This is a genomic window from uncultured Kiloniella sp. (assembly GCF_937128705.1).
Classification (GTDB): Bacteria; Pseudomonadota; Alphaproteobacteria; order Kiloniellales; family Kiloniellaceae; genus Kiloniella.
In genome coordinates, this window is record NZ_CAKZMP010000119.1 from 1 (window position 1) to 45,922 (window position 45,922).

Below are 45,922 nucleotides of genomic sequence, written 5' to 3' on the forward strand. Positions count from 1 at the left end.
GGTGACGCAATTTGGCCGCTAAGGTCTGGGCAACGGATACGCTATCCACAAACCCGACCAAGCTTATTAATAAGGCGGCTAAAATCAGGTTGCGCCAATGATCCAAGTTGGCAACCGGAAAATTCAAATGCGGTAATGAGGCCGGAATATACCCAACCGTCGCCAAGCCGTAATCCGTATCGAGTTTGAAAAATACAGTTGCCAGTGTAGACAAAGCCACAACAATTATAGGCCCAAGCTTTCCAACAAGCTGGGCTTTACGTTTTTTGACATGCAATAACCTAAGCCATAAAACGACAAACCGCTTGAAGCCCCATAATAGCGCAATCGTCCCTAAGCCGACAAATGCAGTCAGCGCATGGGTTTCGCCTAAATTGGCTAAGACAGAGGGTAAAAGTTCAGAAATTTTGCTGCCCGAAACATTAATCTGGAGCAGATTTTTAAATTGGCTGAGTATAATCAATAACGCAGCACCTGAAATATAAGCCGTGACAACAGGGCGGGAGAAGAATGTTGATACGGCCCCGCCGCGCAGCAATCCAAAAACCATTAAAAAACCGCCGGAAAGCATAGCCAACATGGCAGCACTGATTACGCGTAGCTCCGGCGGGAAACTGCCAATAGCATAGGCGGTCATAATGGAAACAATAGCGACAGGTCCCACGGATAGCATGCGCGAGCTGCCGAAAAACGCATAAATTACTGGCGGAAATATAGCCGCGTAAATGCCTGCTTGCGGTGGTAAATCCGCGAGCATGGCATAGGCCAATGCCTGAGGCACCAGCAAAACTGTCAACATGATTGCGGTCAACATATCACTGGTTAGGAAGCTGCGGTTATAACCGCGCATCCAGCCATAATTGTCTATTATCCGCTCTTTTAACGTCATGGATACGGGCTATAGCGCAATATGCTTAACAGTTTCCAGCAAAGAAAACGCAAAAGGCTGATCTTGCTCTTGTCCTGTTGAAGCAGGCTGAGCGAAAAATTTTAGAGCAAAACCCAGCGCTTCCAGAGGAAACGAAAGAGAACAATAATATTATCGCAGATATGAGCCATGAATTGCGGACGCCGTTAAATGCTATTTTAGGGTTTTCTGAAATCATGAAACAAGAGAGATTTGGGTCCCTTGGGCATGACAAATACCTTGGTTATGCTGATGATATCCATAATGCGAGCAGGCATTTACTAGGTATTGTGAATGATGTCTTAGATCTGGCAAAAAAAGAATCTAGCGAAGAGAACCTCGAGATAACTGAAGTTTCTGCTCGCGATGCTGTGAATGAAACTCTTCGCCTCATGGCGTTACTGGCAGAAGAATCCGGTATTGAACTTTCTGCGAATATCCCGGATGAATTTCCCAATTTGAAAACGGATGAACGACGGTTTAAGCAAGTTTTGACAAATTTGGTATCTAACGCCGTTAAGTTTACCCGTCGCGGGGGGCGCGTTAGTGTTGAGGGGCAGTACGACACGAAAAACGGCGCTGTTTTAATGGTTATTCGTGATAACGGTATCGGTATGTCCCCGGAAGAACTGGCCTTGGCTCTGTCGCCTTATGGGCAGGTATTAGAAGCGCAAACGCATACTCATATTCGAGGAACAGGTCTGGGTTTGCCCGTTTCAAAGAGGTCAATCGAGGCGTTGGGGGGCGATTTTTCCATTACCAGTGAGCCCGGCCTTGGAACCGCGATAACGTTGCGTTTCCCACCTGATTTGGTTGTGCACAAATAACTTATTCGTTAATGCTCTTTTTTATTTGCTGCACCAGATATCTTTGATTGTAGCTTGTGATTTTTTAGCTCTTCCTGCTTTCGTTTTTCATCGTGCTCAGCTTTTACTTGAGCAATTGAACGTAAGGGCTTGGCTAAATAGGGACTTGAGGCAACTGACAACGAGCTTTTCATCATGTTATCCACAGAGTTTTCCACAACATGTGGTGTTGAGTATGTGTAGGTATACACAATTTACAGTGATTTGGGAAGGTGTTAAGTCTTGGGTAGTTATTTATTTCGAAAGCATTATCTTGGAGTGTGTTTTGTGAGGCCGTGCGCTTTTAACAAGGCAGATTTTGTCTGTTGGTCTTGACCTGTGGGGCGGAAGACCCCAATTATATTCCTGTGATGCTGCTATATAGCGGGTTACTTGATTAGGTTTACTGGTTGCCATTCGGGGCCACAATATGAATGAGCCTTGCTCTTTCGAGGAGGTATAGTTGTCTAGATTATCTTTATTTAATAGTCCGTTGATGCTTGGGTTTGAACAATTTGAGCAGGCTGTGGATATGATTTCCAAAACTGCGTCAGATGGATACCCTCCATACAACGTTGAAAAAGTAAGCGAGAATAAAATACGCATTACGCTTGCTGTTGCTGGGTTTTCCCAAGAAGATATGCTGGTGCAGATTGAAAACAATCAGCTTGTTATTAAAGGGAAAGCAAAATCAGACGATGACAAAGAATATCTTCATCGCGGCATTGCTGCCCGACAGTTCAGGCGCGCGTTTGTTTTAGCCGAAGGAATCGAAGTCTTGGATGCAAAGCTTGAAAACGGGCTTTTGCATGTTGATTTGGAACAACCCTTACAAAACATTGCCATTCGTAGTATTGAGATTCAAACAAGTAATGAAAAGTCGTCAGCAACCGTAATCGAAGATAAAAAAAGTTAGATTTCTGAAGCAATAAAGAGTGTAAGAAATATTACTGATTGATGGTTCCTTAAGAATAGGGAACTATAGTAGGCATAATTTTGCAGTTCGGGTCATTGAACTGTTGCCGTTAAAGTTGGAAAAGAGTGATGATGATTAAGCAAGTAATATCAGAATTGATGACAGATCAGGATATGACTGCATTAGGACTGGAAATTGTGGCCTATGTAAAGCCCGTTGAAGTCGAGGGTGATGCTTGCTTTGGTATTTACGCAGCTGATGGAACAGAGATTACAGTCGTAAGTGACAGGGATGTCGCTTTTGCCGCTGTTCGTCAGCAAGATCTTGAGCCGTTAAGCGTGCACTAAGACTCTGGGAAAATAACGAATTCGTAAAAAAGGCTCCGAAATTCGGAGCCTTTTATATTTTGTGCTAAAGAACTTTTACCCTTTAGGCTGCATGGCTTGTAGCTGTGGCACTCAGAAGTGCATAAATGCCATCATTACTTTCTGTCCCCCGAAGTTTCTCGCATGTCGATGCGTTCCGTAAGAAGCGCGATACACGTGCAAGAGCTTTGAGATGGTCAGCGCCAGCTGTCTCCGGAGCAAGAAGAAGGCAAATAAGATCGACAGGCTGCTCGTCGATTGAATCGAAATCAATCGGACGTTCCAACTTTACAAAAAAGCCGTAGAGCTTATCCAGATTTGGTAGCTTGCCATGCGGGATGGCAATGCCTTGACCAATACCAGTCGTGCCAAGCTTCTCTCTTTCGATGAGAACTTCGAAAATATCTCGTTCTTCTGTTCCGGTGATCTCAGATGCACGCTTGGCAACTTCTTGAAGAAATTGCTTCTTGCTGTTGACTTTCATGTCAGCAGCTACGGCATCTGGGCCGATAAGGTCGGTTAGTTCCATTACATGTAGTCTTTGGTTATTCGCGTCTTAGCTTTTTGATGGGTCAACCCAGCCAATGTTTCCATCCGAGCGACGGTAAATCATATTCAGACCACCGTGTTTGCTGTTACGGAACATCATGGCTGGAAGATCTTCCAAATCCATACGCATAACAGCTAATCCAGCTGTTAGAGTTGGGATTTCAGTTGCCATCTCTGCAACGATCAAAGGACTGTCTTCGACTTCCTCTTGGTGATCTTCTTTTTCTTCTTCGCTCGACAAGATGTAGTGCTGAGCGTGAGTTGCCTCTTTCCCGCCTTCTGCATGGTCATCACGAAGTTTACGTTTGTGACGGCGCAGGCGCTTAGATAAACGCTCGGCAGCCAAGTCAAATGCAGGATATGGTTCTCCTGCTTCGCCATTTGCTTCTAGGCGAATGTTTTTACCTACATGTGCAACAATAGTCGCACGATACAGGTAAGCATTTTTGGACATGGTGACATTTACATCAATGGCATCACCAAAATACTTATCCAAAGTAGCGGAAAGATTCTCTTCTATATGAGTGCGCAGCGCGTCGCCAACGTCGAGCTGCTTGCCTTTAACGGAAAGCTGCATGTGAACAAATTCTCTGAATTGTTAAGGGGGTTAGCGTAATGGCCATATGTGCCAATCAAGCCCCGCTATCTGGGGCGGCACCATAGTGACGTCGTTTATCGGAGTCAAGGATAGTAGGTTGAACCATATTTTCCTCCCGTAGTGATACACGACATAGGTAGTATACATAGTCTTTTGGAATAAGTCGATTTTGTTACGCGAAAAAAATCAAAAAGAGAGCTTTTTTTCACGCCTTCTTTGCACGGAGGAAGGGATTCCCAAGGCTTCGCGATATTTTGCGACAGTACGTCGCGCGATGTCGATTCCTTCAGCCTTTAGTTTGGTTACCAAAGCATCATCAGACAGAATTTTCTTCGGATCTTCCTGATTAATCAGGTTTTTAATGCGATCCCTTACAGCCTCGGATGAATGGGCGTCGCCATCTCCACCGCTAATAGATGAGGTAAAGAAGTACTTCATTTCAAAGGTCCCGCGCGGCGTCACCATATATTTATTCGAGGTAACACGGCTGACTGTTGATTCATGCATTTCAATGACTTCAGCTATATCTTTCAGGGTCAGAGGTTTCAGTGCCTGTACACCTTTTTGTAGAAAGCCGTCTTGTTGGCTTACAATTTCGGTCGCGACTTTGAGGACGGTTGTCGCCCGTTGGTGCAGAGCCTTGATAAGCCAGTTTGCGGACTGTAGCTGTTCAGATATGTATGATTTATCTTCTTTTGTACGTGCCAGGTCTGAAACCGTTCCGTGATACCTGTTGTTGAGCAAAACTTTAGGTAAAGCATCGTTATTGAGTTCAATGCGCCATCCGCCAGCGTTATCAGATTTAATGATAACTTCAGGGATCACAGTCTCGACATCGCTGGTGTCAAAGGTGGCGGCGGGGCGAGGATTTAGAGCGCGAATTTCCGCGATCATATCGGTTATGTCTTCTTCGTCGACTCCGCAAATTTCTTTCAAGGCTTTAAGATCACGCTTGGCAAGTAGTTCCAAGTTATCAAGCAAGGCCTGTATCGCAGGATCCAAACGGTTACGTTCCGCAAGTTGGATTGCAAGGCATTCACCGAGATCTCGAGCGCAGATGCCAACAGGGTCAAATGTCTGTAGTGTTCTTAGGACAGATTCAACTTGATCTAGCGGGCATCCCAATTGGTCTGCTATTTCATCAAGTGGGGCTTTCATATAGCCAGCATCATCAACATGATCGATGAGGTGAACACCGATCAGGCGTTCGGTTGGTTCATTAACTTCTATCTGCAATTGCTCACGCAGATGGCCACGGAGCGTTACATTTTCTTGTAACCTGTTCTCAAGAGAAAATTCTGCGTCATCAAACCGGGTGTTGCCACCTGCCCCCCAACTGGAAAAAGCCGTATCTTGATCGTTCCATTGATTGTCCGGGCTGCTGTCGTAATAATTATCGAAATCATTATCTAGTGGTGTTTGGTTGTTGTCGGGCAAGGTTTCCGCGTTTGAAAGCTCTAAAGAGTCTGGCTGCTGGTTTTCATTTTCAGATGGAGCAGCGGCTGCGGAATGGAGGTCATTGGAATCTGTATCGACGAGGGCTGAGTTTTGGGTGCCGTCATCCCGGTCTAAAAGAGGGTTTTGTTCGACCTCTTGTTGGACGTAGTCAGCGAGCTCTAGGTTTGACAATTGCAGCAGTTTTATTGCCTGTTGCAATTGCGGGGTCATGACGAGGCTTTGACTCTGCCTCAGCTCTAGTCTTTGCGAAATTGCCATAGGTATAACCCTTAAAGGCTAAACCTTTCTCCTAGGTAAACGCGACGAACATCATCATTGTTTACAATTTCGTCTGGTGTACCTTCCATAAGCACCATTCCATCGTGAATAATGTACGCTCGGTCAACAATATCAAGGGTTTCCCGAACATTGTGATCTGTGATTAACACGCCAATACCGCGGTCTTTAAGGTGCATGACAAGATCGCGAATATCACCAACCGCAATTGGATCAATACCAGCTAATGGTTCATCCAGCAGAATGAAGCTTGGGTCCGAGGCGAGGGCGCGGGCAATCTCAACACGTCTTCTTTCGCCCCCAGAGAGAGCAATTGCGGGTGTGTTACGTAAGTGAGTGATTGAGAATTCAGCAAGCAGGCTGTCCAGTTTTGCTTCTCTTTTGCTGCGAACTGATTCAACAACTTCTAGAACACCGCGAATGTTTTGCTCGACGGTTAGGCCTCTAAAAATAGATGCTTCTTGTGGAAGGTACCCAATTCCCATACGGGACCTGCGATACATAGGAAGGTCGGTGATATCTTGATTATCCAGAGTGACCCAACCGGAATCAGGGGAAAGAAGTCCGGTGATGATATAGAAACTGGTTGTTTTCCCGGCACCATTTGGGCCAAGCAGTCCGACGACTTCACCGCGTTGCACACGCATTGTAACAGCGCGAAGGACTGGCCGTTTTTTAAAGCTTTTACCGATGTTTGTTGCCATCAAGCCTTGATTGTCTGCAACAAGTGATGGTTTGGAACCGCTTTCTTGATTAGCGGGTTGTTGCTTGTCGGTCATGGTTTTTTCTTTTTGCTTGATGGTAGGATGAGGCCTTGGACAGGTTTACCACTTTTACTGACAAGCTTACTTACGCCTGTTGCCAGATTAAACTGTGCTTCATCCCCATTCATCTGGTTCTCGCCCTGCGTTATTTTCACGTTTCCGATTAGATTGGCTATTTCTCGTTTTACAAAATAAATACCTTTGTCTCCAGTGGCATACTCTGTCTTTGTTGCAACCCGTACATCGCCATGAGCGTCTATACGCTCGATTTCTAACTGGTTATCCGCGTCACGAACGAAATGAGCTGTTAGAACGTTACCGTGAACACGTTTGTCTTCTCGGATTGCTATTGCGTTGCCGCGTGCGACAGCAAGCTGTTTTGTTTCCCAGTACTCAAGGCTGTCTCGGGCTGTAATTGTGTCTGCGCCACTTATCATCCGAAGGTCTTGCCCCGTGAGAACCATGACTTGTTTGTCGATGTCATAGACACCGTTATCGCCATAGGCGGTTTCGCCAGGGGACACAATCTTGACGTTCCCGACAGCATCGACACGGTAAATTTCTGTGCCACCTTCAACGCCTTCTCTGTAATGGGCGATAAGTTGGTCGCCAAAAACCTCTAGCTCACCTTGTGCAGCACGGGCATTTCCGCTTGCGACGTATTGTTTAAGATCTCTGCGCCATTCTATGCCTTCGTCAGCGTTGATTTCCAGTGGGACATTACTGTCACCAAGGCCTTCTGTCAGGCCCTGTGCCACGGAAACACTGCTTTGGGAGGTTGATATGCTGAAAATCAAAGCCAGAATTGCTATTAAACGGGTCATTTTTTCAGGGCCTCCTGAGCCCCAGGAAGGATGATCAGCTTACTTTTGCCAGTAAAGGTTATGCGTTTGCCGCGATCGGTGATGACAAAGCCTTCGGCATTTATTGTACCGGCTGGCCCGTGACCTTGTACGGGCATTTGCCCATAGGCAGACCCGGACTTAGCGTCAAACATGGCTTCTTCGGTCACAATTTCAAAACCTTGGTCCTGGAAAATGTTTACTTGGCCATTCAGGTTCAAGTACTTCGCATCCCTGTCGTACATACCTGTTTGTGCTGAAAGGGCAAGCCAAGTGCCGTCTTCGAGTGTAATATCGGCTTTGGGGAGGGTTAGGAAAATTTCGCTTTCACGTTCGCTGGATTGTTCTGCCAAGTCTGCAATGATCGTGTAGGGTTGATTTTTCTCGTCGAGACCCAGGTACTTGGGGTTCAAGGCGCTTAAAGTGTCGGGCGTACTCGATTCCAAGATACTGTTGCCAATGGCAGTTCCCTCTGTAATCACCTGTTCTTCCAGTTGCGGCCAAACAATAACCAGAAGAACCAGAACAACAGCAAAGAAAGGAAGGGTTACTTTCGCGATGCTGACAAAGACACTGTAGGCATTACCCCCAGAAAAGCTTGGCGGTTTTACGGGTGTTGCAAGCTCGGTTTCGTTCTGCGGTGCAGTGCTTTTTTCTTTGTTTGATCTGGCGGGGGAGCTCATTCCGTTTCGAGGCCTCAGGCGATTCCTGCGCGGAGGCAGTCGTGGATATGGATAATACCAACCGGCATTTCGTCTTCGGTAACAAAGAGGCTGGTGATTGATCTCTCATTCATTTGCCCCAATGCTTCGGCAGCAAGAGCTGACGAGCGAATGGTTTTGGGGGCGGGTGTCATGACGCTCTCTGCTATCATTGACAGGAGGTCCGTATCCATATGGCGTCTTAGATCACCATCCGTGATGATGCCAGCAAGTTTTCCATCGTTATTTGTTACGCCGATGCATCCAAAAGAACGCTGTGTCATGATCAGAATGGTTTCTGTCATGGACGTGCTTCCAGCACAAAGAGGAAGCTCGTTGCTGTGCATAATGTCGGATACTTTTAAAAGTTGGTTACCAAGTGCGCCGCCAGGGTGAAAAACTTTAAAGTCATGTGGTTGGAAGTTTTTTTGCTCCATCAAGGCGATTGCGAGGGCGTCGCCTAACGCTAGAGACATGGTTGTCGATGTTGTGGGGGCCAAACCGTGGGGACAAGCTTCTGGGAGCGAAGGTAGAATAAGGGCGACGTCAGCTGCTTCGGCCAAGGCGGAATTCTTTCGACTGGTCATAGCAATGAGCGGGATGCCGAAACGCCTTGTGTAGGTGATAAGATCACTGAGCTCTGAAGTGTTCCCGGAATTTGACATTGCAAGGACAGCATCGTTGCGTGTGATCATGCCGAGATCACCATGGCTGGCTTCCCCCGGGTGAACGCAATAAGCGGGTGTTCCTGTGGATGCTAAAGTGGCCGCTATTTTCTTTGCAATATGTCCACTTTTCCCCATGCCGGATATAATGACGCGACCAGTAGCGGCTGTCAGGATCTCTAAGGCCTCGACGAAGCTGCCGTTTAATTCGGCGCTTAATTGTTGAAGGCCTTTTGCTTCTAGGTCAAGAACCCGACGCGCTGTTTCGATTGCTTGTGTCGTATTAGTTGATGTTGTTGTCATATCCGGCTCAGAATTATGAACTGCGTTCGCCATTTTCTAGATTTTTATCCCATTTCCCGGATTCATGTCCCAGGCAAAATATAAACTGGCACTAATGGTGCATGTCATACTTAATTGGTACACGTTATTTACAGGGAAGTAAAACCGGCACTTTAAAAAAGTGCCGGAAAATTGACAGCAAAACTGACCATAAAACGAACACTGAAAATGTACTTCAAAAGTAGCGCCAAGAAGGCGCTTGTTTATGAGTGCGCAAAAATATCTGTTTCATCCCACCCGGCGATATCCAACTTTGCTCTCCATGGTAAAAAGTCAAAGCAAGCTTTTGCCATTTCGCTACGGCCTTCTCTGGCGAGTCTTTCATCCAGAATTTTTACCATCCTGTGGAGATAGAGGACGTCGGATGCTGCGTAGCGAAGTTGATCTTCGCTAAGATCTGGAGAACCCCAGTCAGAGGATTGTTGCTGCTTTGAAATGTCAACACTCAAAAGCTCTTTACACAGTTCCTTAAGGCCGTGACGATCGGTGTAGGTTCTGATCAATTTCGAGGCAATTTTTGTGCAGTATACTGGGTTACAGGTGACCCCGAGGTAGCGTTCGATTGCTGCGAGGTCAAACCGGGCAAAGTGGAAAATTTTAGTTACATTCTGATTTGTGAAAAGAGCCCTTAGGTTTGGGGCATCAAAATTACCGTCCTTAAATTGAACCAAATGGCAAACGCCATCCCCTGCTGAGAGCTGAACGAGGCATAGACGGTCTCTGGATAGGTTGAGGCCCATGGTTTCCGAATCAACCGCCACGGACGAGCCGAAATCTATACCGTCTGGCAAGTCTGTCTGATGAAGGTGAATTTTTACGTCGCTCACAATGTGGCTCCTGATCTATCTGTACCCTATTGGTAAGGTTGGTACCAAGTTGGTTCGTTTGGCAATAAAACGTATAGTCTAAGAATAAAACGTCGACTTTGTGTTAATCTCGGCATTCTCACTGCCAAGCTGTTTCTGTCAAGGATGATTGGTAGTTTTTACTGATGGTGGGGACTGTGCCGTCAAATTATTAATAATTAATTCAATGAGGGGTGGAGAATATGAGCGCATCAAAGGTTGTGACTGTTTTTGGGGGTTCTGGTTTTGTCGGCCGATATGTGGTCTCTCGGTTGGCGAAGTCTGGCTGGCACGTACGTATTGCTGTTAGAGATCGTGTTCAAGCATCCTTTTTAACCTGCTGTGGTGACGTGGGGAGTGTAACGCCTGTGTCAGTTAATGTGGCGGATAGGGCTTCCTTGGAACGAGTGGTTGCCGGGTCTACGGCGGTTGTTAATTTGATTGGTATCCTGTTTGAAGGCGGGAGGCAGCGTTTCGATTATTTACACTGTAAGTTGCCGGGGGTGATTGCGCAGATCGCGCAAGAAAAGAATGTTTCGGCATTTGTTCAGATCTCGGCCATCGGGGCTGATATCTCGTCTCCTTCCGCCTATGGGCGCAGTAAAGGCGAGGGGGAGGTAGCGGTTTTTGATGCGTTTCCGACGGCGAGTATTTTGCGGCCGAGTATTGTATTTGGGCCAGAGGATGATTTTTTTAACCGCTTTTCCCGTATGGCTTCTGTGAGCCCCTTCTTGCCGCTGGTCGGTGGTGGAAGTGCAAAGTTTCAACCTGTTTATGTTGGTGATGTGGCTGAGGCTGTTTCTAGGTGTCTTGACCTGCCTGGTGAATATGGAGGCAAAGTATATGAGCTCGGAGGTCCCAGGGTCTTGTCGTTCCGTGATTGTCTGGATCTTTTGCAAAAATATTCTGGCTTCTCGCGGCCTTATATTTCTTTGCCGTTCTGGGTTGCATATCTACAGGCGCTTATTATGGAGCTCATGCCGCAGCCTCCTTTGACGCGTGATCAGCTGAAGATGCTTAAAAAAGATAATGTGGTTGCTGAATCTGCCCTGGGTTTTGTTGCTCTGAATATTAAGCCAGTTGATGTGGAGGTTGTTTTGCCGACTTACGTGAGATGAGGAATTTATTTTAGTCTCAAATCGGAACTATATTTTGTTTTGTTGGGAAAGTTAGGTGGATTTTGGTCGATTTTTATCTCTATATTTGACAAATAGGTCAAATATGGTTACCTATATCGCCTATTGATCATTGTTATGATTAGCGGGTGCGGCCCAAAGTCCAAAGAAGCCACCAGCAAGCTTCTGTAAATAAACAAGAAAATAGTTGCCCGATTAGGAGAGAGATAATGTCTGAAAAGATGCTGAAATTTGTTCAGCAAGGCAGAGAGATGCCTGAAAAGAGGTCTGCGGATCAGCGGAATGAAGATTTTCGCGAAATCTACGATTCTTTTTCAGAAGCTGCCGCGCAGATACAGGCCAGTCGTTGTTCCCAGTGTGGCGTGCCTTTTTGTCAGATACATTGTCCAGTCTCCAATAACATTCCTGATTGGTTAATGCTCACAGCGAATGGTCGTTTGGAAGAGGCGTACGAAGTCTCTCAGGCAACAAATAATTTTCCGGAAATTTGCGGGCGTATTTGCCCTCAGGACAGGTTGTGTGAGGGTTCCTGTGTTATCCAGCAGTCTGGGCATGAAACAGTAACAATTGGGGCTGTTGAAAAATATATAACTGATACGGCGTGGGATAATGGTTGGGTTCAACCTGTTAAGCCTGTGCGCGAACGTGCGGAAACCGTTGGTGTTATCGGCGCTGGCCCTGGTGGATTGGCCGCGGCCGAGCAGCTGCGACGCAAAGGATATCAGGTTCATGTTTATGATCGTTATGATCGTGCAGGTGGATTGCTTTCTTATGGTATTCCTGGGTTTAAGCTGGAAAAATACGTTGTCGATCGTCGGATAAAATTATTGGAAGACGCCGGGATCGTATTCCATCTGGGCGTTGATATTGGTGGAGCAACGTCATTTGCGGAAATTAGAGAGCAGTATGACGCTCTTTTAATCGCGACAGGTGTTTATCAGGCCCGTGATCTTCGTCTGCCAGGGAGTGAGCTCGGTAATATTTTGCCTGCGCTGTATTACCTGACAGAAGCGAACCGCAACGATCTTGGTCTGAAGTCTGATCATATGAGTGATGGTTTGAATGCCAAGGATAAAGATGTTGTTGTTATTGGCGGTGGCGACACGGCCATGGATTGTGTTCGTACCGCAGTTCGTCAGGGAGCTAAATCAGTTAAGTGTCTTTATCGGCGCGATAAGGAGAACATGCCCGGTTCTGAACGAGAAGTGACGAACGCGGAAGAAGAGGGTGTCGAGTTTGTATGGTTGTCATCACCAGATGCATTTGTTGGTGATGAAAACGTCCGTGAAGTTCTGGTGTCAAAAGTGCATTTGGGTATGCCTGATTCTTCTGGCCGTCAGGTGCCGCAGATTGTGCCTGATTCTCGCGAGGCAATTCCTGCGGATCTGGTTATCAAAGCGCTTGGTTTCTCGCCTGAAAATTTACCTCAACTGTTTAATGAACAAGGGCTGGCAGTTAGCAGCTATGGTACTTTAAGGGTCGATAATACGACCATGATGACGGCCTTGGACGGCGTCTTTGCAGCGGGGGATATCGTTCGCGGTGCATCGTTGGTGGTTTGGGCGATTAAAGATGCCCGTGATGCCGCTGATCAAATACATACATATATCGAGCGCAGAAAAACTGCAGCCGCCTGAGGAGAGAGAACATGGAACATAAAAAGATAACTCCGGACCCGATTTCTCAATGGGAACAAAAGGCAGCGCATTACCAGAAACATGGTCTTTATAACCCGGAAGATGAGCATTCATCCTGTGGCGTCGGCTTGGTTGCAGCTATTGATGGAAAACCACGTCGTTCTGTTGTTGAGGCAGGTATCGAGGCACTTAAAGCTGTGTGGCACCGTGGTGCTGTTGATGCTGATGGTAAGACAGGGGATGGATGTGGCATTCATGTTGAAATTCCTAAAAGTTTCTTCGAAGAACAGATCGAGCATCTGGGGCATAACCTAAAGAATGATGATCTTGCCATCGGCATGGTTTTTTTGCCACGGACAGATTTTGGATCACAAGAACGTTGTCGTGTCATTGTTGAGCGTGAGATCCTGAACTTCGGCTATTCGATTTATGGCTGGCGACAGGTTCCGGTTAATACGGCGATATGCGGTGAAAAAGCGAGCTTAAATCGTCCCGAAATCGAGCAGATCATGATCGCCAATAGCAAGGGTGTTGATGCTGAACGATTCGAAACAGATCTCTATATTATCCGGCGTCGGATCGAAGCTGCGGCTGAGCGAGATTCAATCAAAGACTTTTATATCTGTTCACTAAGCTGTCGCTCCATTATCTACAAAGGAATGGTTCTGGCTGAGAAGCTAGCTGATTTTTACCCCGATCTGTTAGACGAACGCTTTGTTTCAAGCTTTGCAATTTTCCATCAGCGTTTTTCAACGAATACTTTCCCGACATGGCATCTGGCCCAACCCTTCCGCGTGATTGCGCATAATGGTGAGATCAATACGTTGCGGGGAAATGTCAATTGGATGAAGTCACACGAGTGTCGTATCGATCACCCAAAATTTGGATCTCATGTTGAGGATTTGAAACCTGTTATCGCGCCGGGGAGTTCTGATTCTGCGGCATTGGATGCTGTGTTTGAGTTGATGATCAGGTCTGATCGTACTCTCCCGATGGCCAAGACGCTTTTGGTGCCGGAATCGTGGAGTAAAAATGACGCTGTGCCCCAGCATCACAAAGAGCTTTATGCCTATTGTAATGCAGTGATGGAGCCTTGGGATGGTCCGGCCGCGGTGTGTGGATTTTCAGGCCCGTGGGCCTTGGCGGGCACCGATCGCAATGGATTGCGTCCGATGCGGTATGCCATCACGCGTGACGGGCTGCTTTTTGCTGGGTCAGAAACCGGTATGGTTCATATTGATGTTGAGCGTGTCATTGAAAAAGGGCGGTTAGGCCCTGGACAAATGATTGCGGTTAACTTTGAAGAAGGCAAAATTTTCAAAGATAAAGAAATCAAAGACCGTCTGGCTGCACAACAGCCATATGGGGATTGGTTGAAAAATATCCTTGTGATCGACGATCTGGTTAAAAAGCACAAATATAGTAGAGAGCCTCTTTCTAAGGATGAGTTGCGCCGACGCCAGTTGGACTTTGGGCTGACCATAGAAGATATGGAACTGATCCTGCATCCAATGGTCGAAACGGCCAAAGAAGCTATGGGATCAATGGGGGATGATACGCCCTTGGCAGTTCTGTCCGATAATGTTCGACCCATGCACCATTTCTTCCGCCAAAACTTTAGCCAGGTGACCAACCCGCCGATTGACAGTTTGCGTGAAAAACAGGTCATGTCCTTGATTACCCGTATTGGTAATCTGGGTAATGTGCTTGATGAAGAAGAAGGTCAGGTTACGATACTTCAGCTTGATTCGCCCGTTCTGACGAATTCTGAATTTGTTGCGCTTTCCAAACATATGGGCCGCACGGTGGGTGAGGTTGACTGTACTTTTGAGGCGAATGGGAAACCGGGGGCGCTCCGTCATGCTTTGCGCCGTGTTCGCCGGGAAGCTGAAGAACTGGTTCGCGAAGGTTTTGAGCACGTTGTGCTGACTGATGAGGCGCAGTCTGCTGACCGGGTTTCTATCCCGATGATCCTGGCGACAGGTGCTGTTCATACGCATCTGGTCGAACATAAATTGCGGTCGTTCTGTTCTATCAATGTGCGTAGCGCTGAATGTCTGGATGTTCATTATTTCGCGGTTCTGATCGGTGTTGGTGCGACAACAGTGAACGCTTATCTAACCGAAGAAGCTATTGCTGATCGTCATCGGCGTGGTCTGTTTGGTGATCTGTCATTCGATGATTGTATGGAACGCTATACAAAAGCTGTGGATGATGGTTTGCTTAAGATTATGGGTAAGATGGGAATTTCTGTTATTTCTTCTTATCGTGGTGGCTATAACTTTGAAGCTCTTGGTTTATCGCGAACTCTGGTCGATGAATTTTTCCCCGGGATGCCAAGCCGTATTTCCGGAATTGGTATGACGGGCTTGGAAGAAAAGGCCCTCGAACTTCACGAAAAGGCATGGGAATCTGATTCCACGGCTTTGCCAATTGGTGGTTTCTATCGTTATCGAGCTGGTGGGGAAGAGCATGCATGGGAAGGTCAGTTAATCCATACCATGCAAACGGCAGTTACCAAGGGGTCCTATTCTCTCTTTAAGAAATACACCAAAGGCTTGGAGAGCCGCCCACCAATTAATTTGAGAGATCTTCTGGATTTCAAGCGGGCGACAGATGGTGGTCTTGATGTTGAAGATACGGAATCAATTACATCGCTGCGAAAGCGCTTTATCACGCCAGCGATGTCGCTTGGGGCGCTGAGCCCGGAAGCACATGGAACGCTTAATATTGCTATGAACCGGATCGGTGCAAAGTCTGATTCTGGCGAAGGTGGTGAGGTACCTGAACGGTATGTGCCGCATCCTAACGGTGACAATGAAAATTCTGCCATTAAGCAGGTAGCATCCGGCCGCTTCGGTGTTACGGCAGAATATTTGAACAAATGCCGTGAGATCGAAATCAAAGTTGCCCAAGGGGCGAAGCCGGGTGAAGGTGGACAGCTACCGGGCTTTAAGGTGACAAAGCTGATTGCCCGTTTGCGTCATTCCACACCGGGGGTGACACTGATTTCACCGCCGCCGCATCACGATATCTATTCTATCGAAGATCTGGCGCAACTTATTTATGATCTGAAACAAATCAATCCAAAGGCCAAAGTTTGTGTGAAGCTTGTTGCACGTTCCGGTATCGGTACGGTTGCTGCGGGTGTGGCCAAAGCCAAGGCAGATATTATTCTAATTTCGGGGAATGTTGGTGGAACGGGGGCATCGCCGCAAACGTCAGTAAAGTTCGCCGGTGTACCATGGGAAATTGGTTTGAGTGAGGTTCAGCAGGTTCTTACCCTTAATGGCTTGCGGAACAATGTGACACTTCGGACAGATGGTGGTTTGAAAACCGGACGAGATATCGTTATCGCGGCTCTCTTGGGTGCAGAAGAATACGGCGTTGGGACCGCGTCACTGGTTGCCATGGGCTGTATTATGGTGCGTCAGTGCCACTCGAATACCTGCCCTGTGGGGGTTTGTACGCAGGATGATGATCTGCGGGCGAAATTTGATGGCACACCAGAAAAGGTTGTGAACCTCTTTAGCTTCATCGCAGAAGAAGTACGCGAAATTCTTGCCTCTCTCGGGTATAAAACGCTGAATGAAATCATTGGTCGAACTGATCTGTTGAAACAGGTTAGTCGTGGCGCGCCACACCTTGATGATTTGGATCTTAATCCGTTACTTGCTTTGGCTGATAGCGGAACCTCAAAGCGATATTGTACGCTGGAAGAGCGTAACCCGGTTCCAGATACACTTGATGCGCAGATTATCAAAGATGCAAACCCCTTCTTCGAAGTCGGGGAAAAGATGCAACTGCAATACAACGTACGTAATACGCACCGTGCTGTTGGAACGCGTCTGGCATCAAAAATTACAACGCGCTTTGGTATGAAAGAACTGCAGCCGGGGCATATTACGGTTCGGTTACGTGGTTCTGCCGGGCAGTCGTTGGGTGCTTTTGCCGTTCAAGGCATGAAGCTGGAAGTCTTTGGTGATGCTAATGATTACGTCGGTAAGGGGCTTTCCGGTGGCGAGATCGTCGTTCGGCCTTTGGCTTCGAGTAAGCTGGCGACCCAGCACAATACAATTATCGGGAATACGGTTCTCTATGGGGCAACAGCGGGTAAGTTGTTTGCTGCTGGTCAAGCTGGTGAACGTTTTGCGGTTAGAAATTCTGGGGCCCAAGTTGTGGTCGAAGGCTGTGGCTCAAACGGTTGTGAGTATATGACGGGTGGAACGGCTGTTATTCTTGGTGACGTGGGCATGAACTTTGCTGCTGGGATGTCAGGTGGTATGGCTTTTGTTTATGATCCTAGCCGTATCCTGCCGAGCCGTATCAATGACGAGAGTGTTATCTACCAACAGGTTGAAACCGAGTATTGGGAACAAGTATTGCTGGATTTGGTAAAAGAGCATCATACTGAAACTCAATCGACCTATACTGGGCGTCTTTTAAATGATTGGGCGCATATCAAGGGCGATTTTTGGCAGGTTGTTCCAAAAGAAATGCTTTCCCTGCTCGAACATCCAGTTACTGGACCGGGGGAACTTAAAACCGCTTAAGTTTTATCGGGTATTGTACCTATCAAGGGGCTGTATTTCTACAGCCCCTTGTTTCTTTAGTGATTATAAGGTTGCTTATTCTAAGTGAAATAATTTTCCAGCAATGATACCAGCGTGTCTGGTAAGTCGTTTGCCCGGCAAGATTTCAAAGCGTGAGAAGTATCCGCGTCATAAAAACCCTGCATATCATCGAAACGAAGCTTTCCTTCTTTAAACTCTCTTGTTTGGAACTTGCTGTCTTCGGACATGGCGACGAAAGTAAGTTTTTGGATGGAATGATCTTTATTGATGAGAAGCCAATGGAAAAGATCTGATTTTTCTGTGGTTTCCGGAAGATCCAATCGCTTGATTTCAATAACTCTTATGTCATCATTTGAGAAGTGAATGAGAGTTTTAAAAGAAGGTCTGTTCAAGGAAATATTGTCCTCTATTCCTGATTTAAGTCTGGAGGCTTAGATATTGTTGATCAGGCTATGTCTAGTTTGATAGTGGTGGGAATTGTTCATAAAAAGCTGCTTCACCTTGATGCGAAAATTTAACAACCCTCACGTCCTCAAGACGTTTTGCCCAACCCTTTTCATAGATATGGTCCAGTAAGGCAGTGCCAAGTGATCCCGCGAGATGGCTTCTGCGGGCACTCCAGTCCAAGCAGGATTTACATAGAGGACGTTTGGCTTTCTGCAATGGATCAAGATCTATTCCCAGACCCTTGATAAAATCACGACCTGAATCTGTAATTTCAATCTCATCCTGACGCTCGAAAAGGAATCCTCTGCCAAGCAGGCTGTCGAACATATGAACGCCAAACTCTCCGGCAAGATGATTGTAACACACTCTTGCTTTCCTCATTTCGGGGGCCTTTGGACCTGTCCGTGTCCGGATGTGTCCTTTTTTTGCGGCGAGTCCCATCATGGTTTCAAGTAAGGTGGCAACGTCTTCGTCTGCAAGATTGAAATAACGATGACGTCCTTGTTTTCGTTGACGTATCAGGCCACCAGATTCAAGTTTTTTGAGGTGGGCGCTGGTTGTCTGTAAGGTAATACCAGCTTCATTTGCAAGCTCGCTCGCTGTGAGTGCCTTACCGCTGATTAAGGCAGAGAGCATGTTTGCGCGTGCAGGGTCCCCAATAAGGGAGCCTATAAGGGTGATATCGGGTCCTTCTTTCATGCTTCGATGTTAGGCGAACTATGATTTTTAGTAAAGGCAGCCCTTTAGATTTATTTTCATATTGCGCGTCATTTTTTTGACAAAATTTAGGAGGATTTATAATTCTTCATTTAAAAACAAAGCGTTTTGTTCGTTATTTATTTTGAGCCGAATCTTTCATTTAAACATGTTTTACGTGGTTTTCTCGTTCGCTCAGTAGGGTTATAGTCCAAAAATGAGAAAGCTTCATCACCTTCCACTCGATTCTGGTTGCCGCAAAATTCGCATGTTGTTGCGAGAGAAAAAGCTCGAATTCGAATTGCATGCTGAAAAAGTCTGGGAACGCCGCGAAGCGTTTCTAACACTTAATCCAGCGGGCGAAGTACCTGTGCTTGTTGAAGATGATGGAACGAGCATAACAGGCGGTGCGCAGGTCATTTCTGAGTATCTGGAAGAAGCTTATCCGGACCAGAGCCTTTTGGGAGACAATCCGTTATGTCGTGCCGAAGTTAGACGGTTGATTTCATGGTTTGATGACAAATTCCGGCGTGAAGTCACTGCAAACCTTGTCGAAGAGAAAATGTTAAAGCGTTTTCTCGGGCTGGGGGAGCCAAATTCCCAGGCCATACGGGCCGGGCATGCGAATATTCATTATCATCTGGAATACATCAGTTGGCTGACAGATCGCAGGACATGGTTGGCCGGGGATGACTTCTCTCTGGCTGATATAACGGCTGCATCTCACATCTCATCCCTTGATTATATCGGGGATGTTCCTTGGAAAGAGCATCAGGGGGCCAAAGACTGGTATGCGCGTGTTAAATCCCGCCCTTGTATGCGCGGGGTTCTAACGGATTTGATACCGGGTGTGCCGCCGCCCAAACACTACGCAGATCTGGACTTCTAGGCTGATTTCTAATCTGATTTTTGGGCTGCCGGAATAGTTACTCTACAGTTACATCCAGTTTTTCTAGATTTAACTGTGCAGCATCCGCAGCAGGAGTCCCCAAAGCAATATTGACGATCCTGAGCCAATCTTCCCGCGCGCCGTTATTATCACCAGCCAAGCGCTTTAATATTCCACGCTCAAGCAGGGCCTCTAGATTATCAGGCTCTAGGTCCAGTGCGAGGGTAATATCTTTTAAGGCTTCTGCGTCATTCCCTAGGAACCTTTTTGCTGTACCGCGCAGGGCAAGTATATCTGCCCTTTCTGGTTCCAGGCTGTGGGCAACTTCCAAATCAATCAAGGCTTCGTCAAATCGGCCAAGTTCGGCGAGAATTTCGGCTCGGTCGATATAGTATTCTGTGCCATCGGGAAAAAGGGTGATTGCTGTACTTTGTACGGCAAAGGCGCGGTCCAGATCGCCATGGTCATACCAAGCGCGTCCGGCCTGATGAAGTAGTTGCGAGCGAAGTTCGACATTATCTGTTTTCATGTCGTTCGCCAGCTTTTCCAGCCGTGTTGCTGCGGCATCGTATATTTTAAGCGCGTATAGGGCCTGTGTCGCACAATGTTCAGCCGGGAATCCGCCGCCTTGGGATGCCCAGGAAAGGGCGGATTCAAACGCTGCGTCCGGGCGACGTTCAACCAATTTTATACAGGCGATATATTGTTCTTCGTGATTGATAGGTTCTTTACGCCCTGCAGCTTCACTCGAAAAGGTAAAGCCAATAGCAATGGGCAGCATAAAAAGAGACGCGAAGAGTTTGTTTTTTTGTGTCATAGGCGCATTTGGACCATAAATTTATTACTTTGCAAGCTTTGCTTTTCAGTTTGTAACGGGACCCTATATAAGAAATTAGGCAATTTCGAGATCGAGGAACGTATGTCGCATTATTCTAAACATTTGTTTTGTTTTGGCTTGGGTTTTTCTGCCCTCGTTTTTGCGAGAAGAATGAAAGCCCTCGGTTGGAAGGTGTCGGGCACAATTCGTCCTGATTCTGATAAAGATCTTGGAAAGAGGAAAATATTAGAGAAAGAAGGTATTAACGTTCACAACTTTGAGCGTTCTTTGCCGCTGGCGGATGTATCGGCCGTGTTGGGTGATGTAACTCATATTCTTTCGTCCATTCCGCCAGGCAAGGAAGGGGACTGTGTCCTGCAGTTACATGCTGCGGAAATTGCTCAGTGCAAAAATCTCGAATGGGCTGGATACCTCTCGACGACAGGGGTCTATGGTAATCGCGATGGTGGTGTTGTTTTTGAAGATGACCTGCTGGCCCCGTCAAGTCCGCGAAGCGAGCAACGTGCTGAGGCTGAAAAGCAATGGCTGGCACTTGTTGAAACACACGATATCTCTGTGCATATCTTTAGACTGGCGGGTATTTATGGTCCGGGGCGTAGCCCCTTGGATTCACTAAAGTCGGGTAAAGTGAAGCAGCGGATAGATAAACCCGGACATATTTTTAGCCGTATTCACGTTGAAGATATCGCAACCGTTCTTGAAGCATCTGTTCATAAACCGCGGGCTGGGCGTATTTATAATGTGTGTGACAACGCACCGGAAGAGCCATCTAAAGTTACGACCTATGCCTGTGAGTTACTTGGAATTTCCCCACCGCCTCTTGTCGCTTTTGATCAGGCAGAAATGAGCCCCATGGCACGTACCTTTTGGCTGGATAATAAGCGGGTGGATAATCGCCGAATTATAACCGAGCTTGGTGTGAAACTCGCTTATCCCGACTACCAATCCGGGTTGAAAAGCCTGCTTTAGACCTCGGCTTGCATTTGTTCTTCTAGGCTACGTGATCTGCCGGTAACGACATTTCCTGTATGTGCAGTAGCGACAGGTTCAACCAACATGATCCAGCACTCTTCTTTGGCAACGGGGTTGTGCATAACGCCTTTGGGAACAACGTGCATATCACCTTCGTTAAGCTCAATGGTTTTATCTTCATACTGCATGAGCAGGTTGCCCTTGATAATGTAGAATAGCTCGTCTTCGTTATCGTGTTTGTGCCAGACAAATTCATTTTTGATTTTGGCTATTTTTACGAACTGATCATTGACTTGGGCGAGCACTTTTGGCGACCAGTGATCAATGATCTGGTTTAATGCGTTGGGCAAATTCACAACGTTTCTATCAGGCATTTTATATAAATTTCTCTTGTTTATTAGGGCTTGATTTCAAAAATATTGTTGAATGGTTTTTGTCACAAAAGCCACTTGAAAAGACCGAAAGCGATCATACCAATTACAATGGTCGTCAGCAGATCTTTACGGATCAAACCGACGATCACGGCAACGCAGGCTGCGAGTAGGGACGCATTCTGTAGATTGAATTCGATGCTGTTACCATTTGGCATTAAAACAGCAGGGACAATGATGGCTGTCAAAACGGCTGGGGGAACAAAATCCAGTGCGATTTTGGCCCAGCCCGGAAAGGTAAAATGACCCGCAGAGGCAAGAAGGACATAACGAATGCTAAAGGTTACAACGGCCATGCCCGCGATCATGAGTGCTTCGTTCATTATTTTTTCTTCCTGCTTATGAGGTGATAAGACAGACCAACGGCCAATGCGCTGAGGGCTGAGACCATTAAACCAAGTTTGTGTGGCATATCGGCGGTCCCTAGGGACATGGCCCCTGCAACGAGAACACAGGCCAGCATAGGACGGGTAGTTAGGTACGGTAAAACCATACCTATAAAGGTTGCGGCCATGGCAAAGTCCAGACCCCAGTTGCCGATATCCGGAAAGAGTTCTCCGAGTGTAATGCCAATGATGGTACAGAGTATCCAGTTGCCATACATCGCGCTGAATGATCCAAGGTAGAACCACTGGACATATTTTTTACGCCATTCATCATCTGATTTACGGATTTTGTCGGCAATGGTGGCAAAGCTCTCGTCGGTTAGGCCAAAAGCAATCAACGCACGCCATGGGCCGGACAGGTGTTTGACATCGTCAACAAGCGCTGCTGAATAAAGCAAGTGGCGCAGATTAACGATAAAGGTTGTTGCTATGATCATGAGCGGTCCGGTTCCGGCCGCAAGTAATCCCAAGGCGATGAATTGGGAAGAGCCTGCAAAAACAAAAATGGACATGGCGATTGCGCCAAGAGGTGACAGGCCGCTTTGTTCTGCAAGCGTGCCAAATATAATGCCAAATGGAATGGCGCCAACAATCATGGGAATGGTTGCACGAGAGCCCGCGAAGATTTCTCTGATAATTTCTTTTCGGAATAGCTTTGGATCGTGATCTGTTATGGCATCCCCTGCGCCGATGGGCTTTGTGCTCATCGGTATTGTTGCGCAGTTATCTGGCGTGGGTACGTTACTCATTATTCTTACTCATAATGTTACGGTCATGTAGATGTTTGCGCGTCTATAATCGGATTTCCCTTTGGGGTGCGGTCCTTCGCAAAAGCCTAGCTTACGATAGAGTTTTTGTGCGTTAACTAACTTGCGATTACTTTCCAGAAACACTTGTTTAGCCCCTAGACGACGTGCTTCGTTTAAAGCTGCGACCACGAGACGACGCCCTATGCCTCTGGATTGGGCGGCAGGGGTAACACCTACTTTGGAAATTTCGTAGAGATCATCGGTAACGCGGGCGAGGGCACAGGTCCCTACGGGAGCTCCACCACAAAGTCCGAAGAAAATTGTGCCGCCGCGGGAAAGGTAATAGCCGCCGGGATTATCCAGAGACTCTTTATCCCATTCTTCTTGAAGATTTAGAAAGTAATAATCCAGCCATTCTTTATTCAGTTCTTTGAACGAGGTGGCGTATTTCGAATCCCAATTGATGATTTCTATATCGCCAGAAAGATACGGGTCCGCCAAATTGTTGAGGACCTTCTGACTAAGTGGAGCTTCATCATTCAGCTTTTCGAGACTACGAAGTTGGTTGAGTAAGTCGCCGGGTTCTGTTTCTGTTAACATGCTATCAAGAGAACGCTCTATCTCATCCCAGATAGGAATGAGCTTTGGTAGGGCATGTTTTGCTTGATCAGCCAAGGTCAAGAGCTGAGTGCGTTCGTCTTTCGGAGACGGCTTTTTTTCAACCCATCCTTCTTCAACCATCTTTCTCGCCATTTTACTAACAGCAGGGTGACTGACACCTGTGGCGGTAGCACAATCAGACACTGAAACAGCCCCTTCTTTGTATAGAAGGTAAAAGAGCGGGAAATAACCAGCCTGAATGGTCAAGCCAGTTTTCTCGTAGATAATATTGACCTCATTAAAAAGCGTGTCGCTCAGGCGTTTGAGGCGACTGGCAAGTGTGAGGCTGCCGAGGGAGGCGAGAAAGTTCATGTTAAACCTATTACGTAACTGGTTACATAATATTTTATCAAATAGATATCTCTTGGAAAAGAAAAAAAGCAGCCAAGATAAAATCGGCTGCTTTGGAAGGTTATGAAAAAGAAGTCAGAATTTAGCTTAGCGACTGATCTCTTTAATAATTTTCTTAAGGCGCTGTAGATCCTGTGGTTCAGAGAGGCGATGGTCACCACGTTTTACTAGCACGACCTCCATATCCTCAGTTTCAAGCGACTCGACAATTCTGGGCACGATGTCCCAGGGAACGTCGACGTCTCTCATTCCTTGGATCAGACGTACGGGGCAAGTGATCGGCTGTTTCTTGTCCAGCAAAAGATGCTGTCGACCTTCTTCGATGAGCTTTAGAGTTATGGCATAGGGTTCATCGCCATATTCACTTGGTTCGTAATAAACGCCCTCACTCAAAAGCGTATCTTTGATCTCTTTTGAAAAGGTATTCCACATAAGATCCTGTGTGAAGTCAGGGGCCGCTGCGATACCAACAAGACCTTTGGTCCGATCTGGTCGTTTCAGAGCTGCGTTAAGCATGATCCAGCCCCCCATGGACGACCCGACCAGTATCTGTGGTCCGGTTGTCAGTTCATCGATAACGGCGATGGCATCTTCGGTCCATTGTCCGATTGTTCCATCTGTGAACTTGCCAGAAGACTGCCCATGCCCCATATAGTCAAAACGGACAAAATTTTGCTTACTGGATTTCGCAAACTCTTCCAGTGCAGTAGCTTTCGAACCTGTCATGTCAGACATATAGCCACCAAGAAAGACGATTCCCGGTAAATCATTATCGCCTTCTGTCTTTATATAGGCTATATGCTGCCCATTCGGGCGTTCGAGAAACTCTGGAACTTGTGCTGTGAACTCTGTATCACTATTGGACGCTGTATCTTTATTGGACATGAATTAAATAGGACTCCTTGTAGTACCGACATATGACGGATGGTTCTCACCTTAACACTTTGATATCTGAAGCCGCTACCCCAGAGCTTCCTTCTCTTGTGAAATCTGATGGTACGCCAATGACGGTGCTTCAGGTTGTTCCCGCTATGGATTCTGGCGGTGTCGAACGCGGTACGCTGGATATGGCAAAAGCCATCATCGAAGCCGGCGGGAAAGCAATCGTTGCTTCCAGAGGCGGGCAGTTGGTTGCGCGTCTGAAGATTGCCGGGGCAGAACATGTTGAGCTTCCCGTGCATTCCAAGAATCCTTGGACTATGTGGCGCAATACAGGCCGTCTTGCACGCCTGATCAAAGACAGAGGCGTTGATTTGGTCCACGCTCGGTCTCGGGCACCTGCTCGCCCGGCGCATAGGGCAGCCCGTAAAACCGGGGTGCCGTTTGTGACGACAGTTCACGCGCCATACAATATCAACAATGGACTAAAACGGTATTACAATTCAATTATGACCAAGGGGGATGTCGTTATCTCCATATCTGAATTTGTTGCGGACTATATCCGCAAGAACTATCAGGTCGATGAAAACAAAATCCGCATCGTACACAGGGGCATGGATACGGATAGCTTCTCTCCGCATGCTGTTAGTGCCGAGCGTGTTATCCAATTGTCAACGCAGTGGCGTCTCCCTGATGGTGTTCCACTTATTATGCTGCCCGGTCGATTAACACGCTGGAAAGGACAAAAAGTTCTTCTCGAAGCGCTCACGCACCTTCGTGATATTGATTTATGTTGTGCGCTGGTTGGGTCTGATCAGGGACGTACAGCCTATCGGGATGAGCTTGAAAAGATGATTATGGATAATGATCTTCTAAGCCGTGCCTTTATCATGGACGACTGTAATGATATGCCCTCGGCCTATATGTTGTCAGATGTTGTCGTTTCTGCATCTACGGACCCCGAAGGTTTTGGTCGGGTTGTTTCTGAAGGGCAAGCCATGGGGCGTCCGGTTGTGGCAAGTGACCACGGTGGTGCAAAGGAACAACTGGTCCCGAATGAAACAGGTTTTCTGTTTGAGAACGAGGATGCAGAAAGCTGTGCGCGGGCCATTCGCCGCGCCCTGAGCTTAAATGCACGCGAACGGGAAATTCTTTCGCTCAAAGGACAAGAACGGGTTCAGAAGTTATTCTCGAAAAAACTGATGTGTGCCAAGACTGTAGGTATCTATCGTGAGTTGATTTCTGAAAAGGCAATTACAGCACAAAGCTAATAATTTTAGGTTAGAAAACGTCTCTATTTTTTTCAGAGGTATTCTAAGAAAAGCTTTCTATTGCATTTTGATACGCGAAAATTGCCGGGTTTCCACCCGTGTGAATAAAGAGAACCTTTGCCCCTTGGGGAATTGCATCCGTACGGACCTTATCTATCAATCCTGCCATTGTTCTGGCTGTATAGACGGGATCGAGAAGTATGGCTTCTAGCTGTGCCGTTTTTTCTATGGCTTCTTTGACCGGTTGGTTCATTTTACCATACCCCGGTGACAGTGTTTTATCTGATATTATGATATCTTGATCGGTAATTATACCGGGCCGGGATATCATGTGTGCCAGTTCGTTTGATCTTTGCCTGATGCGATCCGTTTGGCTCTTCTGATCGCGTCGGACGCAGATGCCGATGATGGGAACATCCCAACCGATGGCGCGTGCACCAACAAGAAAACCCGCATGTGTTAGGCCGCTTCCAGAAGGGACAACAATATAATCGGGCTTGTTACCTAATTCTATGACTTGCGCATAGGTTTCTGCCGCTGCCCTGATATAGCCAAGGCCACCATAGGGTGGTGATCCTAATCCGAGATGAATCACATAAGGACGTCTGCCTTGAGATTTGAGTTGTTCAGCGCGATCATCGAGTGCTCTGTCCGCGCCGGCTTCGTCTTCTCCCTCGGGAAAATAGCTGATTTCTGCACCCAACAAGTTGTTTAAAAAGATATTACCGGATTTCCGGTACAGTTGATCATCACTTGGAACGCGTTCTTCGAGTTGAACATGTGCTTGCCAGCCAAGTTTAGCTGCTGCGGCTGCGGTTAACCGGACAAAGTTTGACTGTAATGCGCCAGTAATCAGAACCGTATCAGCGTTCTTCTCAACGCCGGGGCCAAGGTAATATTCCAGCTGTCGGACCTTGTTGCCGCCAAAGGCCAGACCATTGCAATCATCTCTCTTAACCCAGAGTTCAATACCGAGATCTTGGCCAAGTCTTGTCAGCCGATCAATGGGTGTTGGTTCATGACCAAGAATGACGCGACGATGCTGTTGGAGTTCTGGTATCAGATCTTCAGGTTTCCTGTTCATGTGCATGATCATTATTCCGAATGTGATTGGCCGGGTGTGGAATGAATAGACGCGAATTTATTCTCATTATTTGAACATTAATTGTGGTTGCTGGAAAGGTTCTCGAGTTTTTCTGATTGATCATTTATTCCTCAGAATATCTCTGATGAGAGGTTTGAAAAACGGAATAGAGGGATTCTTTCCATTAAAAGCGCGGAATCCTTGGCGGTGTGCTTGACAGACCATGGAATCCTTTTACATTGCTGGAACTCTACAAGAGTCAATTTTCCTAGATGATAGAACAGTAACTGAGAACGATTTCCGATGGTCACAATTACATTGCCTGATGAAAGTCAGCGCAAATTTGATGGTCCTGTAACAGGGCATGAGGTAGCAGAATCTATTGGTCCACGTTTGGCCAAAGATGCTTTAGCTGTGGTGGTAGATGGTGAGTTGAGAGATACGACCTATCCAATCACGACGGACGCGACCTTGGAAATTGTGACCCGCAAGCACCCGCTGGCGCTCGATTTGCTGCGCCATGACTGTGCGCATGTGATGGCGGAAGCTGTTCAGGAGCTTTTCCCCGGTACGCAGGTGACCTTTGGTCCGTCGACGGATGTTGGTTTCTATTACGATTTTGCACGTGATGAGCCATTTTCGACGAACGATTTGGAGAAAATCGAAGCAAAGATGCACGAGATTATCTCGCGTGATGAAGTCTTCGTTCGTGAAGTTTGGGATCGTGAAAAAGCGAAAGAACATTTTGCGTCCAAGGGCGAAAAATACAAAGCCGAGCATGTTGATAATATTCCGGGCGATGAAGATCTAACGATCTACCGTCAGGGGGATTGGCTTGATCTCTGCCGTGGACCGCACGCGCCATCTACAGGAAAGATTGGCAAAGGGTTTAAGTTGATGAAAGTCTCTGGCGCCTATTGGCGTGGGGATAAAGACAATGATCAGCTACAGCGTATTTATGGCACATGCTGGTCAGATGAAAAGCAGCTGAAAAAATATCTGCAGATGCTTGAAGAAGCGGAAAAACGTGATCACCGTCGCCTTGGAAAAGAACTGGGTCTTTTCCACATGCAGGAAGAAGCAACTGGTTCTGTTTTTTGGCATCCGAAAGGCTGGGCGCTGTATCGTTCACTCGAAGAGTATATGCGTAAACGCTTAGAAGATGGCGGTTACCAAGAAGTGAAAACGCCACAGCTGATTGACCGCGCGCTTTGGGAAGCTTCTGGTCACTGGGAAAAATTCCGCGAAGACATGTTTGTGGCAACATCAGAAGATGACCGTACACTCGCGGTCAAACCGATGAACTGTCCGGGGCATGTACAGATTTTCAAACAGGGCCAGACCAGTTACCGTGACTTGCCTTTGCGCATGGCAGAATTTGGTGCCTGTCACCGTAATGAGCCTTCTGGTGCACTACATGGCTTGATGCGTGTGCGTGCCTTTACGCAGGATGATGCGCATATTTTCTGTACTGAAGATCAGATCAACAGTGAAACTGTTATCTTCTGTGATCTTTTGAAAACGGTTTATAAAGATCTGGGCTTTGATGAAATTGTTGTGAAGTTCTCTGATCGTCCGGAACGACGTGCGGGAACAGATGAATCCTGGGATAAAGCCGAAGGTGCGCTGAGAGAAGCTGTTGAAGAAGCCGGACTTGAATACACAATGAACCCCGGTGAAGGTGCCTTCTATGGTCCTAAGCTTGAGTTCGTGCTCAAGGATGCTATTGGCCGTGACTGGCAGTGTGGAACTCTTCAAGTGGATGTCGTTTTACCAGAACGTCTGGATGCGTCCTACATCGGTGAAGATGACAAGCGTCATCGTCCTGTGATGCTGCACCGTGCCATCTTGGGGTCTTTTGAGCGTTTCCTCGCTATTCTTATTGAGCAGCACGCGGGTAAGTTCCCATTGTGGATGTCTCCACAACAGGTCGTTGTGGCGTCAATCACATCTGATGCCAATGATTATGCTGAAGAAGTTCGTGACAAGCTGAAAGCTGCGGGACTCCGGGTGAAAGCTGATTTGCGTAATGAGAAAATTAACTATAAAATCCGCGAACACAGCCTAAGCAAAACACCTGTGATTGCGGTGGTTGGCCGTCGGGAAGCAGAGGAAGGGAAAGTTGCTCTGCGTCGTCTCGGTGGTAAGAACCAAGAAATTATGTCTTTGGAAGAAGCACTTAGCTCTTTGACTGAAGAATCAAAGTCGCCTGCTGAGAAGTAGGCGATTAAAAAATAACTTTGTGGTTGCCGACTGGCATAAGATATTGGCATTATGCGCCCATTGTTTTTATAGGCGTAAACGCAATATAAACGGTTGGTATTTTAGAGTAACAGCCTATTGCAGACTATGAAGTTTGTAATTTTGGGATAACGGAAAAAACGGGAGCACGACAATAGCACGCGCACCAATGACGACACCCCCGCGCATCGACGGTCCGCGGGTAAACGAACGAATTACTATCAACACTGTACGTCTTGTTGACGCAGACGGCGAACAGGTTGGCGTAGTACCTACACGTGATGCAATGAAACGTGCATTTGATGAAGGTCTTGACCTTGTTGAGATTTCTCCAAATGCGGAGCCTCCTGTTTGCAAGATCATGGACTACGGCAGATTTCGTTTTGAATCGCAGAAAAAGAAAAACGAAGCTCGTAAAAAGCAAAAAATTATCGAGCTTAAAGAACTTAAGGTTCGTCCAAACATTGACACGCATGACTATGACGTGAAGATGCGGGCTGCACACAAGTTCATTTCTGCAGGTGACAAGGTGAAAGTGACTATGCGCTTTCGCGGACGTGAAATCACGCACCAAGAAGTCGGTCTGGAAGTTCTTAAGCGTATCGAGACAGATTTGGTCGAAGTCGCTAAGATGGAGCTAAGGCCGAAAATGGAAGGCCGCCAGATGATTATGATCTTGGCGCCAAAATAAGCCTGAGAATATTTAAGGTTAATAGCCTTTTTGAAAAGCCGCTCTTGAACAGAGCGGCTTTTTTGTTGCCTATTTATTATTGTTTTTGCCTATAGAAGGTATCGTTATGGAAAAAGTATCAACCGTTATTATTGGCGGCGGTATTTTGGGGTGTTCTATTGCGTATCACCTTGCAAAACGTGGCGTTGAAGATATTTTGCTCCTCGAGCGGCAGGATTTAGCTTCAGCTTCATCGTCTCTTGCAGCGGGGTTGATGTTTCAGATTTCTTCAAAGCCCGCTGTTGATTGTCTTAGTCGCCGGACTTTTACGGTTCTTTCCGAACTTGAAAATATCACGGATGAGCTGCTTGATTTCAAAGCGGTTGGAACACTAAGAATAGCAGAAACTTCTGAGAGTAAAGCCAGTTTAGAGCAACTATGTGATCGTGCTAAGAACGAAGGCATTGCCGCTAAACGGGTAAATGCTGAATGGAGATCCAAGCATCTACCTTGGCTTCAGGTTAAAAGCGATGCCCTTACTGTTCATTTCAGTGAAGAGGGGTATATAGATCCTTATCGTTTGACACATGCTTATGCTAAATCGGCCAGAGTTTATGGGGCAAAAATTCGAACTGGTATTAATGTTGCCGGTATTAGGGTAAATAATGGTGCTGTCATTGGTGTCGAGACTGATCAGGGATTTATTTCCTGTGAAAATGTGGTTGTCTCGGCCGGTTCCTGGTCGAATAATTTAACGCGTCCACTGGATATCGCTTTACCCATGATCCCGACCAGAAGCCATTTTTGGATAACAGCCTCTGAAAACTATTTCAGTGATGAGCAGCCTATGATGGTTCATGCTGATGCGGGGGCTTATACGAGGCCAGAGGTCGGCGGTTTGTTGTTAGGTGTTCAAGAACAGTACTCTCGTACGTTTGATTATAGGGGGTTACCCAAGGACATTACCTCTTTCGCCGTCACAGAAGAAGGTGGAGAATGGGACGCTTTGGTCGAGGCGGAACAAAGAGTGTCTGGCTTTTTTCCAAAGCTTGAAGAAGCGCGTTTCGAAAGTTACATGGCAGGACTTTCTGCCTATACCCCGGATGGTCATTTCCTTCTGGGTGAAGCTCAAGCGGTTAATGGTGTTTTTGTTGCCGCAGGTTGTTGTGGGTCAGGAGTAATGGCTTCTGGTGGTATTGGGGATGCTTTGGCAGAACTGATTACGGGAAGCAGGGCGTCTTATGATTTGAGCTCTTTTGATCTCACCCGATTTGGACAGGTAGATCCCAGCTCGCAAGATTTTCAGCTTCTCTGCGCAAAGGCGCGGGCAAGAAAGGCGAAATAAAATAGGCAAAAAGAGCCGAAGATACTCGCCTTCGACTCTTTTCTATATCGCCTTTTTATTACTGGAAAGTTGTTAACTTTCTTTCGTTTTCCATAACTTTTTATTTGTTGCTTCCCGCATGGATTGGAAAGCAACATAAAGTGGTGGAATGAACAGAAGTCCAATGGATGTGGCCGCAACCATACCGCCAAAGACAACAAAACCCACCGCGACGCGACTGGCTGCCCCGGCACCTGATGCAAAGATTAAGGGTAATACCCCCAGTATGAATGAAAGTGCAGTCATCATCACTGCCCTGAAGCGCAAGCTTGCCGCATCAAGGGCAGCTTCTGTAATGGAAAGCCCTTCTTCTCGTCTGACCTTTGCGAATTCGACAATGAGGATGGCACTTTTACTGGCAAGCCCGATAAGCATCACCATACCGATCTGGGCATAGAGGTTATTGTCTAGGAAGGGCAAGAGCGCCATAGGCACCAAGGCCCCAAAAGCGGCCAGAATAACCGATGTGATGACGGATAGAGGAATGCTCCAGCTTTCGTATTGGGCGACAAGAAAAAGATAGGCAAAGATAAGTGCCAAAGCGAAGATAATGACGATATAGCCACCGGCTTCTTGTTCCTGTTTGGATGTTCCTGTCCACTCAATGCCATATCCGTCCGGCAGGGCATCAGCCGCGGCACGTTCCAGTGCAGCAATGGCATCACCACTACTGTAGCCTGTCGCCGGCGACCCGGTTATGGACGCCGATTTGAACTGATTATAACGCGCGACGGATAGGGGGCCGAGGATGGGTTCTATCTCGATAAGAGTCCGCAGGGGAATCATGTCACCGTTATCATTTCGAACATGAAGGTTATCGATGTCTTCCAACCCGTTACGGAATTGTGCTTCGGCCTGAATCTGGACCCTGTACACTTTTCCGTAAAGGTTAAAATCATTGATATAGGATGACCCAAGATTAGCTTGCAGTGTCGAGAATATATCAGAGATCTTAACGCCAAGAACGAGGGCTTTTTCTCGATCAACCTCTAGAAAGAGCTGAGGAATATTTGCGGAATAGGTGCTGAATACAGATGCTAATTCGGGCTGTTGGTTGGCAGCGAAGACCAAGCTACGCACCGCAGAAGCAAGCTCTTGAGGTGTTCGGCCAAGGTAATCCTGAACCTGAGCTTCAACGCCACCGCCTGTGCCCAAACCCATAATAGGGGGCAGTGGGAAAGCGAAGGATTCTGCCGAGGCCAGTCCCGCAAGTCGACCGTTTATGCGGCCCAGGATATTAAACCACTTGAGTTCAAATTCAGTTCGTTCTGCCCAATCGCTTAAAACCGGAATTAACAAAGAAGAATTCGAGGCTGCTCCTGATAATAAGCTGAAACCGGAAACCGAGATAACATCTGTGACGCCTTCCTCTTCCAACAGCATATCTGTGACTTTCGCTGTAACTTCGTTTGTTCGCTCCAAAGATGCGCCATCCGGAAGCTGTACGTTCACAAAGAACACGCCTTTGTCTTCCATGGGAATGAATCCTGTGGGGACGGTCTGGAACATATAGACGGTTACGCCAGCGAAAATACCAAGAACGGCCAAGGAAATAGCAAGCCTTCTGATCATAAGGGCAACAACCCTGCTATATCCATTACGTGTTCGATCAACAAGATTTGCAAAAAGCTTCAAAGGACCGCGGGGTTCACCACTGTCGGGTTTTAACAGAAGTGCACAAAGTGCAGGTGACAGTGTTAATGCATTGATAGAAGAGAGCGAAACCGCCACGCAAATGGTGAGAGAGAACTGTTTGTAAAGCTCGCCTGTAATGCCGGGCATGAAAGATACTGGCACAAAAACGGCCAGAAGAACCAATGTTGTTGCGACGACAGGGCCTGTAACCTCTTTCATTGCCAGCTTGGTTGAATCAGCCGCCGATTTCCCGGTTTCTTTCATGATCCTTTGCACGTTTTCAACAACGACAATGCTGTCATCGACGACGATACCAATGGCGAGGATAATGGCGAAGAGGGTTATCATATTGGCGCTGAACCCGACAGCGTAGAGAACGGCAAAGGTGCCGATAAGGGATACCGGAATCGCAAGGCTTGGGATCAGGGTCGATCGCCAGTCGCTCAAAAAGAGAAACGTTACGCTGACAACAAGAACAAAGGTGATGAGAAGTGTCTCTATAACCTCTTGGACCGAGGCCCTTACTGCGTTGGTGGTGTCGTAAAGAATTTTGTATTCTACACCCTGTGGGAAGCTCTCTGACAGGCGGTCGAGTTCAGTATAGATAGCGTCCGCAACATCGAGAGCATTGGCGCCAGGTGATTGATAAACCGCGATTGCTGCAGAAGGAGCATTGTTGAGTTTTGATACTGAAGAATAACTTTGCGATCCAAGCTCGATCCTTGCGACGTCTTTTAGCCGAACAAAGGAACCGTCTTGGTTTGCACGAATAACAATGTTTTCAAACTCTTCAACCGTTGTCAGGCGACCTTTGGCCTGAAGGGTGTACTGAAATTGGGGGGTGCCTTCAAACGGAGGAGCCCCCAGTTGTCCTGCTGTTGCCTGTATGTTTTGGTTTTCTATTGCCTCGCTCACATCTTTGGTGGTGAGGCCAACGGCAGTCAGACGATCAGGATTAAGCCAGACACGCATTCCGTAATCCAAGGCACCGAACTGCGAGACGCTGCCGACACCGTTAATTCGTGCCAGTGAATCCTGAATATAAATAGAGGCATAGTTACTCAGGAACAGAGAATCTTGTGTGTCATCAGGTGAGACCATATTGATCACAAGAAGCATAGACGTTGACTGCTTCTGAGTAATGACGCCCTGCCGAGTAACTTCTGCTGGTAAAGAGGCGTTGGCGGTTGCAACCCGGTTTTGAACGTTAACCGCAGCAATGTCCGGGTCTGTTCCGACAGCAAAAGTGACCGTAAGGTCATAACTGCCGTCGTTACTACTTGTTGAGGACATATATAACATGCCGTCAACCCCATTGACTTTTGCTTCAATGGGGGCTGCAACAGACTGTTCAACAACAGTTGCATTAGCACCGGGATAACTGGTGGTCACTTTGACCTGTGGCGGGGTAATGTCGGGGTATTCTGCAACAGGAATTGAATTAAGGGCGATAATACCTGCTAGGGAAATGACAATTGAGATGACTAGGGCAAACTTGGGGCGATTGATGAAAAGGGCTGAAAACACGATCAGGCTCCTTCTTCAACCGGGTTGACAATCATGTCAGGTTTTACCTTTTGAATACCTTGGACGATGATGCGTTCTCCTTTAAGGAGGCCGTCTTTTATGACCCAATTTGTTTCGACTTGTTCGCCCACTTGAACTCGGCGTATTTCCACTTTGTTGCTGCGGTCGACAACCAGAGTAAAGTATCCTTGTTGATCTTTTTGAACGGATGCTTGGGGGACAACCAACTCACTTCGGGTTTCTTTACTGCGAACGTTCACGCTAACGAATTGACCCGGTACCAGAATATGTTTGGGGTTGGGGAAAACTGCCCGGGTTGTGATCGAGTTTGTGCTTTGATTGACTTTAGTATTAATAAAATCAAATTTACCTTCGCTCTCATAGGGTTTCCCGTCAGAGAGAACCAGCGATGGAATGACAGGGGGTTCGTTTGAAAGGCCCTTGCGACGTTCTTCGAGGATGAGCTTGTCGCTAACCGGAACCGTGACATAAATCGGGTCAAGGCTTGTAATAGTGGCAAGAGGTTCGCTATTGGAATTGACCAAATTGCCCACACTGTACCGAGATCGACTTATTTGCCCATCCAGAGGGCTATGGATTTCGGTATAACTTAAATTTAATTCTGCTTTGCGAAGGGCTGCTTTTGCCTGCATCACTTCTGCGAGAGCCGAAGATTCACTCGCTTCTGACGTATCCAGAGAAGCTTCGGAGACAACTTTCTTTTTTCGAAGATCTTTTTTCCGTTTTAGATCTGATCGTGCGTTTTTCAAGGTCGCGTTTGCGCCGGCAAGATCAGCTTTGGCTTGTTCTACAGCGATTTGGTAAGGGGCTTTTTCCAAAACATAAAGCAAATCGCCTTGTTGGATATTTGCACCTTCTTTGAAATGTCGTTCTTCAACAAAGCCTTCGACACGTGCGCGCAAGTCAACGGTATTGACGGCCTCAACGCGACCGACAAATGTGAGTTCTGGCGTAACGTTCTGTTCTTGCACCGTGGTAACAATCACACTTGGCGGGGGAGAAGAATTATCTTGGGCCGTGGCTAACTGGGCACCAAACAGGATTGTTGATGCAAAAAACAATGCAGGTGTTTTTGTGTGGGGAAACTTCATGGCGCGGTTCTCTTTTGATGTCCAGCAATTAGCGTTGGCAAGGAATGTGAGTTGTGGTGCAAGAAGTATGACTTAATAATTATTGTTCAATACCCTGGGGTATGTTTTGTTGTGTTTATATGGAATAATGTATTTAAGCGATATATAACCTAGCATTAATGATAAAAAGATGTGAGAAAAAACGAATGGAGGCGTTTGACATGAAGACTCCATATTTTCTCTATGTTAGCGCTTGCCAAAGAGGGGAAAGAATACTATAACCCCCGCCATTGTCGGGTGGCATGTGCCAAAGGGTATGCCTAGTCACTCTGAAAAAGAACTTTATTTATAAGGAAAGAAAATGCCCAAACTTAAGACGAAATCTGGCGCGAAGAAACGCTTCCGCCTGACCGGAACTGGTAAAGTCGTTGCTGCTCAGGCAGGTAAACGTCACGGTATGCGCAAACGCTCACAAACAATGATTCGTAACGCTCGCGGTACGACAACTCTTTGTGATTCTGATGCGCGTGTCATCAAACGTAATTTCCTAGTTAACGGTTAAGGTTAAGGTAGTAGCAAATGGCTCGTGTTAAACGGGGCGTGACATCACGTGCACGCCACAAAAAAGTTGTTAAACTTGCTAAAGGCTTCCGCGGCCGTGGCAAAAACGTATTCAGTGTAGCCGTACAGCGCCTTGAAAAAGGCTGGCAGTACGCATACCGGGATCGTCGTGTTAAGAAACGTACATTCCGTGGTCTGTGGATTCAGCGTATCAACGCTGGTGCCCGCTTGCACGGTGTTACGTACTCTCAGTTCATGAACGGTGTGAAGAAAGCTGAAATCGGTCTTGACCGTAAAGTGCTTGCTGATCTGGCTGTTCGTGAGCCAGCTGCATTTGCTGCTGTTGTTGAAAAGGCAAAAGCAGCTCTGGCTTAACGCGCACTCGTTTTAGGCTTTATGACAGGGCAGCATCCGGTTTCGGGTGCTGCCTGTTTGTCTTTTAGGGCCTGAACGTATCTGAAAAGACGACTGTATTCTGACTTTTTTATTATCAAAATGTTCTGACGATCAATTTGGGCAGAACCTGTCGATGGTATTTGAGTAACCTCTCGCTTGTAACCGGAACGACGTCCCGTGGTCTCCCTTTCGAAAATCTTCGTACCTATTATTTTGTGCTTGTCATTATTGTCTGGCTGTTTTGATGCTGGCGGGGCGACTGGTGTTAATTATTCTGAAGAAATTGATATCGTTCGCGATCATGTTGTGAATGGCCAAAGTAATTCTGATTTAATCGGTGAATTGGCTGGGCGTCATGGTAAAGTCACTTGGCTGGCAGGACCATGGAATGATAAACAATCTGATCAACAAGTACTGGTCAGTGCGAGTATTCGGAAAAATCTGGATGATAGAGATCATGAGCTAACGCTTCTGTTCCGTTATGACCGCACGTCCCAAGACGTTATTTTGGATAAAGTTTTACTTGATGGACAGGTCCAGAGTGTCGTGGGTGGTGCGGTTGCAATGCTGGCAATGAAGTTGGAATAACACAAGATTACTGATTGAGGATTTCCTCATGAACGGGAAGTATAATGGATAATCTGGAAGAACTTCGCAGTGATTTGCTGCAAAGAGTAGAAGCTGCCGCAGATCTGGATGCTTTGGATGCTGTGCGTGTTCAAGCACTGGGAAAGAAAGGTGAAATTACACAGCGTATGAAAACGCTGGGTAATCTGGCCCCTGAAGAACGCAAGGAAGCTGGGCAGGCCTTTAACCTGATTAAGCAAGCTGTTGCCGAAGCAATTGAGACGCGCAAGGCAAACCTACATGCCATCGCATTGGAAGCACGCCTTGCAGAAGAAAAGGTTGATGTCTCTCTGCCACCACGTCCTGCGACAATCGGCAAAATGCATCCTATCAGCCAAACGCTGGAAGAGCTGGTTGCTATTTTTGGCGAGATGGGTTTTTCCGTGGCTGAAGGGCACCACATCGAAGATGATTTTCATAACTTCACTGCATTGAACATTCCGCCGGAACATCCTGCGCGTCAGGAGCTTGATACCTTCTATATGCCAGAGCGTGAAGACGGGACCCGATCCGTTCTACGGACCCACACTTCCCCTGTGCAAATTCGCGCGATGCAAAACACGACACCGCCTATCCGCATTATTGCGCCAGGCCGGACATTCCGTGCTGATCACGATGCCACACACTCCCCGATGTTCCATCAGGTTGAAGGGTTGGTTATTGATGAAAAAACAAACATGGGTCACCTTAAAGGCGTTCTTATTGAGTTCTGTCGCGCTTTCTTTGGCGTAAAAGATCTCCCTTTGCGCTTCCGTCCAAGTTATTTCCCGTTTACGGAGCCTTCAGCCGAAGTTGACATCGGATGTTCCCGTTCTGGTGGGCAGCTGAAAATCGGCGCTGGTGAAGATTGGTTGGAAATCTTGGGCAGCGGTATGGTTCACCCAAAAGTTCTCGAGAACTGCGGCATTGATTCTTCCAAGTATCAAGGCTTTGCATTCGGTATCGGGATCGAACGTCTTGCCATGCTCAAATACGGTATTCCTGATTTGAGAACCTTCTATGAAACTGATCTACGCTGGATGAAACATTATGGCTTCTTGCCGATGGAAATGCCCAGCATGGTCCGTGGTCTGTAGAGAGGTTTGGGAAAATGAAATTTACACTTAACTGGTTGAAAGATCACCTCGACACAGATGCTTCTTTGGAAGCCATTGTTGAAAAACTTTCTCTTATCGGTCTCGAAGTCGAAGGCGTTGAAAATAAAGCTGATGAACTCAAGGCTTTTAAAACTGCGAAGGTTATCGAAGCTGTTCAGCATCCCAACGCGGATCGCTTGAGAGTCTGTCAAGTACAGTCAGACGAAGGCATTAGTCAGGTTGTTTGCGGTGCACCGAATGCCCGAACGGGTATGGTTGGCGTGTTTGCACCTGTTGGATCATATGTCCCAGGCATCGATCTTACCTTGAAGGCCGGCAACCTCCGTGGTGAAGATTCTAACGGTATGTTGGTTTCCGAACGCGAAATGGGATTGTCTGATGAACATGATGGCATCATTGATCTTCCCGAAGATACGGAAGTTGGTGTGCCGCTGGCTGAAATTCTTGGCCTTGATGATCCGATCATTGAAATTGCGATTACACCAAACCGGGGTGATTGCCTTGGTGTGCGTGGTGTCGCCCGTGATCTCGCTGCTGTCGGTATGGGGACGCTTAAACCACTGAAGCTTGAAACTATCGAAGGATCTTTTGATAGCGCGATTAAGTGGAAAGCTGATGCAGCTGTTGCTGATGATGTTCCCTATGTGGCTGGACGTTATTTCAAGAACCTGAAAAATGGCCCTAGCCCCAAGTGGTTGCAAGAAAGACTTCTGGCGCTCGGGTTACGCCCAATCTCAGCTTTGGTAGATATTACCAACTACGTTTCCTTTGATCTTGGCCGCCCCCTGCATGTTTTTGATGCGGATAAAGTCAAAGGCGATCTGACCATGCGCTATGCTCAGAATGACGAAGAGTTTCTGGCGCTTGACGAAGAAACATACAAGCTGTCTGAGTCCATGGTTGTGATCAGCGACGATAACGGTGTTCAGGGGCTTGGTGGTGTTATGGGCGGGCTTAATTCCGGCTGTAGTCATGAAACCACAAACATGTTTTTGGAAGTTGCTCTGTTTGATCCGACATCAATTGCGATTACCGGTCGTAAATCCGGTATTCTTTCTGATGCACGATATCGTTTTGAGCGCACTGTCGACAGCCAATCTGCGGATTGGGGCGTGGATGTTGCTACACGGATGGTGCTTGATCTGTGTGGTGGTGAAGTCAGTAAGGTTACATCTGCGGGATCAATTCCATCAGAAAAACGTGTTATTGAGCTGCGCCCAAATCGTATCAAAGATCTTTGTGGCGTTGCTGTTGAAAAAGACAAACAAATCGAAATCCTGTCCATTCTGGGGTTTGACGTTACAGAAAAAGACGGTTTGATTTTGGCAACGGTGCCGAGCTGGCGTCCGGATGTGGAACTCGAAGCCTGTCTGGTGGAAGAGATTCTGCGTATCTATGGATATGAAAATATCCCCGAAACGCAAATGGAAATGCCAAGTTATCTGCCTCAGGGCGTGCTGACCTTGGCACAACGTCGCGTGTCTAACACGCGGTCAGCTCTTTGCTGGCGCGGGCTTGATGAAGCTGTAACCTTCTCATTCGTTTCTTATGCTCAGGCCGAGCTGTTTGGTGGTGTTCCCGATAGTCTGCGAGTTGCCAATCCGATCTCTACGGATCTGGATACTATGCGTCCTTCTATCCTGCCGACATTGCTTTCGGCAGCGGCACGTAACACTGACCGCGGATTTGCCGATAATGCACTCTTCGAAGTGGGACCTCAGTATCAGGACGACACAGCCAAAGGGCAGAAGCAGATGGCAACCGGATTGCGTTCCGGTAACGTGGCAGAACGTCATTGGGAAAGCCCAAGCCGCCCTGTTGATCTGTTTGATGCCAAGGGTGATGCGCTTGCTGCTTTGTCTGCTGCGGGTGCTCCGGTAGAAAACTTGCAGGTATTTACATCAGCACCATCCTATTTCCATCCCGGACGTTCTGGCGTTCTTGGGTTGGGGCCAAAGAATGTACTGGCCGCGTTTGGTGAGCTTCATCCTCGTGTGTTGGAAGCGATGGATATCAAAGGCCCTGTTGTTGCTTTTGAAGTTTTCTTGGAAAACATTCCACAGCCAAAGATCAAAAAAGGTGAATCTGGCAAGATCAAACCTGCGCTGGATCTTTCTCCGTTCCAGTCTGTTGATCGTGATTTTGCTTTCTTGGTTGATGATAGCGTCGAGGCCGGAAAACTTATCCGTGCTGTTAAGGGTGCCGATAAAAACCTGATCACGGATGTCGTCCTTTTTGACGTCTATAAAGGTAAAGGTGTTGAAGACGGGAAGAAATCACTGGCGATTACAGTGACGTTGCAGCCTCGGGACAAAACCCTGACGGATGAGGAAATTGACGCAGTTTCCCAGAAGGTTATCGCACAGGCCATGAAGGCAACTGGCGGTACACTTCGAAGTTAAGATCAGTAAAAATATACGAAGGAAAAGCCCGATAGAATGCCCGGTAGATACCGTGAGTTTTTGCCGGGCTTTTCTTTTGCCAAAGACTTCTCGTTATCCTGATCTCGATTATGTGAAATGCTGTTTGCTGATATTATCTTAGATTTGTGCTAAGTTAATCTAGCAGGGGGAGTGGCGTGTTTTAACGTCACCAAAAGTTCATCCGATAAGAAGTTGATCTTGGGGGATACCTTAGGAGGCACTTATGTCAGAACTTACCTTGGAAAAGGGCAAAACCATTCAAATGACTGTGCGTGAAGCCGTCGGGGTTTTTCATAGTGCTGCTGAGCTTGAAGCAGCTGTTGACGAACTCCAGAACGCAGGGTTCGATCGATCTGAAATCAGCCTTCTCGCCAGCGAGGACGCGGTGGCTGAAAAGTTGGGGCATCGCTACCATTCCGTTGTTGAGTTGGAAGACGATGTGAATGTCCCCCGTACGGCATATGTCGAACATGATTCGATTGTCGAAGGAAAAACAACGCTTATTGGTGGTTTGGCTTATATCGGTGCGATTGTGGCAGCCGCACCAATAGTTGCATCGGGTGGGTCACTTGCCGTTGCAATTATGGGCGCTGTATTAGCTGGCGGATCTGCGGGTATTTTTGGTTCTTTTGTTGCAGAGTGGATTGGTCATAAACACGCACAATCAATTGAGAGCCAGCTCCAGCGAGGCGGTTTATTGTTGTGGGTTACTTTGCGGGATGAAGGGCAAGAGCAAAAAGCATTGGATATCTTGAACAAACTTGAAGCTGATGATGTCCATTGCCACGATATTCCCGTTTCTGATGATCCGGCGATCAATCCTGTGCAGGGAACACGAATTGATCCCTTTTTGCCCGGTGCCTCTATATAGAACGGTTTAAAAGCGAATATGTCATTGTATGCAGTATTCATAGGGCATTCAGTATACATAGACTTTTGCGTTCAAGGCCTATTAGTTCCGGACAATGAATATCCTTGCAAGATGCAGAGGGTACCTTTTTCCCAGAGGTAAAATTGTAAGGGTAAAAAGTTCTGATTTTTGCCCTAGATACTATTTTGCCATTGAAAAATAACAATAAAATTTATGGCCTGTTTTTTGCTTCATAAAGCTAAAGAGTTTTATGAGGTGGGAAAACGTGAGCGTTAATCTGGATGTTGTTTCTCTGAGTACTGGCGTCGGGCATGGGTTGCCAAGTCCTGTTGCCCCGGTACCGAGTGAAGAACGTGTAACTTCTGGTAATAAGGCCAAGCAAGAAGAAAACAGCAGCTCGGCAGCTTATGAAATTACCTTGTCGGATGAAGCTAAAGAGCTTTTGGCACGGATGGAAGGCTCTGTTCGCCAAGTCGGTGATGTCCGTTTTGAAGATCTTTCCGCCGCAGAACAAAGCCGTATCCGTGATTTGGAAAAACAACTCTCGGAAATATTTGGTCAACAGCCCAGTAAAAAGTTAAGTCCGGATGAGAAAGAGCAGATTACTGTTCTGCGGCAACGGATCGGCGATGTTTTGGGCTTTGCCCCGACATCCGTCGATCCCATGCATCATAACCTGGTTCAGCGTTTAGAGGATGAGGCAGACCGTATGCTCTCAAACCCTCAGAAAGTCATGAGCGAAACCGAAGAACGGCAACTGGCGGTGGTTTTCTCTCATCTTGAAAGTCTTCAAGGGGTTTCATCTGTTAGCTATCAGGTGCCGCCTGAACTGTCGGAGCACGTGAATGCCTTGCAGGGGCAGATTGATCAAATATCGGGTGTTGCAGACATCCAGATGCCAGGCACGAGTGATATGAAACAGGCAACCCAGATTTTTCAGGATTTAGCGGGTATTTATGATGGCGCTTTCAAACGTATAATGAAGGTAAACTAAATCACGATTTCCAAATTTCTCCAACGATCCTGCCATCGTTTTTTATCCTGTCGAACTTTAAACTCGAAGAGCTTGTGTTCTTTGAAATACGGGCAAGGGCGCACCTTTTGTTGATAGAGATCATCTAGACCAAAGGGATGCATAATCTCTATATCATTCTTGGGTGTCAGCCTGACCGCGATCGCGGTAACTGTTTCGGGCCAATGCTGTAGGGCGTCATGACAGTCCTGATAAGGGCGGTCTCGGTTAACCTGATGCATTCTGGCTTGGTTTTTTACGGACCAATTACCGAAAAGGGATTCCATTTCTGGCGCTATTGATCGCAGTTTTTCTTCATACGTATGTTCTGTTTTTTGTCGGGTGTCTTTTGGATCAAAATAGATAACATCAATGTCACTTTTAACTGGGGGAATCTGAATGTTATTCAAGTGATCCCAAAAGGAATTGCGTATTAAGCCTGCGGCGATCCAGCAATCGGGCAAATCAAGATCTTTGACAACAGCCATACAGTCTATAAGCGGCTTCGAAGAGTGTAAAAAATTCCTAAGGCGTGCGGCGTTGGACACAAGGGCCCCTTGGTTGTTTTCTTTTGCACTTATCTCAACAAGAAGTGATCCTGCGATTTCAGAGTTAGGGATAACAGTCCGAATTCAGGTTTTCGTCAAGGTGGCTTGAGGTAAGTTCTTGATCAACTTTCCCGTGATTGGGTGCGCCAGCGTTTAAGGGCATAGTTGATGTGGTTGGCATCAAAGCGGTCTTCAGCCCAGTTTTTGGCGAAGCTTGCGGTGTTACTTTCGGGCAACTCGTTCGCCGAGAGTTCATGGAATCTGATCCGGGTTGGGAAGTTTACGCCCTCACCAACAACAATTGCTTCCTGATTTCGAAGAGAAGGAAGCGATTTCAAAAGGCTGGATGATGACTGTGGCAATGTGCGTTGTACAAACATTTGATCACGCTCGTTACTCATCCGTAGCGAGAACATCGTATTACACTGCGAGAGGATGGTTTCTGAAAGTTCGGATGGTCTTTGGGTGATCAATCCCAATGAAACACCATACTTTCGGCCTTCCTTGGCAATTTGCTCAAGAGCTTTGCGCGTCGGGGCAAAGCCTGAATTTTTATCATAGGGCACATAGCGGTGGGCTTCTTCGCAAACCACGAGAATGGGGATAGGGTCATGCCTGTGTCCCCACACGGCAAGATCAAACATGGTCCGACATAGAAGGGATACCATGACATCCACAACTTCGGACGGCACACCGGACAAATCGAAAATTGAAACCGGCTTGCCATCATTAGGAATACGCATGAGCTGAGAGAGGATATAGCTCATGTTATCGCGTAGGGCGACGTTCCCGAACATAAAGGCATAACGACGATCCCCACGAAGGTTTTCCAAGCGGTTTTTCAGGCGTTGAAATGGCGCGAGTTGTTCTGGTTTACCTAGCTGCCCCATCATTTCGTCAATTCGATGGACAAGATCAGATAGTTTATAGGGGACAGGGGTATCAACGGTTAGGGTGTTGGCATCTTCGCCCTGTTCACCCCAATTTAACTTTGCCGTTAAAATCGCATCTTTAAGGATACCTGCCTCAATATTGCGCGCTGTTGGTTCTTTACTACAGAAAATTTCAACAGACTCTTCAAAGTTTAAAAGCCAATAGGGAAGACGTAATGATTCAGGGCTAAGAGATTCTGCCTTATCCTTGAAGGCCGCTGAATATTCATTGTGTGGATCAATAAGAATGATGTGACCACAGGGATGGCTGTCGAGGATGGATTTCAGGATCACGGTTAGCGAGCAGGATTTTCCGCTACCTGTTGTGCCGAGGATTGCAAAGTGCTTCCCCAAAAGGGCATCGGTCATGATATAGGCGGGAAGCTTCCGTTCTTGAGACAGGGCACCGACAGTAAAACAGGGTTTGTCTGGGCGGGCATAAATTTCCGCAAGTTCATCCGTTTGGACGGGTTCGACCTCTGCCCCCAGTACAGGAAAGCGGGAAACGCCACGCTGAAAACCCGGCAGCTCGCCTTTGTCTGGGTTGATCAGTTTTTCCCCCAGAAGATCAATGGACATCACCTTGACGTCATTGGGACTTGGTGGATGAGAAGGTTTGGGAATTTCCATGTCACTGATCAAGCCGAAGGCGATAGCAGTTTCCGACTGGATTCTGATCATATCTCCGATTGTCGGAAGATCGACGTCGGGCGCAACAGAGGCCGATAAACTGTCGCCGCTGATAGATGTGACATAACCGATGGTGTTTGTGGACACGGGTAAAATTCCCTCAAGAAAAACCTAACTATTTCAATATTAGCGTGGAAAAGTTTACAGGGGATTTAAAGGGGAGCTATAGGAGCAAATGTTCCATATTTTACTTTGTCTTTTATACGTGGGAGTGCGCATCCCCATTATTTTACCGCTGCAACCCCGCTATGATGCAGAGATAGATTGCGCATTCCTGCTTTAGGGCTTATCTTCCGCACGATTATTGATAGGCATGAAGTTAATGGCTGATTTAAAACATATTCGAAATTTTTCAATTGTTGCGCACATCGACCACGGGAAATCTACCCTGGCGGATCGGTTGATTCAGCATTGTGGCGCGCTAAGCGACCGTGAAATGCAGGACCAGGTTCTGGATAACATGGAACTTGAGCGCGAGCGTGGCATCACCATCAAGGCCCAGACCGTGCGTCTGAACTACAAGGCCAAAGATGGCGAGGTCTATCAGCTCAATCTGATCGATACCCCCGGACACGTTGATTTCACCTACGAGGTCAGCCGTTCGCTTGCGGCCTGTGAAGGGTCGTTGCTACTGGTTGATGCATCGCAGGGTGTTGAGGCCCAAACGCTGGCGAATGTGTATCTGGCGATTGATAATGATCATGATATCATCCCTGTGCTCAACAAGATCGATTTGCCTGCGGCGGAACCTGACCGTGTGCGCGAACAGATTGAAGAAGTTATCGGCATCGACGCGACAGATGCATTAACCGTTTCCGGGAAAACTGGCGAAGGTATCGAAGCCGTTCTGGATGCTATTGTCGAAAAATTGCCAGCCCCAATTGGTGATCCCGATGACAAGCTGAAAGCTTTGCTGGTCGATAGCTGGTACGACAGCTATCTCGGCGTGATTACGCTGGTGCGTGTGGTTGATGGTGTGATCAAACCGGGTATGAAAATCCGTATGATGGGAACGGGAACCACGCACCTTGTGGATGCAGTTGGTGCTTTCTCACCAAAGCTGACCAAGCTCAAAGAGCTCCGCGCTGGTGAGATCGGCTATATCACGGCGGGTATCAAACAAATTACCGATACGAAGGTCGGG

43 protein-coding genes are annotated in these 45,922 nt (G+C 47.2%); 20 read left to right on the plus strand and 23 right to left on the minus strand.

Annotated features, from left to right (window positions below; genetic code table 11):
- Nucleotides 1-889, minus strand: an 889-nt coding sequence (locus Q0241_RS06760; RefSeq protein WP_299375057.1) for a SulP family inorganic anion transporter, incomplete at its 3' end; no start/stop codon positions are given.
- A 77-nt stretch (nucleotides 890-966) separates the two neighbouring features.
- Here Q0241_RS06760 and Q0241_RS06765 point away from each other — a divergent pair.
- On the plus strand, nucleotides 967-1,734 hold the full coding sequence (locus Q0241_RS06765; RefSeq protein WP_299375060.1) for a HAMP domain-containing sensor histidine kinase: 768 nt from the start codon (nucleotides 967-969) through the stop codon (nucleotides 1,732-1,734).
- Between the two features lie 8 nt (nucleotides 1,735-1,742).
- On the opposite strand, the gene Q0241_RS06770 is transcribed toward Q0241_RS06765, so the two are convergent.
- Nucleotides 1,743-1,919, minus strand: a complete 177-nt coding sequence (locus Q0241_RS06770) for a hypothetical protein (protein ID WP_299375063.1) — start codon at nucleotides 1,917-1,919, stop codon at nucleotides 1,743-1,745.
- Between the two features lie 296 nt (nucleotides 1,920-2,215).
- Between Q0241_RS06770 and Q0241_RS06775 the strand changes: the two genes are divergently transcribed.
- Nucleotides 2,216-2,668, plus strand: coding sequence for an Hsp20 family protein (locus Q0241_RS06775; protein ID WP_299375066.1), 453 nt, complete (start codon nucleotides 2,216-2,218; stop codon nucleotides 2,666-2,668).
- Nucleotides 2,669-2,796: 128 nt separating this feature from the next.
- Nucleotides 2,797-3,015: a DUF1150 family protein gene (locus Q0241_RS06780; RefSeq protein ID WP_046504281.1), complete on the plus strand. Its 219-nt coding sequence runs from the start codon at nucleotides 2,797-2,799 to the stop codon at nucleotides 3,013-3,015.
- A gap of 82 nt (nucleotides 3,016-3,097) precedes the next feature.
- On the opposite strand, the gene ptsN is transcribed toward Q0241_RS06780, so the two are convergent.
- The 8 genes from ptsN to Q0241_RS06820 all read right to left on the minus strand — a co-directional run bounded on the left by ptsN (nucleotide 3,098) and on the right by Q0241_RS06820 (nucleotide 10,055).
- On the minus strand, nucleotides 3,098-3,562 hold the full coding sequence (ptsN, locus tag Q0241_RS06785) for a PTS IIA-like nitrogen regulatory protein PtsN (protein WP_299375075.1): 465 nt from the start codon (nucleotides 3,560-3,562) through the stop codon (nucleotides 3,098-3,100).
- Nucleotides 3,563-3,589: 27 nt separating this feature from the next.
- Nucleotides 3,590-4,159 carry a ribosome-associated translation inhibitor RaiA gene (gene raiA, locus Q0241_RS06790; RefSeq protein WP_299375078.1) on the minus strand — a complete coding sequence of 190 codons (570 nt, stop codon included), beginning with the start codon at nucleotides 4,157-4,159 and terminating at the stop codon, nucleotides 3,590-3,592.
- A gap of 207 nt (nucleotides 4,160-4,366) precedes the next feature.
- The gene (gene rpoN, locus Q0241_RS06795; protein WP_299375081.1) at nucleotides 4,367-5,896 is read right to left on the minus strand and encodes an RNA polymerase factor sigma-54; all 1,530 of its coding nucleotides are present in this window, start codon (nucleotides 5,894-5,896) and stop codon (nucleotides 4,367-4,369) included.
- Between the two features lie 11 nt (nucleotides 5,897-5,907).
- Nucleotides 5,908-6,693, minus strand: coding sequence for an LPS export ABC transporter ATP-binding protein (gene lptB / locus Q0241_RS06800; protein WP_299375084.1), 786 nt, complete (start codon nucleotides 6,691-6,693; stop codon nucleotides 5,908-5,910).
- Nucleotides 6,690-7,502 (minus strand): LptA/OstA family protein, encoded by an 813-nt coding sequence (locus tag Q0241_RS06805; RefSeq protein ID WP_299375087.1) that lies wholly within the window; start codon nucleotides 7,500-7,502, stop codon nucleotides 6,690-6,692. The genes lptB and Q0241_RS06805 overlap by 4 nt, the downstream gene beginning before the upstream one ends.
- Complete coding sequence (gene lptC / locus Q0241_RS06810; protein ID WP_299375090.1) at nucleotides 7,499-8,203, minus strand: LPS export ABC transporter periplasmic protein LptC; 705 nt, start codon at nucleotides 8,201-8,203, stop codon at nucleotides 7,499-7,501. Before lptC ends, Q0241_RS06805 begins: the two co-directional genes overlap by 4 nt.
- A gap of 14 nt (nucleotides 8,204-8,217) precedes the next feature.
- Nucleotides 8,218-9,222, minus strand: coding sequence for a KpsF/GutQ family sugar-phosphate isomerase (locus Q0241_RS06815; RefSeq protein ID WP_299375093.1), 1,005 nt, complete (start codon nucleotides 9,220-9,222; stop codon nucleotides 8,218-8,220).
- Between the two features lie 209 nt (nucleotides 9,223-9,431).
- Nucleotides 9,432-10,055, minus strand: coding sequence for a ribonuclease D (locus Q0241_RS06820; protein ID WP_299375096.1), 624 nt, complete (start codon nucleotides 10,053-10,055; stop codon nucleotides 9,432-9,434).
- 221 nt (nucleotides 10,056-10,276) lie between these two features.
- Here Q0241_RS06820 and Q0241_RS06825 point away from each other — a divergent pair, with 221 nt between their 5' ends.
- From Q0241_RS06825 to gltB, 3 genes are all read left to right on the plus strand, one after another.
- Nucleotides 10,277-11,191, plus strand: a complete 915-nt coding sequence (locus Q0241_RS06825) for a complex I NDUFA9 subunit family protein (RefSeq protein WP_299375100.1) — start codon at nucleotides 10,277-10,279, stop codon at nucleotides 11,189-11,191.
- A gap of 227 nt (nucleotides 11,192-11,418) precedes the next feature.
- Nucleotides 11,419-12,846: an NAD(P)-dependent oxidoreductase gene (locus tag Q0241_RS06830; protein WP_299375102.1), complete on the plus strand. Its 1,428-nt coding sequence runs from the start codon at nucleotides 11,419-11,421 to the stop codon at nucleotides 12,844-12,846.
- Between the two features lie 11 nt (nucleotides 12,847-12,857).
- Nucleotides 12,858-17,399, plus strand: coding sequence for a glutamate synthase large subunit (gltB, locus tag Q0241_RS06835; protein ID WP_299375105.1), 4,542 nt, complete (start codon nucleotides 12,858-12,860; stop codon nucleotides 17,397-17,399).
- 80 nt (nucleotides 17,400-17,479) lie between these two features.
- Here gltB and Q0241_RS06840 read toward each other — a convergent pair whose 3' ends face one another.
- A complete protein-coding gene (locus tag Q0241_RS06840; protein ID WP_299375108.1) occupies nucleotides 17,480-17,812 on the minus strand; it encodes a hypothetical protein in 333 nt (110 codons plus the stop codon).
- Between the two features lie 64 nt (nucleotides 17,813-17,876).
- A complete protein-coding gene (locus Q0241_RS06845) occupies nucleotides 17,877-18,566 on the minus strand; it encodes a winged helix-turn-helix domain-containing protein (RefSeq protein WP_299375111.1) in 690 nt (229 codons plus the stop codon).
- Nucleotides 18,567-18,780: 214 nt separating this feature from the next.
- Here Q0241_RS06845 and Q0241_RS06850 point away from each other — a divergent pair, with 214 nt between their 5' ends.
- Nucleotides 18,781-19,452: a glutathione S-transferase family protein gene (locus tag Q0241_RS06850; protein WP_299375114.1), complete on the plus strand. Its 672-nt coding sequence runs from the start codon at nucleotides 18,781-18,783 to the stop codon at nucleotides 19,450-19,452.
- A gap of 37 nt (nucleotides 19,453-19,489) precedes the next feature.
- Here the strand turns inward: Q0241_RS06850 and Q0241_RS06855 are convergent, their stop codons facing one another.
- Nucleotides 19,490-20,269: a tetratricopeptide repeat protein gene (locus Q0241_RS06855; RefSeq protein ID WP_299375117.1), complete on the minus strand. Its 780-nt coding sequence runs from the start codon at nucleotides 20,267-20,269 to the stop codon at nucleotides 19,490-19,492.
- Between the two features lie 171 nt (nucleotides 20,270-20,440).
- On the opposite strand from Q0241_RS06855, the gene Q0241_RS06860 reads away from it, so the two are divergent.
- Entirely contained in the window at nucleotides 20,441-21,259 is an 819-nt protein-coding gene (locus Q0241_RS06860) for an SDR family oxidoreductase (protein WP_299375120.1), read from the plus strand.
- On the opposite strand, the gene Q0241_RS06865 is transcribed toward Q0241_RS06860, so the two are convergent.
- The 5 genes from Q0241_RS06865 to Q0241_RS06885 all read right to left on the minus strand — a co-directional run bounded on the left by Q0241_RS06865 (nucleotide 21,256) and on the right by Q0241_RS06885 (nucleotide 24,724).
- Nucleotides 21,256-21,636 carry a cupin domain-containing protein gene (locus Q0241_RS06865; protein WP_299375123.1) on the minus strand — a complete coding sequence of 127 codons (381 nt, stop codon included), beginning with the start codon at nucleotides 21,634-21,636 and terminating at the stop codon, nucleotides 21,256-21,258. The genes Q0241_RS06860 and Q0241_RS06865 overlap by 4 nt on opposite strands.
- A gap of 62 nt (nucleotides 21,637-21,698) precedes the next feature.
- Entirely contained in the window at nucleotides 21,699-22,016 is a 318-nt protein-coding gene (locus Q0241_RS06870) for an AzlD domain-containing protein (protein ID WP_299375126.1), read from the minus strand.
- Nucleotides 22,016-22,828 carry an AzlC family ABC transporter permease gene (locus Q0241_RS06875; RefSeq protein WP_299375129.1) on the minus strand — a complete coding sequence of 271 codons (813 nt, stop codon included), beginning with the start codon at nucleotides 22,826-22,828 and terminating at the stop codon, nucleotides 22,016-22,018. The genes Q0241_RS06870 and Q0241_RS06875 overlap by 1 nt, the downstream gene beginning before the upstream one ends.
- 9 nt (nucleotides 22,829-22,837) lie before the next feature.
- Nucleotides 22,838-23,800 carry a bifunctional helix-turn-helix transcriptional regulator/GNAT family N-acetyltransferase gene (locus Q0241_RS06880; RefSeq protein WP_299375132.1) on the minus strand — a complete coding sequence of 321 codons (963 nt, stop codon included), beginning with the start codon at nucleotides 23,798-23,800 and terminating at the stop codon, nucleotides 22,838-22,840.
- Between the two features lie 126 nt (nucleotides 23,801-23,926).
- A complete protein-coding gene (locus Q0241_RS06885) occupies nucleotides 23,927-24,724 on the minus strand; it encodes an alpha/beta hydrolase (RefSeq protein ID WP_299375135.1) in 798 nt (265 codons plus the stop codon).
- Nucleotides 24,725-24,756: 32 nt separating this feature from the next.
- On the opposite strand from Q0241_RS06885, the gene Q0241_RS06890 reads away from it, so the two are divergent.
- Complete coding sequence (locus Q0241_RS06890; protein WP_299375138.1) at nucleotides 24,757-25,989, plus strand: glycosyltransferase; 1,233 nt, start codon at nucleotides 24,757-24,759, stop codon at nucleotides 25,987-25,989.
- Between the two features lie 43 nt (nucleotides 25,990-26,032).
- Here the strand turns inward: Q0241_RS06890 and Q0241_RS06895 are convergent, their stop codons facing one another.
- A complete protein-coding gene (locus Q0241_RS06895; protein ID WP_299375141.1) occupies nucleotides 26,033-27,073 on the minus strand; it encodes a D-cysteine desulfhydrase family protein in 1,041 nt (346 codons plus the stop codon).
- A gap of 303 nt (nucleotides 27,074-27,376) precedes the next feature.
- Here Q0241_RS06895 and thrS point away from each other — a divergent pair, with 303 nt between their 5' ends.
- The 3 genes from thrS to Q0241_RS06910 all read left to right on the plus strand — a co-directional run bounded on the left by thrS (nucleotide 27,377) and on the right by Q0241_RS06910 (nucleotide 31,329).
- On the plus strand, nucleotides 27,377-29,296 hold the full coding sequence (thrS, locus tag Q0241_RS06900; protein ID WP_299375144.1) for a threonine--tRNA ligase: 1,920 nt from the start codon (nucleotides 27,377-27,379) through the stop codon (nucleotides 29,294-29,296).
- Between the two features lie 187 nt (nucleotides 29,297-29,483).
- Nucleotides 29,484-30,005, plus strand: a complete 522-nt coding sequence (infC, locus tag Q0241_RS06905; RefSeq protein ID WP_299375147.1) for a translation initiation factor IF-3 — start codon at nucleotides 29,484-29,486, stop codon at nucleotides 30,003-30,005.
- Between the two features lie 106 nt (nucleotides 30,006-30,111).
- Nucleotides 30,112-31,329: an FAD-binding oxidoreductase gene (locus Q0241_RS06910; protein WP_299375150.1), complete on the plus strand. Its 1,218-nt coding sequence runs from the start codon at nucleotides 30,112-30,114 to the stop codon at nucleotides 31,327-31,329.
- Between the two features lie 72 nt (nucleotides 31,330-31,401).
- Here the strand turns inward: Q0241_RS06910 and Q0241_RS06915 are convergent, their stop codons facing one another.
- Both Q0241_RS06915 and Q0241_RS06920 read right to left on the minus strand, forming a co-directional pair.
- Entirely contained in the window at nucleotides 31,402-34,530 is a 3,129-nt protein-coding gene (locus Q0241_RS06915; RefSeq protein WP_299375153.1) for an efflux RND transporter permease subunit, read from the minus strand.
- A 2-nt stretch (nucleotides 34,531-34,532) separates the two neighbouring features.
- Nucleotides 34,533-35,642 (minus strand): efflux RND transporter periplasmic adaptor subunit, encoded by a 1,110-nt coding sequence (locus tag Q0241_RS06920; RefSeq protein ID WP_299375156.1) that lies wholly within the window; start codon nucleotides 35,640-35,642, stop codon nucleotides 34,533-34,535.
- A gap of 340 nt (nucleotides 35,643-35,982) precedes the next feature.
- On the opposite strand from Q0241_RS06920, the gene rpmI reads away from it, so the two are divergent.
- The 7 genes from rpmI to Q0241_RS06955 all read left to right on the plus strand — a co-directional run bounded on the left by rpmI (nucleotide 35,983) and on the right by Q0241_RS06955 (nucleotide 42,590).
- Nucleotides 35,983-36,183 (plus strand): 50S ribosomal protein L35, encoded by a 201-nt coding sequence (gene rpmI / locus Q0241_RS06925; protein WP_047762593.1) that lies wholly within the window; start codon nucleotides 35,983-35,985, stop codon nucleotides 36,181-36,183.
- A 17-nt stretch (nucleotides 36,184-36,200) separates the two neighbouring features.
- Nucleotides 36,201-36,557: a 50S ribosomal protein L20 gene (gene rplT / locus Q0241_RS06930; protein ID WP_299375163.1), complete on the plus strand. Its 357-nt coding sequence runs from the start codon at nucleotides 36,201-36,203 to the stop codon at nucleotides 36,555-36,557.
- Nucleotides 36,558-36,806: 249 nt separating this feature from the next.
- Nucleotides 36,807-37,166: a hypothetical protein gene (locus Q0241_RS06935; RefSeq protein ID WP_299375166.1), complete on the plus strand. Its 360-nt coding sequence runs from the start codon at nucleotides 36,807-36,809 to the stop codon at nucleotides 37,164-37,166.
- A gap of 44 nt (nucleotides 37,167-37,210) precedes the next feature.
- Complete coding sequence (pheS, locus tag Q0241_RS06940) at nucleotides 37,211-38,281, plus strand: phenylalanine--tRNA ligase subunit alpha (protein ID WP_299375169.1); 1,071 nt, start codon at nucleotides 37,211-37,213, stop codon at nucleotides 38,279-38,281.
- Between the two features lie 14 nt (nucleotides 38,282-38,295).
- Nucleotides 38,296-40,704, plus strand: a complete 2,409-nt coding sequence (gene pheT / locus Q0241_RS06945; RefSeq protein ID WP_299375172.1) for a phenylalanine--tRNA ligase subunit beta — start codon at nucleotides 38,296-38,298, stop codon at nucleotides 40,702-40,704.
- A gap of 244 nt (nucleotides 40,705-40,948) precedes the next feature.
- Complete coding sequence (locus Q0241_RS06950; RefSeq protein ID WP_299375175.1) at nucleotides 40,949-41,596, plus strand: hypothetical protein; 648 nt, start codon at nucleotides 40,949-40,951, stop codon at nucleotides 41,594-41,596.
- Between the two features lie 265 nt (nucleotides 41,597-41,861).
- Entirely contained in the window at nucleotides 41,862-42,590 is a 729-nt protein-coding gene (locus Q0241_RS06955; RefSeq protein WP_299375178.1) for a hypothetical protein, read from the plus strand.
- Here Q0241_RS06955 and Q0241_RS06960 read toward each other — a convergent pair.
- On the minus strand, nucleotides 42,587-43,156 hold the full coding sequence (locus Q0241_RS06960; protein ID WP_299375181.1) for a nucleotidyltransferase family protein: 570 nt from the start codon (nucleotides 43,154-43,156) through the stop codon (nucleotides 42,587-42,589). The two genes, Q0241_RS06955 and Q0241_RS06960, sit on opposite strands and share 4 nt — an antisense overlap.
- Nucleotides 43,157-43,278: 122 nt before the next feature.
- Entirely contained in the window at nucleotides 43,279-44,865 is a 1,587-nt protein-coding gene (locus Q0241_RS06965; protein ID WP_299375184.1) for a DUF87 domain-containing protein, read from the minus strand.
- A gap of 235 nt (nucleotides 44,866-45,100) precedes the next feature.
- Here Q0241_RS06965 and Q0241_RS06970 point away from each other — a divergent pair.
- On the plus strand, nucleotides 45,101-45,922 hold an 822-nt coding region (locus tag Q0241_RS06970), incomplete at its 3' end, for a GTP-binding protein (protein ID WP_299375187.1).

Excerpts from the sequence above, each read along its gene's own strand:
- pheS (WP_299375169.1), top strand. The coding sequence starts at position 37,211 with ATGGATAATCTGGAAGAACTTCGCAGTGATTTGCTGCAAAGAGTAGAA.
- thrS (WP_299375144.1), top strand. The coding sequence starts at position 27,377 with ATGGTCACAATTACATTGCCTGATGAAAGTCAGCGCAAATTTGATGGT.
- Q0241_RS06815 (WP_299375093.1), bottom strand. The coding sequence starts at position 9,222 with ATGGCGAACGCAGTTCATAATTCTGAGCCGGATATGACAACAACATCA.
- Q0241_RS06860 (WP_299375120.1), top strand. The coding sequence starts at position 20,441 with ATGAAAGCCCTCGGTTGGAAGGTGTCGGGCACAATTCGTCCTGATTCT.
- Q0241_RS06780 (WP_046504281.1), top strand. The coding sequence starts at position 2,797 with ATGATGATTAAGCAAGTAATATCAGAATTGATGACAGATCAGGATATG.
- Q0241_RS06920 (WP_299375156.1), bottom strand. The coding sequence starts at position 35,642 with ATGAAGTTTCCCCACACAAAAACACCTGCATTGTTTTTTGCATCAACA.
- Q0241_RS06850 (WP_299375114.1), top strand. The coding sequence starts at position 18,781 with ATGAGAAAGCTTCATCACCTTCCACTCGATTCTGGTTGCCGCAAAATT.
- gltB (WP_299375105.1), top strand. The coding sequence starts at position 12,858 with ATGGAACATAAAAAGATAACTCCGGACCCGATTTCTCAATGGGAACAA.
- Q0241_RS06880 (WP_299375132.1), bottom strand. The coding sequence starts at position 23,800 with ATGAACTTTCTCGCCTCCCTCGGCAGCCTCACACTTGCCAGTCGCCTC.
- Q0241_RS06855 (WP_299375117.1), bottom strand. The coding sequence starts at position 20,269 with ATGACACAAAAAAACAAACTCTTCGCGTCTCTTTTTATGCTGCCCATT.
- Q0241_RS06865 (WP_299375123.1), bottom strand. The coding sequence starts at position 21,636 with ATGCCTGATAGAAACGTTGTGAATTTGCCCAACGCATTAAACCAGATC.
- Q0241_RS06830 (WP_299375102.1), top strand. The coding sequence starts at position 11,419 with ATGTCTGAAAAGATGCTGAAATTTGTTCAGCAAGGCAGAGAGATGCCT.
- raiA (WP_299375078.1), bottom strand. The coding sequence starts at position 4,159 with ATGCAGCTTTCCGTTAAAGGCAAGCAGCTCGACGTTGGCGACGCGCTG.
- Q0241_RS06885 (WP_299375135.1), bottom strand. The coding sequence starts at position 24,724 with ATGTCCAATAAAGATACAGCGTCCAATAGTGATACAGAGTTCACAGCA.
- lptB (WP_299375084.1), bottom strand. The coding sequence starts at position 6,693 with ATGACCGACAAGCAACAACCCGCTAATCAAGAAAGCGGTTCCAAACCA.
- Q0241_RS06895 (WP_299375141.1), bottom strand. The coding sequence starts at position 27,073 with ATGAACAGGAAACCTGAAGATCTGATACCAGAACTCCAACAGCATCGT.
- rpoN (WP_299375081.1), bottom strand. The coding sequence starts at position 5,896 with ATGGCAATTTCGCAAAGACTAGAGCTGAGGCAGAGTCAAAGCCTCGTC.
- ptsN (WP_299375075.1), bottom strand. The coding sequence starts at position 3,562 with ATGGAACTAACCGACCTTATCGGCCCAGATGCCGTAGCTGCTGACATG.
- Q0241_RS06845 (WP_299375111.1), bottom strand. The coding sequence starts at position 18,566 with ATGAAAGAAGGACCCGATATCACCCTTATAGGCTCCCTTATTGGGGAC.
- Q0241_RS06805 (WP_299375087.1), bottom strand. The coding sequence starts at position 7,502 with ATGACCCGTTTAATAGCAATTCTGGCTTTGATTTTCAGCATATCAACC.
- Q0241_RS06910 (WP_299375150.1), top strand. The coding sequence starts at position 30,112 with ATGGAAAAAGTATCAACCGTTATTATTGGCGGCGGTATTTTGGGGTGT.
- infC (WP_299375147.1), top strand. The coding sequence starts at position 29,484 with ATGACGACACCCCCGCGCATCGACGGTCCGCGGGTAAACGAACGAATT.
- Q0241_RS06825 (WP_299375100.1), top strand. The coding sequence starts at position 10,277 with ATGAGCGCATCAAAGGTTGTGACTGTTTTTGGGGGTTCTGGTTTTGTC.
- lptC (WP_299375090.1), bottom strand. The coding sequence starts at position 8,203 with ATGAGCTCCCCCGCCAGATCAAACAAAGAAAAAAGCACTGCACCGCAG.
- rpmI (WP_047762593.1), top strand. The coding sequence starts at position 35,983 with ATGCCCAAACTTAAGACGAAATCTGGCGCGAAGAAACGCTTCCGCCTG.
- Q0241_RS06870 (WP_299375126.1), bottom strand. The coding sequence starts at position 22,016 with ATGAACGAAGCACTCATGATCGCGGGCATGGCCGTTGTAACCTTTAGC.
- Q0241_RS06950 (WP_299375175.1), top strand. The coding sequence starts at position 40,949 with ATGTCAGAACTTACCTTGGAAAAGGGCAAAACCATTCAAATGACTGTG.
- rplT (WP_299375163.1), top strand. The coding sequence starts at position 36,201 with ATGGCTCGTGTTAAACGGGGCGTGACATCACGTGCACGCCACAAAAAA.
- pheT (WP_299375172.1), top strand. The coding sequence starts at position 38,296 with ATGAAATTTACACTTAACTGGTTGAAAGATCACCTCGACACAGATGCT.
- Q0241_RS06890 (WP_299375138.1), top strand. The coding sequence starts at position 24,757 with ATGACGGATGGTTCTCACCTTAACACTTTGATATCTGAAGCCGCTACC.
- Q0241_RS06875 (WP_299375129.1), bottom strand. The coding sequence starts at position 22,828 with ATGAGTAACGTACCCACGCCAGATAACTGCGCAACAATACCGATGAGC.